48 protein-coding genes (1 of these 48 running past the window's edge) are annotated in these 57,671 nt (G+C 22.5%); 39 read left to right on the top strand and 9 right to left on the bottom strand.

The window, feature by feature from the left end:
* From N3A58_06345 to N3A58_06195, 31 genes are all read left to right on the top strand, one after another.
* A protein-coding gene (locus N3A58_06345) for a methyl-accepting chemotaxis protein (protein MCX8059017.1) crosses the window boundary here: on the top strand, positions 1-1,260 show its 3' portion. It extends 603 nt beyond the left edge of the window; the window shows 1,260 of its 1,863 coding nt (coding positions 604-1,863); the start codon falls outside the window, past its left edge; its stop codon occupies positions 1,258-1,260.
* A gap of 12 nt (positions 1,261-1,272) precedes the next feature.
* Positions 1,273-1,464: a UDP-N-acetylglucosamine 2-epimerase gene (locus N3A58_06340; protein ID MCX8059016.1), complete on the top strand. Its 192-nt coding sequence runs from the start codon at positions 1,273-1,275 to the stop codon at positions 1,462-1,464.
* A gap of 69 nt (positions 1,465-1,533) precedes the next feature.
* Complete coding sequence (locus N3A58_06335) at positions 1,534-2,157, top strand: winged helix-turn-helix transcriptional regulator (GenBank protein MCX8059015.1); 624 nt, start codon at positions 1,534-1,536, stop codon at positions 2,155-2,157.
* Positions 2,158-2,357: 200 nt separating this feature from the next.
* Positions 2,358-3,524: a DegT/DnrJ/EryC1/StrS family aminotransferase gene (locus tag N3A58_06330; GenBank protein MCX8059014.1), complete on the top strand. Its 1,167-nt coding sequence runs from the start codon at positions 2,358-2,360 to the stop codon at positions 3,522-3,524.
* A 133-nt stretch (positions 3,525-3,657) separates the two neighbouring features.
* A complete protein-coding gene (locus tag N3A58_06325) occupies positions 3,658-4,977 on the top strand; it encodes a nucleotide sugar dehydrogenase (protein ID MCX8059013.1) in 1,320 nt (439 codons plus the stop codon).
* Positions 4,978-5,011: 34 nt separating this feature from the next.
* The gene (locus N3A58_06320) at positions 5,012-6,220 is read left to right on the top strand and encodes a UDP-N-acetylglucosamine 4,6-dehydratase (GenBank protein MCX8059012.1); all 1,209 of its coding nucleotides are present in this window, start codon (positions 5,012-5,014) and stop codon (positions 6,218-6,220) included.
* A gap of 22 nt (positions 6,221-6,242) precedes the next feature.
* On the top strand, positions 6,243-7,424 hold the full coding sequence (locus tag N3A58_06315) for a LegC family aminotransferase (GenBank protein ID MCX8059011.1): 1,182 nt from the start codon (positions 6,243-6,245) through the stop codon (positions 7,422-7,424).
* A gap of 43 nt (positions 7,425-7,467) precedes the next feature.
* Positions 7,468-8,139 (top strand): acetyltransferase, encoded by a 672-nt coding sequence (locus N3A58_06310; GenBank protein MCX8059010.1) that lies wholly within the window; start codon positions 7,468-7,470, stop codon positions 8,137-8,139.
* A 9-nt stretch (positions 8,140-8,148) separates the two neighbouring features.
* On the top strand, positions 8,149-9,150 hold the full coding sequence (neuB, locus tag N3A58_06305; GenBank protein MCX8059009.1) for an N-acetylneuraminate synthase: 1,002 nt from the start codon (positions 8,149-8,151) through the stop codon (positions 9,148-9,150).
* Complete coding sequence (gene neuC, locus N3A58_06300) at positions 9,147-10,316, top strand: UDP-N-acetylglucosamine 2-epimerase (GenBank protein MCX8059008.1); 1,170 nt, start codon at positions 9,147-9,149, stop codon at positions 10,314-10,316. The genes neuB and neuC overlap by 4 nt, the downstream gene beginning before the upstream one ends.
* An 18-nt stretch (positions 10,317-10,334) precedes the next feature.
* Positions 10,335-11,393: a sugar phosphate nucleotidyltransferase gene (locus N3A58_06295; GenBank protein ID MCX8059007.1), complete on the top strand. Its 1,059-nt coding sequence runs from the start codon at positions 10,335-10,337 to the stop codon at positions 11,391-11,393.
* Positions 11,390-12,103, top strand: coding sequence for an acylneuraminate cytidylyltransferase family protein (locus tag N3A58_06290; GenBank protein MCX8059006.1), 714 nt, complete (start codon positions 11,390-11,392; stop codon positions 12,101-12,103). The genes N3A58_06295 and N3A58_06290 overlap by 4 nt, the downstream gene beginning before the upstream one ends.
* Positions 12,090-13,373 (top strand): oligosaccharide flippase family protein, encoded by a 1,284-nt coding sequence (locus N3A58_06285; GenBank protein ID MCX8059005.1) that lies wholly within the window; start codon positions 12,090-12,092, stop codon positions 13,371-13,373. Before N3A58_06290 ends, N3A58_06285 begins: the two co-directional genes overlap by 14 nt.
* Entirely contained in the window at positions 13,366-14,337 is a 972-nt protein-coding gene (locus tag N3A58_06280; GenBank protein ID MCX8059004.1) for a Gfo/Idh/MocA family oxidoreductase, read from the top strand. The genes N3A58_06285 and N3A58_06280 overlap by 8 nt, the downstream gene beginning before the upstream one ends.
* A 23-nt stretch (positions 14,338-14,360) precedes the next feature.
* On the top strand, positions 14,361-15,320 hold the full coding sequence (locus tag N3A58_06275) for a gfo/Idh/MocA family oxidoreductase (GenBank protein ID MCX8059003.1): 960 nt from the start codon (positions 14,361-14,363) through the stop codon (positions 15,318-15,320).
* Positions 15,317-16,012: an SGNH/GDSL hydrolase family protein gene (locus tag N3A58_06270; protein MCX8059002.1), complete on the top strand. Its 696-nt coding sequence runs from the start codon at positions 15,317-15,319 to the stop codon at positions 16,010-16,012. Before N3A58_06275 ends, N3A58_06270 begins: the two co-directional genes overlap by 4 nt.
* Before the next feature lie 18 nt (positions 16,013-16,030).
* Positions 16,031-17,251, top strand: a complete 1,221-nt coding sequence (locus tag N3A58_06265; GenBank protein ID MCX8059001.1) for a hypothetical protein — start codon at positions 16,031-16,033, stop codon at positions 17,249-17,251.
* 48 nt (positions 17,252-17,299) lie between these two features.
* Positions 17,300-17,929: an imidazole glycerol phosphate synthase subunit HisH gene (gene hisH, locus N3A58_06260; GenBank protein ID MCX8059000.1), complete on the top strand. Its 630-nt coding sequence runs from the start codon at positions 17,300-17,302 to the stop codon at positions 17,927-17,929.
* Between the two features lie 35 nt (positions 17,930-17,964).
* Positions 17,965-18,726 carry an AglZ/HisF2 family acetamidino modification protein gene (locus N3A58_06255; protein ID MCX8058999.1) on the top strand — a complete coding sequence of 254 codons (762 nt, stop codon included), beginning with the start codon at positions 17,965-17,967 and terminating at the stop codon, positions 18,724-18,726.
* A 3-nt stretch (positions 18,727-18,729) separates the two neighbouring features.
* Positions 18,730-19,881: an N-acetyl sugar amidotransferase gene (locus N3A58_06250; protein MCX8058998.1), complete on the top strand. Its 1,152-nt coding sequence runs from the start codon at positions 18,730-18,732 to the stop codon at positions 19,879-19,881.
* 61 nt (positions 19,882-19,942) lie between these two features.
* Positions 19,943-21,217 carry a hypothetical protein gene (locus tag N3A58_06245; protein MCX8058997.1) on the top strand — a complete coding sequence of 425 codons (1,275 nt, stop codon included), beginning with the start codon at positions 19,943-19,945 and terminating at the stop codon, positions 21,215-21,217.
* Positions 21,218-21,222: 5 nt separating this feature from the next.
* Positions 21,223-22,461, top strand: a complete 1,239-nt coding sequence (locus tag N3A58_06240) for a glycosyltransferase (protein MCX8058996.1) — start codon at positions 21,223-21,225, stop codon at positions 22,459-22,461.
* 21 nt (positions 22,462-22,482) lie between these two features.
* Entirely contained in the window at positions 22,483-23,511 is a 1,029-nt protein-coding gene (locus N3A58_06235; GenBank protein ID MCX8058995.1) for a polysaccharide biosynthesis protein, read from the top strand.
* Positions 23,512-23,517: 6 nt separating this feature from the next.
* On the top strand, positions 23,518-24,636 hold the full coding sequence (locus N3A58_06230; protein ID MCX8058994.1) for an NAD-dependent epimerase/dehydratase family protein: 1,119 nt from the start codon (positions 23,518-23,520) through the stop codon (positions 24,634-24,636).
* Between the two features lies 1 nt (position 24,637).
* Positions 24,638-25,765, top strand: coding sequence for a UDP-N-acetylglucosamine 2-epimerase (non-hydrolyzing) (gene wecB / locus N3A58_06225; GenBank protein ID MCX8058993.1), 1,128 nt, complete (start codon positions 24,638-24,640; stop codon positions 25,763-25,765).
* On the top strand, positions 25,753-26,937 hold the full coding sequence (locus tag N3A58_06220) for a glycosyltransferase family 4 protein (GenBank protein MCX8058992.1): 1,185 nt from the start codon (positions 25,753-25,755) through the stop codon (positions 26,935-26,937). Before wecB ends, N3A58_06220 begins: the two co-directional genes overlap by 13 nt.
* A 13-nt stretch (positions 26,938-26,950) precedes the next feature.
* The gene (locus N3A58_06215; protein MCX8058991.1) at positions 26,951-27,859 is read left to right on the top strand and encodes a hypothetical protein; all 909 of its coding nucleotides are present in this window, start codon (positions 26,951-26,953) and stop codon (positions 27,857-27,859) included.
* Between the two features lie 199 nt (positions 27,860-28,058).
* Positions 28,059-29,129, top strand: coding sequence for an undecaprenyl/decaprenyl-phosphate alpha-N-acetylglucosaminyl 1-phosphate transferase (locus N3A58_06210; GenBank protein MCX8058990.1), 1,071 nt, complete (start codon positions 28,059-28,061; stop codon positions 29,127-29,129).
* 36 nt (positions 29,130-29,165) lie between these two features.
* The gene (locus N3A58_06205) at positions 29,166-30,674 is read left to right on the top strand and encodes an O-antigen ligase family protein (GenBank protein MCX8058989.1); all 1,509 of its coding nucleotides are present in this window, start codon (positions 29,166-29,168) and stop codon (positions 30,672-30,674) included.
* Positions 30,655-31,776, top strand: coding sequence for a DegT/DnrJ/EryC1/StrS family aminotransferase (locus N3A58_06200; protein ID MCX8058988.1), 1,122 nt, complete (start codon positions 30,655-30,657; stop codon positions 31,774-31,776). The genes N3A58_06205 and N3A58_06200 overlap by 20 nt, the downstream gene beginning before the upstream one ends.
* Positions 31,777-31,804: 28 nt before the next feature.
* A complete protein-coding gene (locus N3A58_06195) occupies positions 31,805-33,691 on the top strand; it encodes a polysaccharide biosynthesis protein (GenBank protein MCX8058987.1) in 1,887 nt (628 codons plus the stop codon).
* A 23-nt stretch (positions 33,692-33,714) separates the two neighbouring features.
* Here N3A58_06195 and N3A58_06190 read toward each other — a convergent pair whose 3' ends face one another.
* From N3A58_06190 to N3A58_06180, 3 genes are all read right to left on the bottom strand, one after another.
* Positions 33,715-35,079, bottom strand: a complete 1,365-nt coding sequence (locus N3A58_06190; protein ID MCX8058986.1) for a hypothetical protein — start codon at positions 35,077-35,079, stop codon at positions 33,715-33,717.
* Positions 35,076-37,049, bottom strand: a complete 1,974-nt coding sequence (locus tag N3A58_06185; GenBank protein MCX8058985.1) for an asparagine synthase-related protein — start codon at positions 37,047-37,049, stop codon at positions 35,076-35,078. Before N3A58_06185 ends, N3A58_06190 begins: the two co-directional genes overlap by 4 nt.
* 87 nt (positions 37,050-37,136) lie before the next feature.
* A complete protein-coding gene (locus tag N3A58_06180) occupies positions 37,137-38,189 on the bottom strand; it encodes a glycosyltransferase (GenBank protein ID MCX8058984.1) in 1,053 nt (350 codons plus the stop codon).
* Positions 38,190-38,387: 198 nt separating this feature from the next.
* Here N3A58_06180 and N3A58_06175 point away from each other — a divergent pair, with 198 nt between their 5' ends.
* Entirely contained in the window at positions 38,388-39,782 is a 1,395-nt protein-coding gene (locus N3A58_06175; protein ID MCX8058983.1) for a PfkB family carbohydrate kinase, read from the top strand.
* Between the two features lie 56 nt (positions 39,783-39,838).
* Here the strand turns inward: N3A58_06175 and N3A58_06170 are convergent, their stop codons facing one another.
* Complete coding sequence (locus N3A58_06170) at positions 39,839-41,740, bottom strand: ABC transporter ATP-binding protein/permease (GenBank protein ID MCX8058982.1); 1,902 nt, start codon at positions 41,738-41,740, stop codon at positions 39,839-39,841.
* Between the two features lie 13 nt (positions 41,741-41,753).
* Entirely contained in the window at positions 41,754-42,644 is an 891-nt protein-coding gene (locus N3A58_06165) for a glycosyltransferase family 2 protein (protein ID MCX8058981.1), read from the bottom strand.
* 145 nt (positions 42,645-42,789) lie between these two features.
* On the opposite strand from N3A58_06165, the gene N3A58_06160 reads away from it, so the two are divergent.
* Both N3A58_06160 and N3A58_06155 read left to right on the top strand, forming a co-directional pair.
* Positions 42,790-43,266 carry a GtrA family protein gene (locus tag N3A58_06160; protein ID MCX8058980.1) on the top strand — a complete coding sequence of 159 codons (477 nt, stop codon included), beginning with the start codon at positions 42,790-42,792 and terminating at the stop codon, positions 43,264-43,266.
* A gap of 60 nt (positions 43,267-43,326) precedes the next feature.
* Complete coding sequence (locus tag N3A58_06155) at positions 43,327-44,073, top strand: polyprenol monophosphomannose synthase (protein ID MCX8058979.1); 747 nt, start codon at positions 43,327-43,329, stop codon at positions 44,071-44,073.
* A gap of 75 nt (positions 44,074-44,148) precedes the next feature.
* Here N3A58_06155 and N3A58_06150 read toward each other — a convergent pair whose 3' ends face one another.
* Positions 44,149-44,988, bottom strand: coding sequence for a 2-C-methyl-D-erythritol 4-phosphate cytidylyltransferase (locus N3A58_06150; protein MCX8058978.1), 840 nt, complete (start codon positions 44,986-44,988; stop codon positions 44,149-44,151).
* 189 nt (positions 44,989-45,177) lie between these two features.
* Between N3A58_06150 and N3A58_06145 the strand changes: the two genes are divergently transcribed.
* A complete protein-coding gene (locus N3A58_06145) occupies positions 45,178-47,388 on the top strand; it encodes a hypothetical protein (protein MCX8058977.1) in 2,211 nt (736 codons plus the stop codon).
* A gap of 73 nt (positions 47,389-47,461) precedes the next feature.
* Here N3A58_06145 and N3A58_06140 read toward each other — a convergent pair whose 3' ends face one another.
* On the bottom strand, positions 47,462-48,688 hold the full coding sequence (locus N3A58_06140) for an MFS transporter (GenBank protein MCX8058976.1): 1,227 nt from the start codon (positions 48,686-48,688) through the stop codon (positions 47,462-47,464).
* Between the two features lie 242 nt (positions 48,689-48,930).
* Between N3A58_06140 and N3A58_06135 the strand changes: the two genes are divergently transcribed.
* From N3A58_06135 to N3A58_06120, 4 genes are all read left to right on the top strand, one after another.
* Complete coding sequence (locus tag N3A58_06135) at positions 48,931-49,704, top strand: MBL fold metallo-hydrolase (GenBank protein ID MCX8058975.1); 774 nt, start codon at positions 48,931-48,933, stop codon at positions 49,702-49,704.
* A gap of 115 nt (positions 49,705-49,819) precedes the next feature.
* Positions 49,820-51,217 (top strand): sodium:solute symporter family protein, encoded by a 1,398-nt coding sequence (locus tag N3A58_06130; protein MCX8058974.1) that lies wholly within the window; start codon positions 49,820-49,822, stop codon positions 51,215-51,217.
* 243 nt (positions 51,218-51,460) lie between these two features.
* A complete protein-coding gene (locus tag N3A58_06125) occupies positions 51,461-52,168 on the top strand; it encodes a hypothetical protein (protein ID MCX8058973.1) in 708 nt (235 codons plus the stop codon).
* A gap of 331 nt (positions 52,169-52,499) precedes the next feature.
* Positions 52,500-53,477, top strand: a complete 978-nt coding sequence (locus N3A58_06120; protein ID MCX8058972.1) for a hypothetical protein — start codon at positions 52,500-52,502, stop codon at positions 53,475-53,477.
* Positions 53,478-53,547: 70 nt separating this feature from the next.
* Here the strand turns inward: N3A58_06120 and coaBC are convergent, their stop codons facing one another.
* Both coaBC and mutL read right to left on the bottom strand, forming a co-directional pair.
* Entirely contained in the window at positions 53,548-54,813 is a 1,266-nt protein-coding gene (coaBC, locus tag N3A58_06115) for a bifunctional phosphopantothenoylcysteine decarboxylase/phosphopantothenate--cysteine ligase CoaBC (protein ID MCX8058971.1), read from the bottom strand.
* Between the two features lie 106 nt (positions 54,814-54,919).
* On the bottom strand, positions 54,920-56,941 hold the full coding sequence (mutL, locus tag N3A58_06110; GenBank protein MCX8058970.1) for a DNA mismatch repair endonuclease MutL: 2,022 nt from the start codon (positions 56,939-56,941) through the stop codon (positions 54,920-54,922).
* Positions 56,942-57,671: the final 730 nt, after the last annotated feature.

The following is a 57,671-nucleotide window of genomic DNA, read 5'->3' as shown; positions in this document are numbered from 1 at the left end:
AAGGCTGATGGAACTATATTATTTGCAACTTACAATATTTTCAAATCTTACTATGATATTCCCCCTGTAGATTTTTTCCAAAAAACGAGGATAACAAACTTTTTAGTAGAATATACTACTAAAGAAGGAGATAAAATAAATAAAAAAGAAACTTTTTATATAAAAGTTGTTCCTTCAGATTTTTTAAAGATAAAAATTGTTTCCTTACTTCACCTATCTACTGTTGAAGAATTATTTAATAATGTTTTTAAAATATTTTTACTTTTTTCTGCAGTATTTCTTGTTATTTTTATAATAATTGCTGTTATTACATCAAATAGATTGCTTAGTCCATTTAACAGGCTTTCAAGACATATGAGGGAAGTTTCAGATACAGGAATTCTTAAAAGATTTAAGATACAGAAGATAAATTCAGCAGAACTGGATGATTTACTTAATTCTTTTAATAACTTGATTGCTAATTTTGAGGAAGTTATTGGAGAAATTATCAAATTTTCAGATAAGTTAAAGGAAATAATTGAAGATAATAGAAAGATAACAGGAGTTCTTGCTGATTTTTCAAACTCTGAAGCAACCTCAGTTGAAGAAATATCTGCAATATTAGAAGAGTCTTTAAGTGCAATAAATCAATTAAATGAAAATGTTGAAGAAACAAATAGAATGATTGCAGAGGGATCTCAATACGCAGATCAGGGTCAGAAATTTTTAAATGAAATTGTTGAAAAAATGAGAATAATAGAAGATCATTCAAATAAGATAAAATCCTCACTAAATTTGATAAATGATTTAACAGAACAAACTAACCTTCTTTCATTAAATGCTTCAATAGAGGCTGCAAGAGCTGGAGAGGCAGGCAAAGGTTTTTCAGTTGTTGCTGCAGAAATTAGAGCTTTAGCTGAACAGTCAAGCAATACAGCAGAAGAGATAGGAAAGAGAATTAAAGAAAATGTTAAATCTGTTAATGATGCTATTGATCTTATAGATAAATCAAAAAATACAATACAAAAAATTATTCAACAAGTTATTCAAACAAGTAGACTTATAAATGATATAGCAAAGCAGATGTCTGAACAAACTCAAGGCTCGAGAGAAATAATGACATCAATCGATGATATAAATAAAGGTGTATTAAATATAGTTAATGCTTCAGAAAAAGTTACAAATATAGCAAAAATTCTGGAAGAGGAATCAATTAAGCTTTCAGAGGTAGCTAAAAAATTTAAAGTAGAAAATGTTTTAGGTGAAAAATTAATCGAATAAAATAACTCTTGTATTACTTTAAGAGATTCAACTGAATGGGTTGAACTTGTTGATTCTGGTTGGAACTTTATTGTTGGTGCAGATAAAAATAGAATACTTGAAATTCTTGAAAAAATGCCCATTTATGGAAGAAAAGAACTTCTTTATGGCGATGGAAAAACAGCAGAAAAAATTTTGGATGTTTTTTTAAATATTTTTTCATAATTTTTTATTTAATAATTCTTAATAAAAAATTTCCTTTACAATTTTTTTTTATTTATTATTGTTCAAAAAATGAACAATCATGAATATAATTTTTTATCTTATATTTTAGAAAAAAATAAAAGAAATGAACCTTTTACTCAGAGAGAGATCGCTAAAGCTTTAAATATATCTCTTGGAATGTTAAATCTAATATTAAAAAAAGCAGTTAATACAGGTTTAATAAAAATAAGTAAAATAAATAAAAAAACATATAGCTATATCTTAACAAAAGAAGGGCTCAATGCTATTTATAAAAGAAGTCTTACATACTTTAAATCAATAGCTAAAAATGCTTATATATATAAAGATGCAATAATGAGGATGCTAAAAGAAAAAAGAGATAAAGGTATTAGAAATGTTTTTCTATTTGGTAAAAGTCAGCTTGATTTTATAGTAGAATATTGTTGTATTAAGCTTGGATTGATATATAAAAATATAAATTATAAGGATATAGAAAGTTTAATAGAGGATAAATATTTTTTTGAAGAAGCAAAATGTTCTTTTTATATGTTTTCTGAGAATTTAAGTGAAGAAGAGTTAAAAAAAGTTTTAGAAAGTTTAAAATATTCTTATGATAATGAATATATTAATAGTAATTTAACTAATATTATTGATTTTATAAATGATGATGCTATTTTAAAAAATATTGATTAGAAAAATTTTTTATTGATTAATTTTTTTAAAATATTAAATTGTTCAAAAATTGAACATTTGGATTTTATTAAATAGAGTTAGTTAAAATATAAATTACAAATAATATAATAAACAATAATATAATAACAATTAATAAATTAATAGATTAAATAAATAATATATAAAGATAATAAATAACTTTATATATAAAGGATAAGAGTATGCAAGTTCCATTTTATACACCTACAAGGGAATATATACAAAATAAAGAAAAATTCGATCATGCTATTCAAAAAGTTATAAAAAGAGGTGATTTTATTTTAGGAGAAGAGGTAAAGCTATTTGAAGAAGATATATGTAAATATACAGGTGCAAAATATGCCATAGCTTGTGCATCAGGGACAGATGCTCTTGTTATATGCTCTGATATTCTTGGTTTTAAAGAAGGAACTTATGTTATAACAACTCCTTTTACTTTTTTTGCATCTGTTTCCTGTTTAGCTAGAAATGGCTCAACACCAATATTTGTAGATATTGATGAAGATACATGTCAGATTGATGTAGAAAAAATAGAGGAGATTTTAGAAAAAATAAAAGCAGGAAATTTTATACATAATGGGAAAATTATAGAATTAAAAAATATTAGAGGAATTTTACCAGTTCATCTTTTTAACCAAACATGTGATATGGATAAATTAATGAAAATTGCAAGAAATTATAATTTAAAAGTTCTTGAAGATGGAGCAGAGTCTTTTGGAATAAAAGTTAATTTTGAAGGAAAAGAGGTTCATTCAGGTACAATTGGAGATTTTGGTATATACTCTTTTTTCCCTACTAAAACACTTGGTTGTTATGGTGATGGAGGTATGATAGTTACAAATAATAGTGATTTAGCTGATCTTGCAAAAGCTTATAGAGTCCATGGTACTAAGAAAAAGTATTATCATGACTATATTGGTTATAATTCAAGACTTGATACTTTACAAGCAGCAATTTTAAGAGTTAAACTTGAATACATAGAGGAGTCTATAAGAAAAAGAGAAAATATAGCAAAAATTTATGAAGATAGATTGTCTAAAGTTAAAGATGTTAAGCTTTTTAAAGTTGATAAAAATAAAGGTAGAAATGTTTATTATGTTTTTAATATAAGAACAGAAAAAAGAGATCAACTTAAGAATTATCTTGAAAAGAATGGTATCGGGACCTCTATATATTATCCTCTACCATTACACTTACAAAAATGTTTTGAATATCTCGGTTATAAAAAAGGAGATTTTCCTATTTCTGAAAAGATATCCAATGAAATATTAGCTTTACCTATTTTTCCTGAAATGCTTGATGAAGAAATTGATTATGTTTGTGGAAAAATTGAAGAATTTTTTAAATAATATTTTTTTTGGAAAATAATATTAAAATAGTTAAAAATATTAAATAAAATAAATATTAATATTTAAATTTTTATAAATAAATTTTTAATATAAAAATACAAAATATTTTATAGAGAATTGAGGAGATTATTTTATGAATTATTTTGAACAAATAATGCAAAAAATAAAAGAGAATAAAGTAGTTGTTGGTGTTATTGGTCTTGGTTATGTTGGGCTTCCTTTAGCTGTTGCTTTTGCAAAAAAGGGGGTTAAAGTTATAGGCTTTGAAAAAAGCAAAGATAGAGCTGATCTTGTAAATAAAGGTAAAAATTATATAGGTGATGTAAAAGATGAGGAATTAAAATATTCAGTTGATAAAAAATATCTTGAAGCAACTGTTGACTTTAGTAGAATAAAGGAATGTGACTGTGTTATGATATGTGTTCCTACACCTCTTGATATATTCAAGAAACCAGATATGAGCTATATAGAAACTTCCTGTATCGATATAGGAAGAAACATGAAGCCTGGAACTTTTATAAGTCTTGAAAGTACTACTTATCCAACTACAACAGAAAATTTTATGAAGCCTATTATAGAAAGAGAATCTGGGTTGGAAGAAGGTAAAGATTTTTGGCTCTGTTTTTCTCCTGAAAGAGTAGATCCAGGTAATAAAATATATAAAACAGAAAATACCCCAAAAGTTGTTGGAGGTCTTGGAAAAGAAGCACAAGAAATAGCTATGGCAATATATTCGAAAGCTATAGATACTCTTTATCCAGTATCTTCTCCAAGGGCAGCAGAAATGGTTAAGATCCTTGAAAATACATATAGATTAATAAATATAAGTTTGATAAATGAGCTTGCTCTCCTTGCTGGAAAAATGGATATAAATATATGGGAAGTTATTGAAGCAGCAAAAACTAAACCATATGGTTTTCAAGCTTTTTATCCCGGACCAGGAATAGGTGGGCACTGTATTCCTCTTGATCCATTTTATTTGGAATATATAGCTAAAAGCTATAACTTTGATCTTACTATGATTCATACTGCTGGACATATAAATGATATGCAACCATACAGAATGATGAATAAAATAGCTTATGCATTAAACAGACATAAAAAAGCAATGAATGGCTCCAAAGTTTTATTTTTGGGTGTTGCTTATAAAGCTGATATTGATGATCCGAGAGAATCTCCTGCATTAAGAGTTATGGATGAAGTAAAAAGAAAAGGTGCTACTGTTCTTTATCATGATCCATATATTCCAGAAGTTACATCTGAGCATGGAAATTACTATAAAGGGGTTGATTTAACAGATGATCTTTTAGAAGAGGTAGATTGCGTAGTATTTACAACTTTACATTCTTGTTTTGATGTTGATCATATTGTAGAAAAAGCTAAACTTGTTGTAGATTTGAGAAATGCGGTAAAACAAGTTCATATAGAAGATGGGAAAGTTTTTAAATTATAGGAAAGAAATTAAATTATAAGATATTGGAGATTTAATGTTTTATTTTTTTGACGAAGATTTTATTTTATTTTTGTTAAAAAGAAAAAAGAAACTTTTCTCTAATGATTTAAAAAATAAAGAAGATTATATAAAGAGTATTATTGAAAACAGTTCTTTTCTTGTAATTGGTGGTGCAGGTACCATTGGGAGTGCAACTGTTAAAGAGATTTTTAAAAGAAATCCTAAAGTTTTACATATAATTGATATTTCTGAAAATAATCTTGCAGAATTAGTTAGAGATATAAGAAGTTCATTAGGTTATATAAATGGTGATTTTAGAACATTTGCTATTGATGTTGGTACTCCTATTTATGATAAACTTTTTCATGATTCTGATGGATATGATTATATATTAAATTTTTCAGCTTTAAAGCATGTAAGAAGTGAAAGAGATCCCTATACATTAATGAGAATGATTGATGTCAATATATTAAATACAATTAAGACTATTGAATTAGCTATTGAAAAAGGTGTAAAAAAATATTTTTGTGTTTCTACTGATAAAGCTACAAATCCAGTTAATCTAATGGGGGCTTCTAAAAGAATAATGGAGCTTTTTTTAATAAAATATTCAGATAAAATTAAGATTTCAACTGCAAGATTTGCTAATGTAGCTTTCAGTGATGGAAGTTTATTATATGGATTTATTCAAAGGATAATGAAAAAACAGCCTATAACAACACCTGATGATGTTAAAAGATATTTTATTATTCCATCAGAGTCTGGTGTTCTCTGTTTACTTAATGTTTTATGTGGTGAAAATAAGGAAATATTTTTTCCAAAGTTGGATCCTATAAACGATATGATTACTTTTTGGGACATAGCTCAAAATTTTCTTAATAAAATAGGTTATGATATATATTTATGTAAAAATGAAGATGAAGCAAGAGAACTGGCTAAAATATTACCTGATAAAGGTAAATGGCCATGTTATATTTCTAAAACTGATACAACTGGAGAAAAAGAATTTGAAGAGTTTTATACAAATAATGATATTATTGACCTTGATAGGTTTGATGATATAGGAGTTATGAAACTTAATTATTCCTTAGATTTGACCCTAATAGATGAATTTTTAGTTGAGATTGACAAAATAAAAAATAAAAAAAGAATAGAAAAAAAAGAGATAGTTGATCTTTTTAAAAAAGTTTTACCTGAATTTACACATATTGAAAAAGAGAAATATTTAGATCAAAAGATGTAAAAATATTTTGAGAAGGTAGAAAATGAATTTTTTTGAAGATTTTATTAAATTTATAAAGGAAATTTATAAAAAAGACAAAGTTGGTCTTCATGAACCGGTATTTATAGGAAATGAAAAGAAATATTTAATAGAATGCATTGATTCTACTTTTGTATCATATGTTGGAGAATTTGTAGATAAATTTGAGAAAATTACAGCAAATTTTACAAAATCTAAATATGCTATAGCTGTTGTTAATGGTACAGCAGGTTTACATATTACCCTGAAAACTATTGGAGTAGAATATGGAGATGAGGTAATAACACAAGCTTTAACTTTTGTTGCTGTTTCAAATTCTATTGCTCATTGTGGAGCTTATCCTGTATTTATTGATGTCGATATTGATACACTAGGAATGAGCCCTGAAAGCTTAGAAGAGTTTTTAGTTAAGAACACTAAATTTGACAAAAAGGAAAAAGTATTAGTTAATAAAAATACTAAAAGAAAAGTAAAAGCAGTAGTTCCTGTTCATATTTTTGGTCACCCATGTAAAATAGATAAAATAATTGATATAGCAAATAGATTTAATCTTCCTGTTATAGAAGATGCTACTGAAGCACTTGGTTCTTATTATAAAAATAAACATTGTGGTACATTTGGTATTGCTGGGGTTTTAAGTTACAATGGAAATAAAACAGTGACTACTGGTGGTGGAGGGATGATTTTAACAAATGATGATGATTTAGCCAAAAAACTTATTCATGTTACGAAAACTGCAAAGGTTCCTCATCCATGGGAATATATACATGATGAAGTAGGTTATAATTATAGATTACCTAATGTAAATGCAGCTATAGGTTTTGCTCAAATGGAGTATATTGATAAAATTCTTAATAATAAAAGAGAAACTGCTAAAATGTATGAAGATTATATAGGTAAATATAAAAGAAATAGTTTAAATGATATTAATCAATTTTATGTTAAATTTGTAAAGGAACCGGAAGGTTGCAAATCAAATTATTGGTTAAATGCTATATTATTAAGTAATAAGGAAGAAAGGGATAATTTTCTTGAATTTACTAATAAAAATGGAGTTATGACAAGACCTGTATGGAGATTAATGCATAAACTACCGATGTATAAAAATTGTTTTAAAGTTGATTTAAAAAATAGTGAATGGATAGAAGAAAGATTAGTAAATATTCCAAGTGGGTACAGAATATGAAAAAGGATATAATTTAAAAAAATTTTAAAAATGGAGATTAAAAATGAAGATTAAGGAAAAAATTATATTATTTGGAGCTGGTCAACAATTAAATGTAGTATTATATAATTTGTACGAACAAAAGAAATATATTCCTGTTGGTATTGCGGATATTAATCAAAATTTGTGGGGTAAGGAAATTGAAGGAATCCCAGTATTGCATGATTATAAGGATTATGATAAATATTGGTTGGATAATATTAGAAAAAAATATAATACAAATAAATTTTTTATTTCTTTAGGATCAATGAAATTAAGAATTTCTTTATATAAATTTTTAGTAGATAATAATTGGGAGCCTGTTAATATTATTCATCCTGATGCCATTATTAGTAAAAATGCTAAAATTGGTAAAGGGGTTTTAATAGAATGTGGGTGTTTAATAACTCCAAATCCAGTAATTGGAAATAATGTTGTAATAAATACAGGTTCTCAAGTTAATCATGATAATATTATAAATGATAATGTTTATATTGCTTCAGGTGTTATTTTATCTGGAGGAGTTATAATTGATGAAAATACTCTTTTAGATGATGGAGTTATTATTACTTTGGGACGAAAAATAGGCAAAAATTGTATAATTGGAGCTGGTTCGGTTGTGACTAAAGATATACCTGATAATAAAATAGCTTATGGAAATCCTTGTAGGGTTATAAGAGATAATGATAAATATTAAGGAATAAATATGAAAGTAATTGTAATAGCTGAAATTGGAGTTAATCATAACGGAGATATAAGACTTGCAAAAAGACTTATAGATGAAGCAGTTAATTGTGGAGCAGATTATGTTAAATTTCAAACATTCATTTCAGAGGAAGAAATTACAAATTATGCTACTTTAGCAGAATATCAAAAGAAAAATTTGGAAAGTTATAAAAATCAATTAGAAATGGCAAAAAAACTTGAATTGAGTTTTAGTGAATTTATAGAATTAAAAAATTATTGTGAGTTAAAAAATATTAAATTTTTATCATCAGCTTTTGATATAAAAAGTATTGAATTTTTAGATAAATTAGGATTGGATACTTTTAAAATTCCAAGTGGTGAGATTAATAACTATCCTTATTTAGCCAAAATTGGTAGATTTAATAAAAATATTATTCTATCTACTGGGATGTCTGATTTGGGAGAAATTGAAGATGCTATTGATGTACTTACAAGTTCAGGAACTCAAAGAGAAAAAATAATTTTAATGCATTGTAATACAGAATATCCTACTCCATATGAAGATGTAAATTTGAAAGCTATGTTGACCATAAGAGATGCATTTAAAGTTAAAGTTGGTTATTCAGATCATACTTTAGGAATAGAAATTCCAATTGCAGCTGTAGCTTTAGGAGCAGAGGTGATAGAGAAACACTTTACTTTAGATAAAAATTTGCCAGGACCTGATCATAAAGCTAGTCTTGAACCTGATGAATTAAGATTAATGATTAAATGTATAAGAAATGTTGAGGCTGCTTTAGGTGATGGTATAAAAAAACCTACAAAATCAGAATTAAAAAATATTAATATTGCAAGGAAAAGTATAGTTGCAAGTAGAGATATAAAAAAAGGAGAAATTTTTTCTGAAATGAATATAACAACAAAACGGCCAGGTTATGGAATTAATCCAATGAGATGGAAAGAAATAATAGGTAAAATTGCTTCTAGAGATTTCGAAAGGGATGAATTTATTGAATTATGAAAAAGAAAAAAATTAATAAGATTTGTGTATTTACCGGTTCTAGATCAGAATATGGTTTGTTAAGACCATTATTGTGTGAAATTAAAAAAAATAAAGAATTTTCTTTACAATTATTAGTTTCTTGTATGCACTTATCTCCAGAGTTTGGATTGACTTATAAAGATATTGAAAAAGATAATTTTAAAATAAATGAAAAAATTGAAATATTATTATCATCAGATACCAATGAAGGAATATTAAAATCAATGGGTTTAGGTTTGATTGGGTTTGCTGATGCATTAAAAAGATTAAAACCAACCATGGCTATAGTTTTAGGCGATAGATTTGAATCTTTAATTTTTGCAATTTGTTGTTATATTAATAAAATTATATTAATTCACTTAAATGGAGGAGAGATCACAGAAGGATCTTTAGACGATGGTTTTAGACATTGTATAACTAAATTAAGTCATATTCATTTTGTTTCTACAGAAGAATATAAAAGAAATGTTATTCAATTAGGAGAAAATCCAGAAAATGTATATGTTGTTGGAGATATTTCTATAGATAATATAAAAAATATGAATTTTTTAAATTTTAATGAGATTGAAAAAAAAATTGGTATAAAGTTTAAGAGACATAATTTTCTAATAACATTTCATCCCCCAACAATAGAAGAAATGGATGTAGAAAAACAAATAAAAAATTTATTGGAAGCACTAGATGAATTTGAAGATACTTTGTTAATTTTTACAAAATCCAATGCTGATCCAAAAGGAAGAATAATAAATAAATATATAGAAAATTATGTAAAAAAAAATAAAAGTAAGGCTGTTCTTTTTACATCCATGGGGCAATTGTTTTATTTAAGTACTATAAGATATGTTGATGCAGTAATTGGTAACTCATCTAGTGGAATTGTTGAAGTACCTTATTTTAAGGTTCCTACAGTTAATATTGGTAGTAGACAAAATGGAAGAATAAAAACAGAAAGTATTATTGATTGTGATTATGATAAAAACTCAATAATTAAGGCTATAAATCTAGCTTTGAGTGAGGATTTTAGAGAAAAAATTAAAAATATTAATTTTTACCCTTATGGTGATGGTAATACATCAAAGAAAATATTAGATATAATAAGAAATTTAGATTTTGATAAGATTAAAAAATCATTTTTTAAAATTTAAATTTTATGGTAGTTTTATATGAATATTTTAGATTTATTAGTAAATAAAAATACAAATATTATTGATGCAATGAAAATTCTAGATAAAACAGCTAAAAAAATCTTATTTGTTGTTGATGAAAATAATAAGCTAATAGGATCTTTAACGGATGGTGATATAAGAAGATACATTTTAAAAACAGGGTCTCTTGATGGAGAAGTAAAAGATGTTTGCAATAAGAATACATTTAAAGTAAAATTAGGATATGATAAAAAAGAGATAGTGGAGGAAGCTATAAGCAAAGAGATCAAATATGTTCCTGTAATTTCAGATAATGATACAATTGTTGAAATTTTAATATTAGAAGAATCAAAAATTGATTCCAAATTAGCAATTTTCAAGGAGCTTAAAATACCTGTTGTTATAATGGCTGGTGGATTTGGGACAAGATTGGAACCTTTTACGAAAATTTTACCAAAACCTCTTATTCCGATTGGGGATAAAACTATTTTAGAAATTATTATGGGTAAATTTTATGAATATGGCATTTTAGATTTTTATTTGTCTGTTAATTATAAATCATATATTATTAAATCTTATTTTTCAGAAATTAATTTACCTTTTAATATTACTTATTTGCAAGAAGAAAAACCCTTAGGTACAGCTGGGAGTTTATATTTACTTAAAGGTAAGATAAAATCTGATTATTTTATTTTAACAAATTGTGATATTATTATTGACATTGATTATTATGATTTGTGTGATTTTCATTATAAAAATAATAATCATATAACAATTGTTGTATCTGCAAAAAATTATAAAATTCCTTATGGTGTTTGTGAAATTAAAGATGGACTACTTTATGAAATAAAAGAAAAGCCTGAAATGAATTTTTTGATAAATACAGGAATGTATGTTATTAATAGTAATGTTTTAAATATAATCCCTGAAAATGAGTTTTTCCATGCTACAGATTTAATAAATGTTTCAAAAAGAAATAATTATAAAATAGGAGTTTATCCTATTAGTGAAGATTCTTGGATAGATGTTGGGCAGTGGGAAGAATATAAAAAAGTCATTGAGAGATTTAAATTATGAATAATAACGAAAGATTTATCGCTATTATTCCTGCTAGGGGCGGAAGTAAAAGAATTAAAGGTAAAAATTATTTCCCATTAAATGGCAAGCCGTTAATTAGTTGGACTATTGAATCAGCCTTAAAGAGTAAATATATAGACAAAATTATTGTTACTACCGATGATGAAAAAATTAAAAATATTTGTGAAAGATATAATATAATTATAGATCAAAGACCATCTTATCTTTCTACTGATAATGCTTCAACTGATGATGTTATTTTATATATAATAAAAAAATATAATATAGATAAATCTGCATTTATTATTTTACTTCAACCTACTAGTCCTTTAAGAAATGAAAAACATATAGATGGTGCTATTGATTTTTTAATTAATAAAAGTGCAAATTGTATTATATCAGTATGTGAAGTAGATTATCCTTTACAATGGTGTAATAAACTTCCTTCTAACTTAAGTATGTCAAATTTTATTAAGAAAAAATTTTTAAATAAAAGATCTCAAGATTTACCTAAATATTATAGACTTAATGGTGCTATATATATTTGTAAAGTAGATCAATATTTAAAACATAAAACTTTTTTTATTAAAAAAGATATTTATGGTTTTATAATGAATAGAGAAGATTCTATAGATATTGATGAATTTTTTGATTTAAAATTAGCTGAATTAGTTTTAAAGGAAAGAATAAATAATAATGAATATAGTTAAAAAAATATTTAGCAATTCTTTATTTAAAACATCTAGTATTTATACTATTACTTCTATTATTAATTCAGCAATACCATTTTTTCTTATGCCAATTTTAACAAGATATCTTTCTCCTGAAGAATATGGAATAACTTCAATGTTTCTAATGCTTGTTTCTATTATTAGTGTTTTTACGGGGTTAAGTGTTCATGGAGCAATAACTAGAGTTTATTTTGAAAAAAAGATTAACTTTAAAGAATATGTTGCTAATTGTGTTTTTATACTATTTATAAGTTCTTTTATTACTTTTATAATTGTTTTATTATTTTTAGATTTTATTTATAAATATTCTGGTGTTCCAAAAATATGGATACTAGTTGCAGTTATTTTTTCATTTTTACAGTTTTTGATTTTATCTAATCTTTCTATTTATCAAGTACAAAAAAAAGCAAAGTATTATGGATTAATTCAAATTGGTCAAAGTTTTTTAAATGTAATTTTTTCTGTAATTTTAGTAGTTCTTCTAAAAATGAAGTGGGAAGGTAGAATTATTGCTATTTTTTTAGCTACATTATTTTTTGGTTTAATTTCAGTTTTTAATTTATTAAAAAATTTTATAGAGTGGAGAATAAATATAGAATATATTAAAGATGCATTAAATTTTGGTTTGCCATTAATTCCACATACATTAGGGGGTATATTAGATATTGTATCTACAAGATTTATTATAACAAATCTTTTAGGATTGGAAAAAACAGGTATATATACAACCGCTGTCCAAATATCTATGATTATTAATTTATTTATAGAATCTTTTAAAAATGCTTATAACCCTTGGCTTTTTGAAAAATTAAGTTTAAATAATGAATCAATTAAATTTAAAATTGTATTATTTACTTATATTTATTTCATTTTGGTTATTATATTTTCTATAATTTTTGGTTTTTTTGCACCTTTATTTATAAAGTATCTTTTAGGAAAAAAATTTCAATTATCATCTTCTATTGTTTTTTGGTTATGTATAGGAAATGCTTTTAATGGAATGTACTATATGGTTGCAATTTATATACCATATGTTAATAAAAATTACTTTTTAGCTATAGTAACATTTTTAACTGGTTTATTAAATATTCCTATTAATATTTTATTAATTAGAAAATATGGCTTAATTGGAGCTTCTTTTTCTTATTTGATAATTATGATTATTAAATTTTTATTTACATGGATGCTAAGTTCTAATATTTATAAAATGCCTTGGTTACTAAAAATTAAAGGAGGTCTTGATGCGTAATATTTTGTTAATAGGATGCGGGAATATTGGTAAAAGATATTTAGAGGATCTTTTTAAAGATAATAATAATTTTTTGTATGTAGTTGAAAATAATTTTAATTCCATAGAAAATGCTAAAATTTTGTTGAACAAAAAAGAATTGAATAATGTTAAATTTTACCCAGATTTATTTAATTTATATGAGGAAAAGAAAAATATTATTTTTGATTTTTTAATAATTGCAACTAATTCTGATATTAGATTTAATTTATTTAAAGAAGCTAATAAATATTTTGAAATTAAATATATAATATTAGAAAAAGTTTTATTTTCAAAATTGGACAATTACTACGAAGCTCTTGATATTATTAAAAATAAAAATTTAAAAGTTTGGGTAAATCATCCAAGAAGGATTTTTAATTTTTATAAAAACTTAAAACTAGAATTAAAAAAAAATAACTATAAAATTTTATTTTTTAAATATTTAGGATATAATTGGAATTTATTATCAAATTGTTTACATATGTTAGATTTATATTTTTATTTAAATAATGAAGAAAATATTGATGAATTTGAAATAGATATTAATATTAAAAAATTTTTTGAATCAAAAAGGAAAAATTTTCTTGAAGCTTATGGTGAGATTATTTTGGGAAATAAAAATACCTTTTTAGTTATAAGTGATTTAAATTCTTTTTATGGGAAAGATGAAATTATTATAGAGTTTGAAAATAATGCATTTATCATTTTAGAAAAAAATTCTAAAATGATTACAATAAAAGATAATATGATATCAGAAGTAGATACTCCAATAATAGAATATCAAAGTACTATTAGTAGGAAAATTATCGATGAAATTTTTAATAATGGTTCAAGTACTCTTCCTGATTATTTAAATTCGATGAAATTACATTTAAAATTTTTAGAATGTTTTTCAAAAAAATATAATAGATTAATTTTAGGTGATTTTATTCCAATTACTTAATAAAAAAATAAAAGGATATTAATATGAAAGTTTTAATAATCGGTGCAGGATATATGTGTGAAGAATATTATAAGACCTTAAAAGGTTTAAATATTAATGATATATATATTGTAGGAAGAAATGAAAAAAATATATTAAAAATGAAAAATAATTTTAATATTCAAAATACTTTTATTGGGGGTTTTGAAAATTTTTTAATAAACTATAATGATAAAATATTTTTTGATTTAATAATTAATACAGTAAATGTAGAAAATTTATTTTATATTAATAAATTGATTTTAAATTCAAATCTTGGCAATTTAATATTATCTGAAAAACCAGCTTGCCTAAATATTAAAGAAGCAAAAATGTTAAATAAAATAGCAAAAAATAAAAAGAAAAACTTTTTTATTGCATATAATAGGAGGTTTTATTCATCTGTGCTAAAAGTTAGAGAGATAATTGAAACCAATAAAATAGAATCTTTATTTTTTTCTTTTAATGAAATTTTAGAAAGAATAGATGAAATAAATTACCCAAAACTTATTAAGCAAAATCTAATAATATCAAATTCATCTCATGTTATAGATTTAGTATTAAATATTATAGGTAATCCAAAAATATTAAATGCTTTTTTTACAAAAAAAAGTGAAAATTATAATTATTATATTTATTATGGATTAGGAGTATCTGAAAAAAATATTCCTTTTATTTATCATTCAAATTGGCTATCTAAAGGAAGGTGGTTAATTGAAATTTATTGTAAAGAATTTAAATTAATTCTATGCCCTTTAGAAAAATTAACTATTCAAAAGGATAATTTTGGTAGAGAGTTAGAAATTATTAATGAGGATGAAGATGATATTAAATTTAAACCAGGTTTAAAAAAGATGTTAGAAGCATTAATGAATAAAAATAAATTATATGATCTTTTATGTACCATAGATGAATTAGAAAAAAAATTGTTAATTTATCAAAAAATTGGAGGTATTAAGAATTGATTAAAATTGTTATATTAGGAGATAGTTTATCCTTGCCTAGGCCAGAAAATAATATTTTATTTGAAGATACATATCCATATTTATTAAGTACCTATAAAAACATTTTGGTTATTAATAGGTCAAAAAGAGCAAATGATACTAATATGCAATCTAGAGAAGAAAATTTAAAAGAAGATATATTATATTTACAACCAAATTTTTTAATAATTCATTTAGGAATTGTAGATTGTGCGCCAAGGGTTTTTACTAGATTTGAAACATATTTTTTAATACCATTTTTAAATAAATTTTTATTTGGTTTTGGAAATTTTTTAGTGAACTTATTTAGTAAATATAGATATTTTATAACTAAGCTCAGAAAAATCCATTATGTTGAAATAAATAAATATTATGAAAATTTAAAAAAAATAATACAATATTCTAAAGAAAATGTAAAAGATATTAAAATTATATTAATAAAAATATTAAATACAAATGAAAAAAATGAAAAGAAATCATATATGTTTAATTGTACAATAAATAATTATAACAAAGTTATAGATAAAATTAAAGAAGAAGATGATAATATTAAAGTAATTGATTTGCAAAATTTAGATAAAAATTTGCTATTAGATGATGGAATACATTTAAATAAAGAAGGACACTTAGCTTTATATAATGAAATAATTAATATTATATTTGAAAATAATTAAAATAATATTATAAAAATTATGATTTTTAATAAAAAAAAATTTTTTAAATTAATAAAAAATTTAGTTTTGTCAATTTTTTATACGGATTATATATTTTGTTTTAAGAGTTTATTTATTAAAGAAAATGAAAGCTCTAATAAAATATTATTTACTTTAAATGATGGTGATTTTGGTATTAAAATTAATAATTTTTATTTTTCTCAAATAATAGATAGTTTAAAAATTTATTATTTTTATGAAATTAATTTTAATAAAAAGTTTATTACTATTTTAGAACCTTTTAGCAAAAAGAAAACACTTTTTAATTCAAAAAAAATTAATTTTTTTCATATAGTATTAAAATTTATATATAAAATAACTAAAAATGATAAGTTAATAGTCAATTTTTATAAAAAAATTCTTACTAATAATAATATTAATAAAGTTATAGGAATTCAACCTAATGAATTTATTTGCAAAGCTTCAAAATTAATAGGTGTAGAAGTATATGATATTCAACATGGTTTTATTCAATCAAGTATTAGAAGATATTTAAAAGAAAATTCAGATTCTTATAAGATGCCTTCTGGTTTTATAGTTTTTGATAAAATTAGTGAATTTATTTTAAATAATGAAATAAGAAAATGTAAATTTGTAAATTTTTTTAAAGTTATTTTAATAGAAAATCCTTATTATGTTTTTTTTAATAATTTTGAAAATTATATTGAAAAATTGAAAGATACTAATTATTATTTTAATTTAATAGATTTTTATAAGAAAGAACTTAATAATATTAATAAAATAATAAACAAAGAAAAAATAAAAATTTTAATAACTTTACAGTGGGATAATTCTTCAAATATATTTTTAGAGAATATTATTGATCTTATAAATAAAATAGCCGAGAAAGATATTTTAAGAAATAAGTATCAATTTTTTATTAGATTACATCCTTTGGATTTAAGTAATTTAAAAAAGATAGATTATTTAAAAAATAAATTAAATAATTATAGTGATTTTGTGGATTTTAAAATTTCGAGTAATGTTCCATTATTTTTAATATTAAAATATGTTGATATTCATATTACTCGAAATAGTGCAGTATACCTTGACTGTTTAAACTATAAAATAAAAACATATTTTGTAGATAGCAATATTAGTTCTGATCCTGAATTTGTTGATTATTTAAATTTATTGCAGGAAAACTTTTTAGAAATAATTGATTTTGATAAATTGTTAAATTTATTTTATTTAAAATGATAATTTTTTTTAAAAAATTAAATTTTTTATTTAAGAAAAGGGTTTAAAATGAATTTTATAACAATTATAAATTATAATTTAGGAAATCCAGGTTCAATTTTGAACATGGTAAAAAAAGCTGGATATTCTGCGATCATATCTTCAAATATTGATGATATTAATAAAGCTACAAAGCTTATTTTACCAGGAGTTGGGGCTTTTGATAATGGAATAAATAACTTAAAAGAATTAAATCTTTTTGATATATTAAATGAAAAAGTGTTAATTAAAAAAATTCCAATATTGGGGATATGTCTTGGAATGCAACTTATGACAAAATCAAGTGAGGAAGGAAAAGAGAAAGGATTTGGCTGGATAAATGCCGAGACAAAAAAATTTAATTTTACAGCTATTGAAAATAAAAATTTAAAAATACCTCATATGGGATGGAATATAGTTAATTTAAGAAAGAATTCAAAATTATTTTATGGAATGGAAAATCAAGAAAATAGATTCTATTTTGTTCATTCTTATGCAGTTAATTGTTTTGATTTAACAGATATATTAACAACAACTTTTTATGGATATGATTTTGTTTCTTCTTTTGAGAAAGAAAACATAATTGGTGTCCAGTTTCATCCTGAAAAAAGTCATAAATTTGGAATGCAACTATTAAAAAATTTTATAGAAAGATATTGAATATGTCAAATCTATATTTTTTTTAAGAGGCTAAAATGTTAAAAACAAGAATTATTCCTGTTTTATTAATGAAAAATAGAGGATTTTATAAGGGGATAAAATTTAAAGATCATAAATATGTTGGTGATCCTATAAATACTGTTAAAATATTTAATGATAAAGAAGTTGATGAAATAGTTATCTTAGATATTGAAGCTTCTAAATTGAATAAAGAAATAGATTTTGAATTTCTAAAAGAAGTTGTATCCGAAGCTTTTATGCCAGTTAGTTATGGAGGAGGAATTAAAAGTTTTGAAGATGCTAAAAAATTATTTTCAATAGGTATAGAAAAAGTTGTATTAAATACTTATGCAGTTTTAAATTTTGATCTGATAAAAAAACTTGCTGATTCTTTTGGAAATCAAAGTATTGTGTTTTCTTTAGATGTAAAAAAAGATTTTTTTGGAAAATATAAGGTCTATATTAAAAGTGGAACAGAAAAGACAAACTATGAAGCTTTAGAATTAGCACTTAAAATGGAACAACTTGGAGTTGGAGAAATAATTATAAACAATATAGATAGGGATGGAACCTTTGAAGGATATGATTTTAATTTAATAAAATATATTTCTTCAAAATTAAAAATTCCAACTATTGCTTGTGGTGGAGCAAGAAATGTTAATGATTTTAAATTTGCAAAAGAGGCAGGAGCTCATGCTTGTGGTGCTGGCGGAATGTTTGTGTTTCATATGCCACATAGAGCAGTTGTTATATCTTATCCAAAATATGAAGATTTAAGAAATATATTAGGAGAATGAAATATGGAAAAATATGTAAAATTATTAAAAGAGAAGCTTATAGAAATAAATGAAAAGACAAGGAGATGCAAAAGATGTTTAATGGATGAGACAGCAGAAGGTATAATATTTACAGAAACAGGGTGTAATTATTGCGATGATTTTTTAGAAGTAATAAGAACTCCAAAGAAGAAGATAGATTTAAGTTTAGAGGAGTTTGTAAAAAAGATAAAAGAAGAAGGAAAAGGTAAGAGATATGACTGTATAGTAGGTATAAGTGGAGGGGTTGATAGTTCATATACACTTGTAAAAGTAAAAGAGTTAGGATTAAGACCATTAGCAGCACATATGGATAATGGATGGGATAGTGAATTAGCAGCAAATAACATAAAAAATTTAGTAGAAGGATTAGGAGTAGATTTATATACACATGTAATAGATTGGGAGGAGTATAGGGGGTTGATGCAAGCATTTTTTGATGCAGATGTAATAGATATAGAGTTATTGTATGATAATGCAATGTTAGCAGTTTGTTATGGGCAAGCAAAGAACTTTGGAGTAAAGTATATATTAGCAGGTACAAATAGTTCTACAGAAGGAATGAAGATGCCTATAAATTGGAATTGGTTTAAATGGGATAAAACAAATATCTACAATTTAGCTAAGAGAGGGAAAGTTAAAATAAAGACATTTCCAGCAATAGGGACGATAGATTTTGTAATGTATGAATTCATCAGAGGAATAAAATGGATATCATTTTTAGATTATTTGCCTGAATATAATAAATTTGATGCGTTAAAGATATTGGAAGAGAAATATAAATATAAACCATATCCATATAAGCATTATGAATCTATTTTTACAAGGTTTTATCAAGGATTTATATTGCCAGTAAAATTTGGGGTAGATAAGAGGAAAAATCATTTATCTACATTAATATTGACAGGACAGATGAAAAAAGAGGAAGCTGAGAAATTACTTAAAGAGATACCATATCCAAAAGAGAAAGATTTAATAGAAGATATAGAATATTTTATAAAGAAAATGAGATGGAAAGAAGAGGGCTTAGAAAATTATTTAAGAAGACCAGAAAAACCTCATAAATTATATGGTAGTGAGATAAGATTATGGAACATATTTAAAATATTATATTATAAAATAAAAAAGAGTTTTTAAAAAAGTAAACCTTAAAGAAAATTATTAAAATAATAAATTAAAAATTTTAGAGTTTATTAAAATGATAAATTTAAAATTCCAGAATTATAAAAATAATATTATATTTTTTCAAAGAAAACTTTTTTATTTTCTATTTTTTGTTATTTTTATTTTTATCTTTTTCCCTTATTTAAAGATTTTTAATATAATTAAAACTGATACTCAGCCAAATGCATTATTTATTTCTTTAATATTAAATTTTCTGTTTTTACCATATCTATTTTATTTGAATAATTATTTTGTATATTTAATAATTCCTTTTTTAATGTCTTTGTTTTTATTTCCTTTTTCATCGGAATATATTTATGGAATAAGAGAAATTGGTGGATATATATCTGTTTTAAGCATTTCAATATCTGTTTATATTTATTTCAAAAAATATAATTTCTTAAATTTAAAAAAATTTTTCTTTTTTGTTATTTTTATTTGGCTTATTTTTGGTGTTTTACAATATTTTTTTTATGATCAAATTAAAACTATTTTACCAAGATTATCGACAAGTCCTGAACGAGGTTCCACAAGTCTTGCACCAGAGCCTAGTTATTATGGACTTATGCTGGTTTTTTTTATATGGGTTACTGTTGAATTTTTTGATAGTTTAAAAATAAAAGTTGTACTAATTTTAATAATTTTATTTCAATTATTATTTATTGCAAAGAGTGCAATATATGTTTTTACCATTATATTGGTTATTCTTCTTTATTTATTGATCATTTTTGTTTTATTTATATATAATAAAATTAAATTAAAATATGATAATATTATTTTATTTTATTTTCTAGTATTTTTTTCTGTCTTAATAATTTTAATTTCCTTTTCTTTTTTAAAAAATACTAGAATTTATGATATTTTTTTTAGAATTTTAAAAAATCCTTTATTATTTTTTTTGAAAGATGAAAGTGCCTTAGATAGATTAGAGGATATTTTTTTATCATTTAAGGGCTTTTTTGAAAATTTTGGATTACCTCACTTTTTTGGTGATTGGTTGTACTATATAAATGGCACATTAAATGATAATAAAATTGATTTTTTAAAATTAAAATTTATTTATAACGGAACAAGAATAAAGTCTTTATGGGGGGGTGTTTTATTTAATCTAGGATTAATTGGATTATCATATATTTTTTTAATTAATATATTATTAATTAAAAATTATAAAAAAATAAAAAATACTATTTTATTAATATTATTTTTTAACTTAATTTTTATTTCACAAGTTCCTTTAGCTCATCCTTTTATAGGTTTTTTATATGGTTATTTAATTTATAAAAACGAAATAAAAGAATTAGAGGATTAATCTAAATGAGTAATAAAATAAAAATTTTGTATTTACATACTTGTCCTACTATAGGAGGTTCATCAAGAAGTCTGGTACTATTATATAAGGAGTTAATTAAATATAATGTAGAAGGAATAGTTTTAACATCTAAAGGAGAAGTAATTAATTATTATAAAAATAATGGGTTTAAAGTATATATTATTAAATGGCTTTCACAATTTGATAATACAGAATATAGTTACTATAAAGGTATTAGGTGGTTAGTATTTATTAGAGAATTGTTTTATTTTATTCCTAGTTTAATAAAAGTAATAAAAATTATTAAAAAAGAAAATGTTAAAATTATTCATTTAAATGAAGGAAATTTATTTATTTATTGTTTTTTTTTGAAAAAATTATTTAAAAAAATTAAAATATTAATTCATATTAGAGCTATACAATCTAATAAAAAAGGGATTAGGAGAAAAGTATTTACTAATATTTTAAAAAATTATGTTGATCAAATAATATGTATAGATGAAAGAGTAAAAAATAGTTTAAATGCATCACTATTTTATAAAACTTTAGTAGTGCATAATGGTATAGAATTTAATGATAATAATAATTATTATTTTAATAAATTAAAAAATGTAAATTTATTATCAGATTGTTTTAATTTAGGTTTTATAGGTGTTCTATATAAAGCTAAAGGAATAGATACTATTTTAAAAGCTATAGATATTTTAATTAATGAAAAGAAATTAAATAAAATAAAACTTTATATAGCTGGAAAAAATTCTAGAATATTTAAAAATAAATTTTTCAAAAAAATAGTTGAAATATTAGGTTTATTTTTTGATATGGAAAAATATATTTTTGAGTTTATTGAAAAGAAAAATTTAACTAATTATGTTAAATATTTGGGTTTTATTAAGAATAATGATGATTTTTACAAAAAAATTGATTTATTGTTATTTACAACTAATTTATTTGCTATAGGAAGGCCAGTATTTGAGGCTGCAAAATATGGTATACCATCTATAGTAACATTAAAAGAACCTATTTTTGATGATGAAATATTTGATAATTATAATGGTTTTACTGTTAATGAATTAAATGAAGAAGAATTAGCTAATAAAATTGAATATATATATAATAATATATTTAATAATAAAAATAAACTATTAGAAATTTCTGACAATGTATTAAATTATTTTAAGAGATATTTTATTTTAGAAAATAATGCTAATATAATATATAATATTTATAAAAATTATATATAAATATAAGTTTTAGGAGAATATATGTTCAAAGATAAGGTTTTACTAATAACTGGTGGTACTGGTTCTTTTGGAAATGCAGTATTAAAAAAATTTCTTCAAACTGATATAAAAGAGATAAGGGTATTTAGCCGTGATGAGAAAAAACAAGATGATCTAAGACATAAATATAAAAATGATAAAATAAAATATTATATAGGAGATGTAAGAGATTATGATTCTATTTGTTCAGCAATGAGAGGAGTAGATTATGTATTTGCAGCAGCTGCTTTAAAACAGGTACCTTCATGTGAATTTTATCCGTTAGAAGCAGTTAAAACTAATATTATTGGAACTGCAAACACAATAGATGCTGCAATAAATTGCGGAGTAAAAAAAGTTATAGTTTTATCAACAGATAAAGCTGTTTATCCAATAAATGCAATGGGAATGTCAAAAGCTTTAATGGAAAAAGTAATGGTTGCTAAGTCGAGAAATTTAAGAGAGGATGAAACTCTTTTAACAGCAACTAGATATGGAAATGTTATGGCTTCAAGAGGATCTGTGATTCCTTTATTTGTAAAGCAAATTAAAAATAATGAGCCGATTACAATTACAAATCCAAATATGACAAGATTTATTATGAGTCTTGAGCAAGCAGTTGAACTTGTTATGTTTGCTTTTAATAACGCAAAGCAGGGTGATATTTTTGTACAGAAAGCTCCTGCAGCAACTATTAAGCAATTAGCTGAAGTTTTACTTGAAATATTTAATGCTAAAAATGAAATTAAAATTATTGGAACAAGACATGGTGAAAAATTATATGAAACTTTATTATCTAAAGAAGAAGCAGCAATATCTATTGATTTAGGTGATTACTATAGAATACCTGCTGATACAAGAGATTTAAATTATCATAAATATTTTGATGAAGGTGATAAGAAAATTGAAGAGGTTGAAGAGTATAACTCACATAATACTAAAAGACTAACGAATGAAGAGTTAAAGAAAATTTTATTAGATTTGGAATATATCCAGAAAGCTTTAAGAAATGAAGAGGATGAAGGAGTCTAAATAAATATGAAGAATATTCTCATAACAGGTTCAAATGGATTTATAGGAAAGAATTTAAAAATTTTTTTAAAAAAAAACATTAACTTAAATATAATTGAATATGATATAAATAGTTTTGAAACACTTGATGAAATAATAAAAAATAATAATTTTTATGTTATATACCATTTAGCTGGTGTAAATAGACCACAAAATGAAATTGAATATTTTTATGGAAATGTTGAACTTACAAACAAATTAATAAATTTTCTTGAAAAATTTAATAAAGTATGTAAAATTGTATTTTCTTCTTCTATACAAGCAGAACTTGATAATCTTTATGGAAAAACAAAAAAAGAAGCTGAGGAATTATTATTAAATTATAGTAAAAGAACAGGTAATAAAGTTTATATATATAGATTTCAAAATGTATTTGGTAAATGGTGTAAACCAAATTATAATTCTGTAGTTGCTACTTTTTGTTATAACTTAACGCATAATAAAGAAATTATTATTAATGATCCAGAAAAAGTAATTAAATTTATATATATAGATGATGTTATTAAAAATTTAATAAGACATATTTATGAAAATGATTTAGATGTTGTAGATTCAATTATTTATCCTACTCCATTTTATGAGGTCAGCTTAGCTAAATTAGCAGAATTATTAAAAAATTTTATTAAAATAAGGGAGAATAATATATTACCAAATTTTGAAAATAAATTTGAAAAGTATCTTTATTCTACTTTGATTTCTTATTATGATTTAAGTAATTTAGAATATAAAGCAATAAAAAATGAGGATAATAGAGGTTATTTATTTGAATTTATTAAATCTAATTTTGCAGGACAAATTTTTATTTCTAGGACTAAACCAGGGATTACAAGAGGCAACCATTATCATCATACTAAAGTTGAAAAATTTTGTGTAGTTGAAGGTAAAGCAAAAATATCTTTTAGGAATATTTTGAATAATGAAAAATATTCTATTATAGTAGATGGAGAAGATTGTAAAATTGTTGATATTCCTCCAGGATATACTCATAACATAACAAATATAGGCGATAGAGATTTGATAACAGTTTTTTGGGCAAATGAAATTTTTGATCCAGATAATCCTGATACTTATTATGAAGAGGTATGAAATGAATAAAATAAAAGTTATGACAATAGTTGGTACTAGGCCCGAAGTAATTAGACTTTCAAGAGTTATTAGTAAAATGGATGAATATTTTGATCATATCCTTGTTCATACTGGGCAAAATTATGATTATGAATTAAATAAAATATTTTTTGATGATCTTGAAATAAAGAAACCAGATTATTTTTTAGAAACAGCATCTGATACATATATTAAAACAATATCAAATATGTTAGTTAAGATTGATGAATTATTTGAAAAAATTAAACCTGAAGCTATATTGATATTAGGAGACACTAATTCTTGTTTATGTGCTTACCCAGCTAAAAGAAGAAAAATTCCAATATTTCATATGGAAGCTGGAAATAGATGCTTTGATCAAAGAGTTCCTGAAGAAACAAATAGAAAAATTGTTGATCATATTTCTGATATTAATTTACCATATTCTGATATTGCTAGAGAATATTTAATAAAAGAGGGCTTCCCATCAGAAAGGATAATAAAGACTGGCTCCCCAATGTATGAAGTTATTAATTATTATTTACCTAAGATTAAAAGTTCTAAAATTCTTGAAAAGTTAGGACTTGAAAAAGAGAAATATTTTGTTGTTAGTTTTCATAGAGAAGAAAATGTTGATAACATGAATAATTTATTATCTTTTATAGATATATTAAATAGCATAGCAGAGAAATATAAATTTCCTATTATGGTATCAACCCATCCAAGAACAAGAAAAAAAATTGAACAATTAAAAAATGTTATTTTTAATGATTTAATTATATTTCATAATCCATTTTCTTTTACTGATTATGTTAATCTTGAAATAAATTCTTTTTTAGTTATATCTGATTCAGGGACTATAACAGAAGAATCTTCAATATTAAATTTTCCTGCTATAAATATTAGAGAAGCTCATGAGAGACCAGAAGGTATGGAAGAAGCTTCAGTTATTATGAGTGGTTTTAGAAAAGATATTGTATTAAATTCTATTGAAGTAGCGGTAAAACAAAATAGAAAAGAAAGAAATTTTTTATTAGTTAAAGATTATTTTGTTCCTAATGTTTCAGAGAAAATACCAAGAATAATAATAAGTTATATTGATTATATTAATAAAAATATATGGAAAAAATAAAAAATATTCTGATAATTACTGAAAGGTATTTTCCAGAACCTTTTTCTATAAATGATCTATCTTATGAGTTAAAAGATAGAGGTTTTACTGTAACAGTTTTAACACAAATACCATCATATCCAGGAGATAAACTTTATCAAGGTTATATTAATAAATTTGTTATTGAAAATATTAATGGCATAAATATAATAAGATTAAAAACTATTCTTGGTTATAGTAAAAGTGTTTTTATTAAAATATTATCATATATAAATTTTATGATAAAAGCATCTTTTTATGTATTTAAAATTGCAAATAAAATAGATTTAGTTTTTGTTTACCATACAGGTCCTCTTACTCAAGCTTTTCCAGTTTTTTTTATAAAAAAAATTTTCAAAAAAAAATCTATTATATGGAGTTTAGATATTTGGCCAGATGCTGTTTATTCTTATGGGTTTAAAAAAAAATTTACTTTTTCATTTTTATTAGATAACTTTGTTAAATTTATTTATAAATACTTTGATTATATTTTAGTTAGTAGTCCTGGTTTTATAGATAGGTTAAAATTATATACTAAAAAAGAAATTATATATATTCCTCAATGGTTTAATTCAAATATTAAAATAGAAAATCATAAAATAAGCTTAGATAAAAGCAAAATTAAGTTTGTTTATACTGGAAATATTGGGAAAATGCAAGGTTTAGAGAATGTAATAAAAGCTTTTTCAAGTTTTAAAGAAGAGAATATTATTTTTTATATTGTGGGTGATGGCAATGAGAAGGAAAATTTAATTAAATTAAAAAATAAATTAAATGCTTTTAATATTATTTTTATTGAGAAAATTGATGAAAAGGAGGTTATTTCTTTAATTAAAGATTGTGATTATTCTGTTTTACCTTTAATAGAAGATGACTATATTAAATTAACTATACCTGCTAAATTTTTTACTTACCTTTATGCTCAAAAACCTATATTTGTAATTACTGATGGAGCTGTAGGTAAGATAGTTGATGAATATAAAATTGGTTATTTTTGTAAAAATGATGAAAATGAAATAAGAAAAAAAATTGAATTTATTTTAAATTCTAAAAACAATAATATAAATATAGAAAATTCATTAAAATTAATAGAAAATATGTTTAATAGAGAACATATTATTAACAAAATTGAAGAATTAATTAATAATATATAAAGGAGGAAAATAAATGAATAATGGTGAAGAACTTAGTTTAATTGATGTATTTAAAATTTTGTGGAAGTATAAAAAATTTATTATTGTATTTACTATAATAATTACTATTATTGGAGGGGTTTTTATTTTTATTAAATCATTAAATAATTACAAATTCATTTTAAATAAAAGTAAAAAATTAAGATATTATATTTATACAATCGAATATAATGGAGATTTTAATTATGAAGTTTTTCAAAATATAAAAAATATGCTTAAATTTCACTTAAACAAAAATATAATTTTATTTAATAACATAAAAAATAATGATATTTTTCCAAGTGATTTATCAAATGAATATATAAATAACCCATCTTCTTATCCAGTTTATAAAATAAAATTTTGTTTTAATAAAGAAAATAAATTTGAAAATGAAGAAAAAATCAGGTTTATTAATTTAACTAAAAATATTATTTTTTATTCTTTATTTAAAGATAAGATTATTAATCCTTTTAGTTTTCAGAGCTATAATTTAAATTACATTACAAATTTAGAAAAAGTGAATAATTATGGAAATGCAGAAGATTTGTTTATAAATTCAATAAATTTAATTAATTTTTTAGAGAATTATTTTGAAAATGAAAACAATATTATTATCTCTTATGAAGAAAATTATAATAAAATATTAAGCAGTTTGACTGAAATAATAATAGTGAATTATCAAAAATACAATATATTTTATAAAAAAATAATAGAAAATATTAATTATAAAATTAATAACTATAAGTCAATTGATAAAGAAGAAGAAGAAGAAATAAAATTTGACTTAAAAAGTTTTTTAATAAAAATTTTTATTTTAACAGTTTTTTCTTTTTTTATATCAATATTTTTTGTATTTTTGATTGATTTTTTCAAAAAACATTGGAATAAAATAAAAGAATAAATTTTTATTTTTGATAATATTGAGTTATTTATTATAATAAATAATATTACTCATAACATTATTGTTAAATTATTTATTAATAATATATTAGTAAAAAAATCTTATTTATTTTTCTCCTCTTTCCAAAATTTTGTGCTATATAATAAAATAAATTATATAAAATGTTTAAATAATACAAATTTTTAGATGGATAGAATAGATGAAGATAGAATTTAATTTTTTTATTATTATTCCTTTTATAGTCTCATTTTTATTAATTCCATTGATTAATTATATAAGTCATAAAAAGAAACTATTTGACTATATTGATGAAAGAAAGATTCATAAAAGAAATATAAGCAGACTTGGAGGTTTAGCTATTTTTACAGGTTTTTTAGTCTTTTATTTATATCTTCTATTTATAAAAAATATAAAATTTAATTTTAATCCCTATCTTTTTTTATTAGCTTTTACTGTTGCTTTCTTAACAGGTTTTATTGATGATCTTGTTCATATAAAGGCAAGATTAAAACTTTTTTTACAAATAATTTCTGGATTAATTGTATGTTTTTCTGGATTAAGTTTTGATGGTATAAATATTCCTGGATTTATAAAAATAGATTTTGGCTATTTTACTTATATTTTTACTCCTTTATGGATAGCTGCATTTATGAATGCTATAAATATGCTTGATGGAATGGATGGTCTTGCTGGAGGAATACTTTTTATATCTTTTATTTTTGTAACAATTATAGGTTTTATTCAAAATAATTTACTTGTTTTTTATATTTCTCTCTCTTTATCTTTATCTACATTTGCATTTTTGATATTTAATTTTCCACCAGCAAAAATATTTATGGGTGATGGAGGGGCATATTTTTTAGGTTTTATTTACTCGATATTGCCTTTGATTGGAATAAAGAAACTTTCGACTCTTACAATCTTTGTTATACCCTTGATGCTTCTTTCAGTACCAATTATAGATATTGTAAGTGTTTCACACAAAAGAATAAAAAATGGATATCATATATTTACAGCTGATAAAAACCATATACATCATAGACTGATGGATCTTGGTTTTTCAAATAAAGGAATACTTCTTTTACTTTATACTATAACCATTGTTTATGGTAGTTTTGCAATAATAATACTTTATCTTCAGCCTATTCATGCATTAATAACTATTGTTTTGATCTATATACTTTCTATGCTCTTTTTCTATATGATATCAGTAACTGAAAAGAAGGTTGAGAATCTTGAAAATGAGATCGAAAAATTAAAAAAAAAATAAATAGCTAAAAATAATATTTTAGATATTATTCTTTTGATGAGTAAAGAGAGTTTATTAGAAAAGAGAATTGTATTATACTTTTTGTTTGTTTTTTTATTTTCAACATCTATAGTATCCATTTCTTTATCTACACTATTTCAAGTATTTATTATTTTATTTTTTTTTGTTGATTTCTTAATTTTAAATTATTTCAAATCAAAAGAAAGAAAAAATATTGAATTAATTTCTTATCATTCAAGCAACTCCGAAAATCTAATTTTATTTAAAAGTATAGAGTTTGGTTTTATCTTTTCTTTTTTACTTTTTTTTATATTATCTTTTATTTTTTCATATAATTATAAATTAAGCTTTTTAAGACTACCTATTTATTTCATAATTTTTTTAATAATGTGTGCTTCTTTTTATATTTTTTCACTTTATTACAAAGTTTTTCTAAATTTAAACTTTAAAATATATCTTTTTTCAAATCTTATTATTTTACTTTTTTATATTATAAATATTTTATATCTTTTCAGTTTATATAAAAACTTATCTGGAATATTTTCTGATAGAAGAAGTGGTTTATTAAGAAATGCAGTAGGTTATGCTTATTGTACAATAATTCCTCTTTTTTTCATCGTATTTAATTTTTTCTGTTTTGTTAAAAATATTAATAAAAACAATATTAAAAAAATAAAAAAAATATTTTACTTATTTATTTCTATTATTATTTTTATTTTTTCTGTCATTTTAGCCTCTATCTCTTTTTTATCATCTGGGACAAGGTCTGTATTAATAGCTTTCTTTTTATCTGTTTTTATTTTTTTAATTTTATCCCTTTTTTTTCTGTCAAGAAGTATTTTTTTAAAAACTTTTTCTATACTAGTTATTATTATTTTTCTAATATCAATTTTTATAATTATTGAGCCTATATTTGAGGGAAAATTAAATAAAAATATTGTAAAAGTAGTTACAATTTCAAGAAAATTTTTATTGGATAAATTTATAAAAGATTACTGGATATTTAGAAGAGTTATAAATGCTGGTTATGAAATAAAGCAAATAAGTTCATGGTTGTTTCATCCAGAAATAACATCAAGGAAAGATTTAATATATTTTGAATCAGCAGAAAGAGCAGCATTGATATCAGTTTCTTTGGAGGTAATAAAAAAGAGATTTTTAACAGGTACAGGTCCTTTTGCCTGGAATTACTATGTTAATAATAATAAAGATTTAAATAGATATTTTCATAATAATTTTACACGACATTCTCATTGTCATAATGATTTTCTTCAAATATTTTCAGAGTTTGGTTTTTTTTCATTTTTAGTTTTTCTTTTTATTGTTTTATTATCTTTTTATAAATTGATACGAAATATTATAAAAGAAAAAGAGGATAGATTCTATTATATTTTATTCTTTTCACTATTAGTTTTTTTTATAATCGGAGGACTAACTGATTATATTTTTGGGCATCCTCTTGTAGGTCCTTTTTATTCTTTACTTATTGGGCTTTTTATGAAAAAAAATAAGGAGATATTAAATTATGAATATAATGTTTCATAAACCATATATAACAGATGATGAAATAAATGAGGTAGTTGAATCAGTTAAATCTGGTTGGCTTACAACTGGTAAAAAAACTCTACTTTTTGAAGAAGAGTTTAGAAAGGTTATAGGCTCAAAATATTCCTTTGGAGTAGCATCTGCAACAGCAGCTTTACATTTAGCTTTAAAAGCAGTAGGCATAAAGGAAAATGATGAAGTTATTCTTCCAACAAATACATTTATTGCAACAGCTGAAGTTGTAACTTATTTTGGAGCAATACCTGTTTTATGTGACATTGAGTATGAAACTCATAATATTGATGTTAAAAAAATTGAACCACTGATAACAAAAAAAACGAAAGCTATTATACCTGTTCATTTTGGAGGACAACCATGTGATATGGATGAGATATATAATATTGCAAAAAAATATAATTTGTATGTTGTAGAAGATGCAGCTCATGCTTTTCCTTCCTACTACAAAAATAATATTGTAGGCAATCTTCATGGATCAGATGTAACATGTTTTTCTTTTTATGCAACAAAAACTCTTGCAACAGGTGAAGGAGGGATGGCTACAACAAACAATGATAATTTTGCATCAAAAATAAAGGTAAATAGATTGCATGGTATAAATAGAGATGTTTGGGATAGGTATAGAGGTGGAGATTGGTATTATGAAGTGATAGATAATGGTTATAAGTATAATTTAACAGATGTCTGTTCAGCAATAGGGCTTGCACAACTTAAAAAAGCTTTTTGGATGAATGATGAAAGAGAAAAAATTGCAAGAAAATATAGTGAAGCTTTTGCAAACTCAAAAATAGAGATACCTTTTATTAAGGATGATAGGAAAACATCTTGGCATCTTTATGTTATAAAAGTTAACAATAGAGATGAACTTTACAATAAGCTAAAAGAAAATGGGATAAATACATCTGTTCATTTTATCCCTGTTCATAAGCATCCATACTATAAAGAAAAATATGGTTATAGAGAAAAAGATTATCCTATAGCAAATGAAGTTTTTAGAAAATCATTATCATTACCTATCTATCCTGGATTAAAGGATGAAGAAATCGAATACATTATCGAAAAAGTTCTAACTTATTCCTGCTAAGAAACTATTTTTTAAAAAATTTTTTTATATGAAAAAATATTTAGATTTAATATTTGATTTATTAATTATTATTTTTTCCTATTATATATCTTATTTTATAAGATTTTATCCTGATCTATTGAGTCATTCCTATTATTTAAATTTTATATATTTTTTAATTTTTTCTATTAATTATATTTTTGTATTTTATATAAGTGGGGTCTATAAAATTTTATGGAAATACTGCTCTTTTAGTGATCTTATAAAACTTTCAGTAGTAAATTTAATATCTTTTTGTTTGATTTTTATTTTATTGAAAATTATAAATATTGGTTTTTCTCAACCACAAATTTTTTTGACTTTTTTTTTAATACTATTTTTTACTATTTTATATAGAATATTTTATAGACTAAAAAAGTTTTCTAAAGTTAGAAATGTAAATAAGATATTTTTAGATACTGATAAAAAAGTTAATACATTAATTATCGGAGCTGGAGAAGCTGGAAGAATAATATTAAATGAATATATAAAATTTGGATTGCAAAAGCATATAATCGGTTTTCTTGATGATGATCCTTCTAAAAAAGGGAAGATAATATCAGGCAAAAAAATATTTGGATCTATAGATCTAATAAAAAAAATAGTTGATAAATTTATTGTAGAAAAAATTATAATAGCAATTCCATCTGCAAATTCTTATCAGATAAATAGGATAGTAGATAGAATAAAAGAAATAGATAAGAGAAATATTATTGATATACAAGTTTTGCCCCACCTTCTTGAATTAAATGATAAAAGACCACTTATAAAGGAGTTAAGAAATATTGATCTATCAGATCTTATTGGTAGAGAAGAGGTAAGAATTGATGAGATAAAGTTAAAAAGTTTTTATAAAGGCAAAAAAATTCTTATAACAGGTGCTGGGGGTTCAATAGGATCTGAGATTACAAAACAGCTTATAAACTTTGAACCAGAACTAATAATTGCAACCGGTAGAGGAGAATATTCAATTTATAACTTAATTAAAAATATTTCCGAGTTTCTTTCAAAAAGAGAGCTTTCCGATTTTGCAAGCAAAATTATTTATAAAATAATTGACATTAAAGATAAAGAACTTTTTGATAAAATTTTTTGTCATTACAAACCAGATCTAGTTTTTCATGCTGCAGCACATAAACATGTACCTCTTATGGAACTAAATGAATATGAAGCCATAAATAACAATCTATTTGGAACTTTAAATATACTTGAACTTTGTTATAAATATAATGTTGAAAAATTTATATTTGTTTCTACTGATAAAGCTGTAAATCCTGAAAATATAATGGGGGCAACAAAAAGGCTTGGGGAAATCTTAACTTATGGGTTTTTTTATAGATATGGCATCAAAACATCAATTGTTAGATTTGGTAATGTAATTGGTTCAAGAGGCTCAGTTCTTCCACTTTTTATTGAGCAGATTGAGAGAGGTGGTCCTGTAACTGTTACTCATCCAGAAATTACTAGATTTTTTATGACTATTCCTGAGGCAAGTTTACTTCTTATTAATGCTGCATCTTTTAATGATAATGGTTCTATTTATGTTCTTGATATGGGTAAACAATTTAAAGTTGTAGATATTGCTAAAGAACTTATAAAACTTTATGGATTTATTCCAGATAAAGATATAAAAATAGTATATACTGGCTTAAGGCCTGGAGAAAAGATGTATGAAGAGCTTTTTTTTGATAAAGATAAAGTTGAAAAAACTGAACATGAAAAAATATTTAGGGTAGATGAAGATAAAGAAGAAGTTTTAAAAGCTTTTTCAAAGCTGATTCAGATCAAAATTAATGATATATTAGATATGAATAGAGAAGAACTAAGAAAATGGTTAAAAGAATTAATTCCAGAAGCAAATTTGAAAATTTATAATGAACAAAAGTTTGTAAACTAAAATTTAAATTTTATCTTTTAATTTTAGTTTTTTAATGGAAAATTAAATAGGTTCTCTTTTTTAAAAAGTTCTGATGTTTCATTGCTTATTTTTAAACATTGATTTTTATAAAAAGAAGTAAGTATCTCTTTTAAATTTTCTTTCATTTTATCCTTTTCATAAGATAAAATATAGCCTATTTTATATTTATTTATAAGATAAGCCATGCTTCCATCTTCAGGGGATATGGATAATATAGGAATTTGAAAGTAGGCATATTCATATAGTTTGCTATTTATGTTTTCTTTATATTCTTTCATTATTACAGTTAAACCAAAATCAAAAAGAGTTAGAATTTTTAATAATTTTTTGTGTTCAATAAATGGAAAAGTGTAAATATTGAAAATGTTATTAAAGTTTAAATTAAAATTTAGGATTTTATTAATATTTTTTTCATTATTTTCATCATTCTTAGGACAATTTTTATCTTCACTATTTTTAATAAGCTTTTTAATGTAATGATCAAAATGATTATTTCCAAAAGAGAAGAAATAAAATTTATAATTTTCTTTAAAAAGTTCTATTAATATATTAATGAAAGCTTCAAGAATATAGTCATAACCAGAATATGTAGATCCAGTAAAAATAATCAATGGTATATTTTTTATTTTGAAGTTTTCTTTTATAAACTTATAATATTCGTTTTCTTCATAATTATTAATTACTATCTCTTTGTTTTCACCACAATATCCGATTAGATTTAGTTTAATTTTTTCTATATTTTTATTCTTGATATTATTATTTTCAATTATAAGATTTTTTAACTTGTTTTCATGTAAAGGTGTTTCAACAAGAATATAATCTGAAGAATTAATATGGTTAAAATAGATTTTATTAAATTTTTTTAGAATATAATTTTTATATAATTTATTTGCGTATTTATCAAAATATTTTAAATAAATTAAATTATAGTTTATCCATGGATCTTGATATTCAGAAATCCAAATAATATGAGGGAAAATCTTTTTAAGTCTGTAAGAAGCTTCATGTTCGTTCCCTGTACCAAAAACTGAATATATTATATCTATTTTTTTGTTTTTTATTATTTTTTTTGATATTTTAACTATACTTTTTACATAAAAAAAGTTTGTTGAAACTGGAGGTGTTTTAATAAATCTTAAAAAAGGTACAAAAAACCTTATAATTGTTTCATTGTATGAAAAGAAAAAAAAAGTTTCAAACTCATTGATATTATATGAATTATCTTCTATTTTGAACTTTTTTTTTGTTAAAACATAAACATTGTTCCCAAGAGATTTTAATAATTGTGCTGTTTTATAGTTTATTTTTGGAGAAACTCCAGAATCTGGAGGAAAGTATGTTGCAATAAAAAGTATATTTTTATTCATAAAATATCAATTTTGTGTAAATTTATACTTTTAAGCAAAGTTATTGTCATAGATTTTTCAGATAAATTACCTTCGAAATAAAGATTTCTAATATCGTTTAGAAGTTCTTTATTGGTATTCAAAATATTTAAATTTTTTTCTATTTCTAGATTAAATATTTTATTAAAATTATTTATAATATTTGGATTATTTTTTAGCCATTTTTTGAAAGGATTTTGAGAAAAGTAAGGCCTATTTATAATTATTCTTTTTATATTATTTAGAAGATGAAAAATAGAGCTTATAATTTTATTTTCAATTACTGGGGAAAGATTGTTGTGATAAAGTATCCACCTTAACTCAGGGAGATATCTTATAATAAGATCGTATTTTAAAATTTCATATATATTTTTTCTAAATTTTATTTTTTGACCAATTCTAAAAACAAAATCGGATAGTAGATAATCATTTGCAGGCGATGCAAACTCTGCAAAAAATTCGATCATTCTGAACCCATTAGTTATTGCATTAATACCTCTATTATAAGAATTAAACTCTTCTCTTGTCTCGAAAAAATCAATATATTGATTTATATTATTTATTTTATCTATAAGTTTAGTTGATGAAGCCCAATGTTTATAAAAATCTTTTTTATTTGATAGATCAAGATAACCCCCCATAAATCCATCTATAAGAATCCCATTAATAAGTAAGCCACAATTATTTAAATTTATTTTTGAAATAGTGTCGAACATATGAGAAGCACCAGCAAAAAATATAAGCCCATCGTTTGCTTTTAAAATTTCATCTAAGTTTTTTGTGAGATAATTTCCGTAGTTTAATGAGTTAAAAATATAATCTATTTTAAGTTTTTCTGCAATTAATTGAGCTGATTCATTATCTTGAGAAAATGATTGAGCAAAGTTTATTGATAAAATATTTTTATACCCTGCTTTATAAGCAAGACCGACTAATATTCTTGAATCGAGCCCTCCAGAGAGAAAAGTAAAGTGTTTAAAGTTATCTGTTTTTATACTATTTTTTTCGTTATTTATAGATTTTTGAAAAAAATAACCATAAATAAATCTATCATATTCAAAAATCAACTTAATTGTTTCAATATATTTATTAAATATTTCATAAATAATTTCATCTATTTTACCATTTATTATTGGTGAATTTTTTAAGATAAAATATCTATCTAAGATGAATTTAAAATCTTCTTCTTCAATATTGGTTCTGATTTCTAAGTTAATTTTGTCTAAATTATTTTTGTTAATATTTAGTGGTGTTTTTCTTTTATTTAAAGAAAAAAAAGCAAATTGGCCGGGATAAAATTTTATAATTTCTTCTATATAAGTATCATTGTTTAGAAGGTAGCCAAAAGATAGCATCTGATAAAAAGCATTTAAGTTAGCTTTATTTTTATAATATAATTTTTTTCTAAAGTTTGAAATTATAGATAACTTTGAAGAAAAAATAAAGGTTTCTTCCTTTTGAAGGATGCTAAAAAATATAGGTTTTGATCCTATTTGATCATTGAATACAAATATTTCTTCATTTTTGTTATCTATAACAATGCCATTAAATGCACCTCTTATGCTTTTTAAAAAAGTATATATATCATTTTTTATATAATAATCTTTTACTTTATCTGATAGTAATATTATATCTTGATTTTCTTCATCTGTTTTATAAAAAAAATCTTTAATATTTAAGAAAGTTCCATATATTAATATAATTAGATTATTGTCTGAAAACTTAAATAATTTTGATCTATTTTTTATTAAGTCTATAAAAATTCTAATTTTTAAATTACTTTTACTACTTATTAAATGAAATTCATAACTTAGCTTTTCTGTTGTTGTTATGCTATATAGATTCGAAGTTAAATTTAATTCATTTGAAATAACTTCAAAAATTTTAGAAAAATCAATTGAAGAAAAACATGTTTTATTTTCTCTACTAATAATTACTGTAAAACTTTGCATCTTTTATTATTTTTTTGGAAGAAATTGTTTTCAAGATAATAATATAAAAAAAAATTAATTCAAATTTTAAATCTATTTATTAATTTATTATGTAATTTTTTTTATTATTTCCAATATTTTTTTATTTGTAATATCCTCAATATAGTTCGATAAAACAAATTTTATACCTTCTATATTTGCTTTTAATTCATTATTTAAAAATTTATGATAAAGTTCAATTATTTTTTCTTTAATTGGATCAATTTCTTTTACCCCATAAATATATGGAAAATTATATGTATAAATAATATGTTTTCCGTAGGAAAGAGCTTCTAAAACAGAAGTTGACAACCCATCATGTTCTATTAGCCTAAGAAATAAATGAGAGTTTAAATATTCTTGTTCCATACTATTTATGTATCCCTTAAAAAAAATATTTTCAGGAATATTAATTAATTTATTATTTTTTTTATAATATCTTATAGTCTCATTTTCTGTAATTCCAGTTATTATAAACTTGATTTTAACTTTTGAATTATTCTGTTTTTCAAAATTTGTTAAGTCTGAAGCAATATTAATTATTTTTGTTAACCCATAAAATTCAGGTCTATTTTTGTTAATATATGATAATATAATAAAATGAGTTTTATTTTCACAGTATGCTTTGTTTAGGAGATCATAAGATTTAGTTATTAAAGAATCTATATTTTGCCCTTGGCCTAAATTAACATAATCATTCTTTAAAAAAATTTTTGGCATTTTTATAGAAACAAAATTTAATATTTTAGCTTCTACTCCTACTTTCTTAAGCTCATCTCTTATCCACTCTACTTCACAAAAATGGTATGGTTTTTCTATATATTTTTTTGATATTCTATTTATATTAAAAACTTTAATAGCATCCAAAACATCTGAACCAATCCAAAAAAAAATTATTTTTTTTCTAAACAAGAATGCAATTTCAATCTCATTTTTTTTTCTTATATATCCTTTTATTGAGATAAGTAAATTAGATTTTAAAAGTAAGAAAAAATATTTAATTATTCCAAGTGGGTTTTTATAAGTATTTGTAAAATAATATTTATTATTTTTGTCAAATTTTTCTAAAGAATTTTTTATTTTTTGTGCAAAATATTTTTCACCTATTATTAAAATATTCATAAAAGATTCCTGTTTGTGTGTTTTAGTTTTTTTTATTTAAATATCTTAAAAAATTTATATAAAAATTTTTTTTTGACAAATTAATAATTTAAGATAATAAGGTTAAAAATAACTTTAATAATATAAAAAATAATATAAAAAAATTTAGAAAATGTATAAAAAATGTATTAAGAAATATTAAGTGGGTAAGAGAAAATTATGAGAATAAAAGATTTTTCAAATATTAAAGTGATTGTTGTTGGAGATATTATTCTTGATGGTTATTATTCAGGCATTGTTAAAAGAATATCTCCTGAAGCTCCTGTTCCCGTTGTAAATGTTGAAACTGTGAAATTTAATCCAGGTGGAGCTGCAAATGTGTGTAATAATATTAATAAGCTTGGAGGGAAATCTTTTTTATTGGGTTTTTGTGGAAATGATGAGAATGGAAAAGAATTAAAGAATATTTTAGAAAAAGAGAATATAAAAAATTATATAATTGAAACAGAACTAAAAACTGTAACAAAAATAAGAATCTCTGGAGATAATAGGCAACAAATAGCAAGGGTGGATTTCGAGGATGATCCATTTAAGTTTTTTAATAATTTTGACTTAGAAACAGAAGAGAGAATGAAAGAAAAATTAAATCAAAATAAAGAGAGAAAAAATATAAATCATTATAAAATAATAGAAAAATTTAAAGATATAATAGATGATTATGATGGTGTTATTATTTCTGATTATAATAAGGGTGTATGTTCATTTTGGTTATGCAGAGAAATAATAGATCTATGTAATAAAAAAAAGAAGTTTATAATTGTTGATCCTAAATCAAAAAACTGGAAAAAATATGAGGGTGCTTTTATTATTAAACCTAATCTAAAAGAGTTATCTGATGCTTATGGGAGCTTTTTGCAAAATGAAGATAAGATAATAGAGGAAGCTTCATTAAGCATTCTGAAGAAATATAGTTTTGAAAATATTGTTTTAACAAGATCAGCAAAAGGAATTTCATTAGCTAACAAATATGGTGTTAAGCATTTTAGGGCTTATGCAAAAGAAGTATATGATGTTTCTGGAGCTGGAGATACAGTTTCTGCCGCAATAACCCTTGCTTATTTAAGTGGTGAGACGATTGAAGATTCTATAAAATTTGCAAACACCTGTGCTTCAATAGTAGTGCAAAAAGTAGGAACAGTTCCTATTACTTTATATGATCTATATGAATTTCATTACTATGATATTGATGATAAGATTGTAAAAGAAAAAAGCAAAAAAGAGATAATATTAAATTATTTAAATATAAAGAAGTTTGAAGCTATTTTTATTAATTATGAAAATATAGTTATGAATTTAAAGGAATTGCCTTCTGATTTAAACAATTTATTTTTTGAAAAAATTATAAGAAATATAAATAAACTAAAAGACTTAAAAGAACTTGAATGTAAAAATATAGATATTTCAAAAGAGATAAAACAACAAGAAGATTTTAATATTGAAGAAAATAAAAGAGTTTTGATTATTAAAATAAAAAATGAAGATTTTGAAAAGAATTATTTTTTTATTAATCTTCTATCATATCTTGAATTTATAGATTTTATTTTTGTGGAATAGTTTTTAATTATTTAAGTCCTATTTCTTACTAAACAAAAATAGATTAAAGATACAAATTAAAAATTAATTTGTTGTAAATTTTTATATAACTCACATCTTTCGATTAGTTCAAAATGTTTACCTATATCAACAATTTTTCCTTCTTTTAGGACTATTATTTTATCTGCTTTTAATATAGTAGATAGTCTATGAGCTATTACAATAGTAGTCTGAAGCTTCGATATATTTTCCATAGCTTTTGTTATAAAATTTTCTGATTCATTATCAAGATTTGATGTAGCTTCATCAAATATTAAGACTTTAGGTTTTTTAATTAAAGCACGAGCTATGGCAATTCTCTGTTTTTCACCACCTGAAAGTTTTGCCCCTCTTTCACCAATAACTGTATTATATTTGTCTGGTAATTTCATAATAAAATCATAAGCAAAAGCAATTTTTGAATAATAAATTACTTCATCCATATTAGTATTATTTATACCAAAAGCTATATTATTATAAATAGTGTCAGGAAATAAAATTGTTTCTTGAGTAACATAAGATATGTGGTATCTAATAGATTCAAGAGTGTATTCTTGATAGTTAACACCATCAAATAAAATTTCTCCAGAAGTTGGATAGATAAGGCTTGAGATTAAATTAACAATTGTACTTTTGCCAGAACCAGAAGGGCCGACTATTGCAACAAATTCATTTTTATTAATCTTAAAAGATACATTTTTTAGCTGGTGAGGAAACTGAATCGTGGTTTCATTACTTATGTTTTTATTTATTAAATTTTGTTTAGAATAAAATTTATCATAAGAAAATGATACATTTTTAAATTCTATTTCACCTTCAAATTTTTTTAATTCTTTTTTACCAAAATGGATATCTTCATTTTCAAGTAGCAGAATCTCTTCTATTCTTTCGATAGAAGCTTCCAGTATCTTTATATTTGAGAGAAGAGATGAGAGTTCATTTGCCTTTGGACTTAAAATAAGAAGGTATATAATGAATCCAAAAATCTTTTCAATAGACATTCTTCCCTGCCATATCAAATAAGCTCCTACAAGAAGTACAAATATAAGTATAGATGCTCCAATAAGTTCTGTTAAAGGTCTTACTGAGAATTCAAGAAAAAATCTATTAATAAAAGATTTTTTATACTCTTTTAACTCTCTATCAAAATTTTCTTTCTCTTTTTGATTTTTATTGAATATTTTTATTATATCAATACCATATATTGTTTTATTTATATAATCTGTTGTTTTTGAAATTTTTTGCATATTTATTGTTGCAAATTTTTTGATAATTTTTGAAATAATATTAATTATCAAAAAAGCAATAAGACCAAAACCTACTATTACGAGAGTAAATTTTAAACTTTTTTTAAGTAACATGAAAACTGAAAATATAACAAGAATAGGAGTAGAAAAGAGAGTAATAAGGATATATAAAGAGTAAACTCTTATATTTTGAATATCATTTGTTAACCTCGAAATTAGATCACCAGTTTGACCTTTTCCTTTGTAAAATATTGATGGTAAAAAAAGTAATTTATTGAAAGTTTTTCTTAAATATTCTAAGGAAACTTCAAGCCCAAGTGTACCACTAAAACAATTTTGTAAATAAAAGAATAGTTGATAAAGAAAAAAAAGACAAATTATAAAAATACCTGATAGAAAAATGTATAAAAGATTTCTACTTTCTACTAGAATTTTGACAGCATCATCTATCGATCTTGCTTTAAGGAGATTTGAAATAAAACTTTTGAAGTTTGTCTGCTTATTATCTTTATCAATATTGGTGTTTATATTTTTTTGAAAAGAAATTTGGTTAATTATACTGAAGAAAGCTTGTCCTGCTTCAGCTTGAAAAATAGTTAAAATTGAGGATAATAAAATCATTATTGAAGTTATAAAGAATAAAAAGAAATTTCTTTTAATAAAAATTTTAATTAATTTTACTATTGTTCTCACCTAATTCCCTCTTCTATCTTTTACCTTCAGGTTTAATATACCCTTTTTCGTTCCTATGTTTTTTAGATTTTATCTTGAATATTTTATCAAGAATATTGATAAATGGAGAAAATATTTTTTCAAAAATCCATAAATCGTTTTCTGGGAAGTGTCTTCTTATTGAATAGAATAGAGTAACATTTGTAATCCATTTAACTTTTTTAGCAAATTTGAAGCAATTTAAACAATAATCTGTATCAGCATGTGAGCCAAAAGGTTTCTTCCATCCTCCTGAATTTATTGCAATATCTCTTTTAACAAGTAAAGCTGAACCGTTAACTCTATCTGGGATCTCGAAAATAGAAATATATTTTTTTTCTTTTAACATTTTTTTTAACCAATTTGAAATCCATATAAAAAATCTAACAGGTATTTTTAGAAATAGTATAGATGGGAGATTATTTATAATGAATGCAAAAGACTTTGAATACTTTGAAGGAAAAACTTTTTTTATTTTTGTTTCAAAAGGTTTATGTTTAAATACAAGTGTTATATCAAAACCTTCTTTTAATATTGGATCAAGCATATTTTGAAAAAAGTTTTCTGAAAAAATAGTGTCACCATCCATATGATATATTGTTTTTCCATGAGATTTAGAAACTCCAAAATTTCTCATCTCAGTTACTGTTAATTTCTTTCCCTCAGTATCAATTATATTTTTATAAACAGTGAAACCAGCTTCTTCTGCAATTTTATATGTATTATCTGTTGAACAATCGTCTATAAGAATAACTTCTGCTTTATAATCTGTCTTTTGATATTTTAAAGATTCTATAACATAAGGAAGATATTTTTCTTCATTATAAACAGGTATTATTATTGATATATCTGGTTCAAACATTTTGTCTGTTTTGATAATCTCCATTTAGTTAAGATTAACAAAAAAATAAAAATTTTCAAAATAAATAAAACTTGAAATTAAAAAACATTGTGTTTTTTTATTAACAAATAAAAGACTTATTTTATGATAATTTTTTATTGAAAATTAATTTTATAATTTTGGAGGAAATTTGATAAAATTTATTAAAAATAATTTTTTTAGAATTATTAAATTTGGGATTACTGGTGGTCTTGGGACTATAACAAATTTAGTTGTTTTTTACATTACAAACTATTTTTTAAAAATAAATCATTTAATTTGTTCTATAATAGCTTTTTCTATTGCTGTTACTCAAAATTATATAATTAATTCATTATGGACATTTTCATTAAAAAAAGAAAAATTGGAAAAAATAAATTTAAATGGTGATCAAAAAAGTTATAAAATAAATGAAGAAAAAAAATTAAGTTTTCAAAATTATTTCAAGTTTGTATTTGTGAGTTTAACAGGTTTGTTAATGAATCTTTTAATATTATTTATTCTTGTTGATATAATTAAATTTAGTTATAAAATTATAGCTCAAGCAGTGGGTATAATTGGAGGAATGATTCTAAATTATTTAGGTTCACACTTTATTGTATTTAAGATAGATAAAATGAAAAAATGATAGACAACAAATAAAAAAATATAGAAATAAAATAAAAAACAAAAAGCAAATGAGGTTATAATGAGAAAATTATTAATAGTTATTCCAACCTACAATGAAAAAGATAATGTAGTAAGTTTAGTTGAAAATATTGAAGAAATATTAACAAAACTCCACTTTGAAGGCAATAAAATATGGGATATTACTCATCTTCTTTTTGTTGATGATAATTCACCAGATGGAACTGCTACTATTATAGAAGATCTATCTTATGAATACCCCAAAGGTAAGATTAATATTATAAAAAGGTCAGGAAAATTGGGTTTAGGGACTGCTTATATTGAAGGTTTTAAGTGGGGAATTGAATCTTCATTTGATTATATTTGCCAGATGGATGCTGATTTTTCTCATAATCCTGTTTATATTAAAGATATGCTTGAAGCTACAAAAGAAGCTGATTTTATTATTGGTTCAAGATATATTAAAGGAGGGGATGTAAGAAATTGGGGATTTATAAGAAGGTTTGTTTCAAGAGGTGGTTCTCTTTATTCAAAAATAATATTGTGGATAAATATAAATGATTTTACTGGTGGTTTCAATTTGTGGAAAAAAGAAGTTTTATTATCAATTGATCTTGATAAGATAATTTCTAATGGTTATTCCTTTCAGATAGAGTTAAAATATAGAGCTTATAAAAAAGGTTTTAAGTATAAAGAGATCCCAATTGTTTTTGTTGATAGAACAAACGGAAAATCTAAAATGAGTAAAAAAATATTTTTAGAAGCCGTTGTTAATGTATGGAAATTGAGATTTATGAAATTTTATTAATTATTGAAAATAAAAAATAAATATAACCAAAATACTAAATGTAAAATATAAAATATTTAAAAGCTATCAAATTTATTATATATTATCTAAGTATTTTTTAAAAAGTCTTTTATACAGATCTATCTCTTCTTTATAAGTTATCTTTATATTTTCTGGGTTTCCTTTTAATATTTTTATATCTTTTCCATAATAAAAGAGTAATGAAGAATCATCCGTAAATATTTTTTTATCTCTTTTTGCTTTTTCATGTGCAAGCATTAACTCATTTTTTTTAAATTTCTGGGGGAGTTGAATATTCACAAGTTTTTCTCTTTCTAATATTCTGTTTATATATTTATTTGAAACATTATATGTTTGAGTTTGATTTTCTAAATTTACTCTATTCTCAAACTCCAAAACAGTAAATCTTACTTCATCCCCATATGTAATATTTTCAAAAGGGTCACTTATTATTTTTTCAAAATAATTACATGTTATAAAAGGTCTTGATGATTCATAAATTAATACTTTATCCTCATCTGCTATTTTTAGACCATTGTAAATTGATTCTTGCCTTATATCTCCACCATAACAGAATTTTAATCTTTTTTTTGATATATCTATCCTTAAAATAATTTTAATAAGTTTATCTAATATTTTTTTATTAATCTTTTTGTTAGAAAAATAGCTAAAAATATCCTCTTTTACATAAAAAAAGGTTTCAATATATTCAAAGTATTTTTTTTCAAACTCTTTATTTATAATAAAAATAATCTCTGAAATTTTATCAACAAGAAGTATTTTTAGGAGTGGATATATAAAAAGAGGTATGCCATAAACTTTATAAAATTGCTTAGGTATGCGAAAACCAAATCTTTTACCTATACCAGCCGTAGCATAGATTAGAGAATACATTCTGCCATTAATTTCTTTCATAATATACTAGGTGTATCTAGATTTTTTTATTAATTTTAAAAATTTGTTTTAATTATAAAAAAATTTTTTTTTATTATTTTTTGATTTAGTAAAATTTAATAGAAAAAAAAATATAATCAAATATATAATTATTTTAGAAGCTATTAATTAAGTATAATATGTTTCAAAAAATAATAGGAGAAACAAAAAATGAAAACTATTTTTGAGGATTATTTTATAAGATTTAGAAAATTTTCTATTAAAAAGGAAAAAATTCTTTTGGTCTTTATACTATTTTTGGGGATCTTATTGAGAGTTTATTCTATAGAGTATGGTTATGCTTCAAATCACTTTTCCAAAATAGATGAAGTAGATGCTATAGAATATGCTATGAATCTTTACTATTTTTCACATCAAAAGGTTCTATTTAGAAATCCTGGTCCATGGCAAAATTTAATAGCTTTTTTATTAATAAAAATATTTAATACAGTAAAAGCTTTAAACTATTTTATGATATTTGTGTATATTTTATCTTTCTTTCTGATAAGAAAACTATGTTTTATTCTTTTTGGAGATAATAAAGAAGATAATTTAGAAAAAAATAAAAATAATTTTAGTGAATTAGAAAAAGCGAAAATTATTTCTTTAATTTCTTTAATATTTTATTCATTTTCTCCATGGTGTGTTAAGTATACGAACTCTTACTGGAATCCTTATTTTGTAATACCTATTATTACTTGGTTTTTTATCGATTTTTATAAATGGTTTTATAAGGGAAATGAGAAATCAATATTTGGTATCATTCTTTCCTTAGCAATAATGCCATTTTTTCATATGATAGTTATTTATTGCATTGGTGCTTTTTTAATTTTTGTTGTTTTAAGATTGTTTAAACTTAAATATTTTTTAGAATCTTTAAGTTCAAATATTAAGTTAAAATTCAATCTTTATTATATTATTCTAGGGTTATTGATTGTTTTTGTTTTATATTTTCCAATGCTATACTTTGATTCTAAAAATGATTTTTTCCTTATTAAAAACTATTTTTTCTTTTTATTTAAAAATTCAGAAGCTATTAATTATTCTAGAATTCTTGATAGTATTGATATTGGTAAAAAAGGGTTTAAATATGTTTTCCACCCTGAAGTTTTTAAAATTTTTTCAAACCCTATAATAGTTATGACAAATGAGATATCAAGATTTACAGGGCATACTTTTAATGAATATAAATATTTTCTAAATAGATCATTTATATATTTTATTTTTGGATTTTTATTTATTATTCCCTCTTTTATTTTTGTTTTATTTTCTTATTATTATTTTATTAAAGATTTTATAAAAATTTGGAAGAGTAAAAATAACTTAAAGCAAAAAGATACTATTAATTCAAATAGTATAAATATTGCAATAAATGAAAAAGATAAAATAGATTCTATTACAGTAACAAAGTTTTTTATAGGTTTCTTTATTTTAACTAGTGGATTTTTGTTTTTTATTTCAGGCTTTCCTCATGAAGAAAGGTTTACTGTTATATGGTTTCCCCTGTTAATTATAATAAATTCTCTTTTCTTGTATGAAATAGTTTTTGAAGAGAAAATAAAATTTAATAAAATTAAGAATAATTTATCTATATTATTGAGCAAAAATAAACTTTTAGCATTTAATAATTTTACTAGTATAAATAAAAATAAAAATGAAGAAGAAAATAAAAATTCAGATATTAATTTAAAAGGAAAGATAAAATTTATTTTTATTTTTTTATTTTTATTTAATATTTTAGTAGGTATTTATATAAATTTTCAACATTATAGAACCGAAAGATATCCATCGGTAAACAAATTGGTTAGACTAATTCCTTCCCCAATATTTTATGAGAAAGTAAAGTATGCAATATTTAATCATTATTTTTACCAGATAGAAAAAACTTATAGAGAGGAAAATATTTTGAAATCAAAATTTTTTCTTTTACCTGTAAGATCAATAATTCCAGATGATTATATTTATTATTTTGACAAAATTCTTGTTAAGAGAATGTGGAAGCCATTTTCTATATACTATTTGTTAGTTTCAGAAAGGTTTGATAAATATATTAAAGAAGATAAAGAAATGAAAGATGAAAATATAACAGGTAAAATTTATTTTTTAAAAAATTATTTACTCAATCCAAAAATAAAATATTTTATTTCATCGGAATTTATTTTTCTTAATTGGAATAAAACTAGAGAAGATATAATAATTGATTTAATTGGAAGATATATAAATATTAACTCTAACCTTATAGTTAAAGAAAAGGAAGAAGCAAATTATATAATTTATTTTGTAAATAAAAAGTATTATAAAGACTATTATAAAAATTTTGAAAATTTTGATAAATTAATGGAATTTCCTGATTTTTATCTTTTAGCTTATAAGGCAAAATAAGCTTTTATAAAATTTTGATTAAATATTTAATTATTAGATTAAATCATTTATATTTTATTATAAATATAAATTATTATTTTTTAATTTTTTCTTTACCAAAGAAAATATAAAAAAGTAAAGTGGCTATTGTATAACATGTTGTAGTAAATAAAAACGAAGTTGTAAAACTATAGTTTTCAATGATATATCCACCAACAGAAGCAGAAATAGCCCATGATCCTGTCCACGCAAGCATTTTTAAAGCATTTATAACTGGTTGTTCATTTTCTTTAACATATTCCATTGTAAAATGATCTGAAACAGGGGTGTTCATGTTCATCAATGTTTGTCTTATTAAATAAGCAAAGACTACAATTGGTAAGAATTTTAAATATGCTAATACTAAAATAAATGGAATTGAGAATGCTTGTGTTAAAACTATAGTTTTAACTTTTCCAATTTTTGTTGCTATTAAAGGGCTTAATAACATTCCGAGGAATGTGCATAATTGCCCCATTGCAAAAAAAACACCAATTGTTGAATCATTAAGTTTCCATACATTTTTAAAATATAGGTTAATAAATGGAATTGTCATACCAGCACCAAGTCCAATTATAAAACCAGGTAAAATTAATTTTGCAAATTTAATATAATCTATGTTTTTAATATGAGTTAATATAGAAAACTCTCTTGTCTCTTCTTCTGTTGGGTTTTTAGGGATTATTTTTGAAAATGAAAATATTGAGAAAACTGAGAAAAAGGCACCAAAAATAATTGCAATTTTATAACCTATTACATCAGATTTTACAATAACAGAAATAAAATCTCTTGAAATACCACCTATAATGGAACCTATTATACCAGAAAAGTTTGCTAATGCAGCATTTAATCCAAAAACATACGATCTCTCTTCTGGAGTTGTGTTTCTCATTATGAAAGGAGAAGTTGCAACTTGATATGTTGTAGAAAATAATCCAACCATGAAAGATGCTGTAGAAATAATATAAATATTTGTAAATAGACCAAGCATAAAAAAGAATATTGAATTTAAAATTGAAGAATAAATAAGTATTGGTTTTATTCTATCTTTAAGAACTATAAGAGAAGCTGGAATTGCAATTATTATAGCAGCAACAGATCTTAAAGCTAAAATATTTCCTATAATGGTTTCATTGAATTTTAAAGATTTAAGATATAGATTAAACAATAACCATATTATATTTCCACCAACAGATAGGAAAAATGATCCAAGCATAAAAAGTTTAATATTTTTTGAAAAATAATTAAAATGATAATTATATTTTTTAAAAACTCTTACCATATAAGAAAAAATAATTAAGTAAACTTAATTGTCAAGTTAAATTTTGTTAATTTATATAAACAATCGTATTAAATTTAAAAATATATTGTTGAAAAAGTTTTTAGTTATACTAATTAATCATAGATATAAAAACTGGTAAATAATAAATTTAAAAAAACATTTTTATAATTTAAAAATTAATTGATTATTTTTTTAATTTATAGTTTTATTGTTTAAATTAATATTATTTATTGGAGGATATTATGGAAGGAATGATAAAATTAGATTTTTTCTCATTGGAAAATTTTAAAAATTTTATAAATATAGAAGTTTTACCACCACTTGATACAAATTGTTACTATTTTAACTTTGATGATAATATAATTGTTGTAGATCCCGCATGTAAAAGTGAAAAACTTTATAAGTATATTGAAAGTAGGAAAAATTATAAAAAATATATTATTTTAACTCATAATCACATTGACCATATAAATGGTGTAAATTATTTATTGGAAAATTTTAGTGACTTTAATGTAGTAATGCATGAAAATGATGCTCAAAAATATTATGATACTTATATAAATGGAGCTTCTTATTTAGGTATAGAATATGAAAATTTTGATATTTCAATAATACTAGATAAAAATTATTTTTACAAAGATGAACTTATATCTAAAATCTTAAAAAAATTTCCATTATTTAAGTTTTATAAGTTACCTGAAATAGAAGATCTAATTTTTTTTACAACTCCAGGACACACTGCAGGTTCTATAAGTTTTATTTATAAAAACTTACTTTTTACTGGGGATACTCTTTTTCAAAATGGTTGGGGTAGAACAGATCTTCCTTCTGGTGATGAATATAGAATAAAAGAATCAATACTTTTATATTATGAAATAAAAGAAAATTATTTATTAAAACTTGAGAACTTTTCATTTATTTTTAAAGATTTTATAGTACTACCAGGTCATGGAGATCATACAATATTAGATGATGAGAAGGATTTTTTAAAAGAGTATCTCAATCTCAATATTTAACATTTGAGATCTTATAAAAATTTTTTATAAATTTTTTGTTAAAAACAAAATTTTTTATTGACAAATAAAATATTTTAATAAAAATTCACTTAAATTTATATTGAGGGGAAGAACATTGACAGATTTCCAATTATCAATATTAATAGGTACTTCAATTTACATACTTGTAATGATTTTTATTGGTTTTTGGGCTGGCAGGTTAATAAAAACTCCAGCAGACTATATAATTGCTGGAAGAAAACTTTCTTTTCCTTTGTCGTTAGGAACTATTTTTGCAACATGGTTTGGAGCAGAAACAGTCTTAGGATCATCTTCTACTGCGAATCAGGAGGGAATTTTAGGTGTAATAGCTGATCCTTATGGAGCTGGTTTATGTCTTATTATATCAGGACTTTTTCTTGTTCCTGCTTTTTACAAATTTAATATTACAACGAATATAGATTATTTTGAAAAAAAATATAACAAACATGTTGGGTTTATAATGACACTTATATATTTACCACCTTACATTGGATGGATTGGTGCACAAATGTTAGCTTTTGGAACTATATTTTCTCATTTTACTGCTATTCCTATTAAAGTTGCTATTTTGCTAAGTGCTGCAATTGTAATTATTTATACTTATGCTGGAGGAATGCTTGCAGATGCAATTACAGATTTTGTACAGATGTTTTTTATTCTTGTAGGTATTATATTTTTATTTATATATATTTTAATAAATCATCAGCAAGAAATAGCTACAGTATCAAAAGAGATGTACTCTTTTTTCCCAAAGTCTAAAAATATTTATGACTGGCTAAACTATATAGAAGCTTGGATGATTGTTGGTCTTGGTTCACTTGGGGGTCAAGATCTTGTTGCAAGAATTCTTGCAGCTAAAAATGCTAAAATTGCAAGAAGATCTTCTATTTTAGCTGGTTTATTATATTGGGTTTTAGGTTCCTTGCCTGTACTTCTTGGTATTTGGGCTGCAAAGATATTACCTGAAAGTACAGATAATTCAGTTTTAGTTGCTCTTGCTATGAAATATTTGCCATATCCTTTATTGATAATTTTTCTTGGAGCTTTATTATCAGCTATTATGAGTACTGTTGATACTGCATTACTTGCTCCAGCTAGTTTGATAGGTGAAAATGTTTTTCCATATTTTAATAAAAATGCTTCAGACAAACAAAAACTCATATGGTGTAGAATATCTGTTGTTGTACTTGGACTTTTATCACTTATTATTGCTTTAAGATTTGAAAGTATTTATGAATTATGCCTTGAATCATGGACTTTTTTGCTAACTTCTTTTACTGCTCCTTTACTTTTTTCTTTATTTTGGAAGAAAACAACTTCATATGGTGTTGTAGTAGGTGCATTAGGTGGTGTTCTTGGTTGGGCAATTTTTAACTTTTTTATTCCTAATATTTCTGCTCCACTAGGGGGCTTTTTGATTAGTTGTTTATTTGTATTAGTTATAAGCTTACTAACAAAAGAAAAAACCCATATTGTTCCCGAAATAAACTAATTTAGTTTTAATAAATTTTTTTATTTTTATTTTTCAATTAAATTTTTTATATATTTATTTTTTTATAATTTTTTTAATTTCTATATTGCAAATTTTTTATTTTGTTCTGAATATTTATTATTTATTTTTAGTTTTTTAAATTATTTTCAAAATTTCAAAAAATATTTTTAATTTATTCACATTTTCTTCAAAACTTTTGATTAAATATTTAAATAGGAATAAAAAATCCTGTTGGAGGGAAGTATGAAAAATTTTTTTAAAACAAAAAAGATTTTTAAGGTTTTAATTTATTTAAGTTTAATTATTTCTGCTTTATTTTTATCATTTGGTTATGGTAAAAATCCTGTAGCTTTTAATCTTAAAGCTAATGATTACCAAAAAGTAGAAAAACAGATTTTAACTTATGCTAATAATTTGAAAAATTTTTACTCAGAATTAAAGTCAAAAGATATAGTATCAACTTATCAATATGATTATCTAATTAAAGAAATAGATAAAGCGATTGAAAAGATAAAGAAAACAAAAACAGTTTATTTACCATTTGGAAATATGGATGGAGAGATGAAAAAAAAATTGGTTTTAAGAAAATTTTTTAATAAAAATCAAATTACAAATCAATCCCAACAAGGACAAGGGGGACAACAACAAATAGGTCAACCACAATCAGGGCAATTTCAACAACAGAAGATTAAGGAAAATAAATATATGCAAAAAATGAGAGAAATTCTTAAATTCAAGGATTTTGAAAATTCTGTTACATCCATATATAATTCTTTTAATGAAATAATCGATAGTTTTATATCAATAGGACTTATTACAAAAATTCAAGGAGAAATTATAAAAGAGAATGAAAAATTAATTTTTGAAAAAATGAAAAATGAAAATCTAATTTCTCCATTTTATGGATTAAAATTTTTAATAAATATTTCTGGTATATATATTAAAGATTGAAGTAAATATAATTAATTTTCTAAAAATTTTTATTAAAATTTTTTATTAGTTATTTTAATTTATATTAATAATTCAATAAATTTAAAAGACCTACCACAAAAAAATGGTAGGTCTTTTTTTTTAAAGTGATTTTTTAAATTTGATTTAATGAAATAAATTTAATTTACTAAAATCAGTTTAAAAATGAAAAAATTGTATTATAATATAATTATAATAATAATATAAAAAAATTATTTTAATCTATTTTTGAACCATTAAATTCTTTAATAAATATTTTATTGATTTATTAATCATCTATTTTGGGAATTAAAATTTTGTAAAAGGAATTCAGATGATTAAAGTTTCTAAATTTCTAAAAAAAAGTTTTATTTTTATATTTATTCTTATTTTTTTAATTATATTTGGTTGTGATTTGCCAATCTTTAATTTTCCACCAATAGTTAAGATAGTTTTTCCAGAAGACCAATACTTAATTAGAAATAATAAACTTGAAGTTTCTATTTTACCTTATGGATTAAATGAAAATATTTTTAAAGTTAGATTATGGATTGAAGATACAGATATTGAGTATATATACTATAATCCTGGAAATAAAAAATTGTTAGTGAATATTGATTTATCTTCCTTACCATATGGGTTATACAATTTGTGTGCAGAAGCTTATAACTATAATAACCAAAAAAGTCAAATAGATAAAGTTAAGATAATTTATAATGAAATAATTAAAAATAGCAATTTTTTGATTTATACAGACAATTGGGGTTTATATGAAATTCCAAATCATTTAAATAATTATTTAAACAATAAAAATAATGGTGATTGGCTTTATGGTTGGAATTTTTATATTTGGGAATCTTTTGCTCTAGATAATAAACCTGAGATAATATTAGATGGAAATTCTATAAGATACAGATCTACTGTTAATGATGGGGATGGAAATGCAAAGTTTCAAGTTACTCAGTATTTAAATTACAAAGTTTCAAATAGAACAAAATTATATATAAAATTTAAGATAACTAATTTCAGCGGTGGTAACAATCCTACTGAAGCCCCAATAAAAATTGGATATAAGTTTAAAGAAAGCATCAGCGAACAAAGATGTATAGCTTCATATTCAAATTTAAGTGGTCCTATTAATCCTCCCTTTATAGTTAGTTCATTATCATATAATCTTATTTATGAATATTCTTTTTATTTATATCAAGCTCCAGACTTCGTACCAAATGGTATTTTAGAATATATATTTTTTTGGGTAAATGGGCACTTTTGGGATGCTACTATTTATGATTTTAGAATTTATGAAGAATAAACTAAAAATATTTTAACCTTTACTTTTATTTATAAATTTTTAGTTTTTTATTTTATTTATTTTCTAATTTTTACTTTAATATGTTTTTTATAAATAAGTCACAAAGGATTTTTCCAAGCTCTTCTTTTGTTTTATTTTCAATAAATATTTCTTGACCACTTTTGTCGATATAAAGAATTGAATTTATGTCCTGTTCAAAACCTAACCTATTTTTATATACTTTATTTATACATATAGCCTCTATATTTTTTTTCTCTAGTTTTTGATATCCATTTATTTTTTCATCTTCTGTTTCAGCAGCAAATCCAACTATTTTTATATCAGGGTAAGATCTTTTAATTTCATTTATAACATCAATATCTTTTTCAAGCTCGACAATTAATTTATCTCTATTTTCTCTTTTAATTTTATTTTTGCTAAATTTTTCTACCTTAAAATCAGATATAGCTGCTGTCATAATTATTAAATCAATTTTATTATTTTTTATTATTTCCAAAATAGCTTCCAACATCTCTTTGGAAGATTCAGTTTTTACAAGATTTGGGAGTTTGTCTATTGGAGAAAAAGTGTAAGTTGCAGCAATAGTATATGTTTGATAACCTTTATCAATAAAAGCTTTAGATATATAGTAACCCATTTTGCCAGATGATGGATTTGATATAAATCTAACAGGGTCGATATATGCCCTTGTAGCACCTAAAGTTACTAAAATATTATTTTTTTTTGAAAAATTTTCATTAATATTAATTTCTATTTTATTGCTAAAATCTTTATTTGTTTTTTCTAAGAAAAGAATATCGATTATTTTTTCTATTATTTTTTGATCTTCTGGAAATCTTCCTTTTCCAACTTTACCTGTTGCAAGTTTTCCATATTCAGGTTCTAATATAAAATTTTTTCTTTCCAATAATATTTTTATATTTTCTTGAGTAGCTGGATGGGAATACATATTATCATTCATTGAAGGAATTATTAATACTGGGCCTTTATATGCTAGATACATTGTAGAAAGCATATCATCTGCTATTCCATTTGCAAACTTTGCTATAATATTTGCAGTTGCAGGAGCTACTATAAATAGATCTGCAATTTCAGTTAAAGATATATGAGTAACATAACCTTCATCATCAAACATATCAATGATAACTTTATTCGCAGATAAAGTTTTAAGGGTAAGAGGAGTTATGAACTCCTTTGCATTTTTTGTCATGACAACATGTACAGATGCACCATTTCTTCTTAAAAAAGAAACTATATTTGCAGCTTTATATGCAGCTATACCTCCAGATATTCCAAAAATTATTTTTTTATCTTTTAGTATTTCTAAATTATTCATCTTAATATCTCCATATATTTTAAGTAAAATTAATATGTTGATTTTAATTAAAAATTAAAGTGTATTAAAGTGAGCTACTTTAAATTTTATTTTAATTATTAAAGTTTTACTCCCTTAAAAATTTTTTATCAAAAAATTGTTTTGTTAATTCTATAAAAACAGGTCTTCCGTGAGGACATGAAGTTGGGTAATTACTATTTTTAATTAGATTTAATAGATTATTTATATCTATAAGTGTTAATCTTTCAAATGCCTTTGGAGAGTTCTTGCATGCTATTTGAGCTAATATTTTGCTTTTAATAATTTCAAATAGATTTTGGTCTTGAGATTTACCATTGTTATTTTTTATATAATCACTATTTTCAAGAAAATCCTGTATATCGATAAGAATAGATGGAATATTAGCTGGTTCTATAATATCTGGAACTTCTATAAGTTGTAAAATATTTTTTGAAACTCTTTCAAATGAAAAACCAATTTTATTTAAAAATTCAATTTTATTAAACAAAATATTTGTCTTATCTTTAAAATTTTCAAGGTTATTTAATATATTTTCAGGAAGTTTAATATTTTCAGGGAAAAGTAACACTCTCCTTCTTATTTTTTTTTCTTTAAGCATTTTAAAATTACAAGCCTCATAAGCAGCATGAAAATCTATTAAATAAATTTTATTTTCCTTTTTGTTATTTGGATCTATTTTTTCAAATATTAAATATGTATCAAAAATAGATCCAATATACTTTCCAAAAAAATTATCATAAATAGTAAGATTTTCAAATTTAGTATTGTTGCTTAAATTTATTTCATCTAATGTAACTTCTGAATTCAAATTATTCTTATAATTTATACTTTGTAAATAAAAATCCGATTCTTCAATATCATGAACAATAGATGAAAAATATTCTGTTTTTATATTATCATCAACATATGTTTTATCAAAAGTTGATTCATCATAGTTTAAATAATTACATAATAATTGACCATCATCATCAGATTTAATAAAAGAATTAGTTATTTGTGAACCAATCTCTTTATTTATTAAATAAATCAGGATTTTCTCTATATTTTCACAAAATATTTTCTCATCTTTTATTTTAATTCTTGATTTTGTTGGGTCAACATTTTGGTCTATTAAGTTAGGACTTAGCTCAGTATAAAAGAAAAAATATGGGTAAAATCCTCTTGGAAGAAAGCTATAATAAAAACTTCTTATTTTTTTTTCAAGAAGATCAAAGTATACTGGTCTTTTATTAATAATGTTTACTATTGTTGATGAGTATTTTGAATAAAAATCTTTTGATGAAAAACATAGATATATTTTATTTATTTGAAATTTTTCTAAAAATTCATAAAGACTAGGAATTTTATCACTAAAATTATAATAATTTAGTTCTTCTTCTTTACCATCAATATATTTAAAATAATTTGTACTATAACTATTTTCTTCTTTTTTTATTTCAATCATATAAAGGTTGCTATAAATTAGTTCTCCATAAATCTCTTTTATTCTTTCAAAGAAATTATTTTTTGTATATGAAAATACATTTTTATTATTATTAAATAGATAAAAGTTTGTTTCATAACAAGAAAGAGCTTTTTTATTTATAATATCTTTTATTTTTTTGTAAATGATTGATTGAGGTGGTAGAAATTTTTTTCTTGCAGGTGTATTAAAAAAAAGATCGGATACCTCAACTTGTGTTCCAAGATTCATAGCTATTGGTGAAAAAGTTATCTTTTTTCCACCTTCAATTTGGATAAAATATCCAGAATCTTGATAATTAGTTTTTGATTTTATTATAAGTTTTGAGACATTTGATATAGCAAATAGAGCTTCCCCTCTAAAACCTAAAGTTTTTATTGCTAAAAGATCTTCTTCTTTTTCTATTTTAGAAGTTGAATGATTTAAATAAACAAGTGGTAAGTCATCTTTATCGATACCTATCCCATCATCGATTATTATTATCTTTTCTATTCCGCTTTTATAAAGATAAATTTTTATGTTCTTTGCAAGAGCATCGTAAGAGTTATCTATAAGTTCTCTAATTATAGAAGAATGATCTTCAACAATTTCACCTGCTCTTATTTTAGTCCACATTTTTTCAGGTAATATTTTTACTCTATTCATTTTTCTATTTAATTTTTAATTTAATTTTATATTTTTATTTGTAAAAAGTTTACCATTTAATAAAATTATTTCAAAATTTAATTATATTAAAAAAGTATAAATTATTTTATAAAAATATTTGAATTTTTTTATCTTTTAAGTTAAAATGTTAATAAATTAAAAATTGTTTATAATTGAAAATGAATGTGGATTAAAAAATATGCTTAGTAAAAGTTTATTATCAAATCTTTTTTATAATTTTAATAATTTTTTAATTTTCAATCTATATGTAAATTTAATATTCGTTTTAATATTTATTTTATTTGCTCTAAAATATTATAAAGGTTTTAAAAATTATTTAAATATTTTTATTTTAATTATAATTAATTATTCAATAATTTTTTTTTATAACCATTTTATCTATTATAAATTTTTTGTTAACAATAAAGTTCTGTTTTTTAGTTTAATAGCAATTAATTCTATTTTTTTATTTATAATTTTTAGTTTTATTTATAAAAGCTTAAAAATAGAGCAAAAGTATTATAAATATTTCATAACAATTTTTATTCTTCTTATTTTTTTAATTTTACTATTATTGATTGTTTATTTATCTAAATTTTTTATTTTATCATTAAATTTTTCTTTAATTTTTATTTATGTATATTTTTTATTTCTTATTAATAGTTTATCAGGTCATATATTTTTTGTTTATGGCAAAAGAATTAAAAATAATAATTTTAAAATTTATGCT

Source organism: Spirochaetota bacterium, from assembly GCA_026415295.1.
Taxonomy (GTDB): domain Bacteria; phylum Spirochaetota; class JAAYUW01; order JAAYUW01; family JAOAHJ01; genus JAOAHJ01.
The sequence above is the reverse complement of the archived record's forward strand: the minus strand, read 5'-3'. Positions and strand labels throughout refer to the sequence as shown.

Coding starts and splice junctions, on each gene's coding strand:
- N3A58_06335 (MCX8059015.1), top strand. CDS start 1,534: ATGAACAATCATGAATATAATTTTTTATCTTATATTTTAGAAAAAAAT.
- N3A58_06330 (MCX8059014.1), top strand. CDS start 2,358: ATGCAAGTTCCATTTTATACACCTACAAGGGAATATATACAAAATAAA.
- N3A58_06325 (MCX8059013.1), top strand. CDS start 3,658: ATGAATTATTTTGAACAAATAATGCAAAAAATAAAAGAGAATAAAGTA.
- N3A58_06320 (MCX8059012.1), top strand. CDS start 5,012: ATGTTTTATTTTTTTGACGAAGATTTTATTTTATTTTTGTTAAAAAGA.
- N3A58_06315 (MCX8059011.1), top strand. CDS start 6,243: ATGAATTTTTTTGAAGATTTTATTAAATTTATAAAGGAAATTTATAAA.
- N3A58_06310 (MCX8059010.1), top strand. CDS start 7,468: ATGAAGATTAAGGAAAAAATTATATTATTTGGAGCTGGTCAACAATTA.
- neuB (MCX8059009.1), top strand. CDS start 8,149: ATGAAAGTAATTGTAATAGCTGAAATTGGAGTTAATCATAACGGAGAT.
- neuC (MCX8059008.1), top strand. CDS start 9,147: ATGAAAAAGAAAAAAATTAATAAGATTTGTGTATTTACCGGTTCTAGA.
- N3A58_06295 (MCX8059007.1), top strand. CDS start 10,335: ATGAATATTTTAGATTTATTAGTAAATAAAAATACAAATATTATTGAT.
- N3A58_06290 (MCX8059006.1), top strand. CDS start 11,390: ATGAATAATAACGAAAGATTTATCGCTATTATTCCTGCTAGGGGCGGA.
- N3A58_06285 (MCX8059005.1), top strand. CDS start 12,090: ATGAATATAGTTAAAAAAATATTTAGCAATTCTTTATTTAAAACATCT.
- N3A58_06280 (MCX8059004.1), top strand. CDS start 13,366: ATGCGTAATATTTTGTTAATAGGATGCGGGAATATTGGTAAAAGATAT.
- N3A58_06275 (MCX8059003.1), top strand. CDS start 14,361: ATGAAAGTTTTAATAATCGGTGCAGGATATATGTGTGAAGAATATTAT.
- N3A58_06265 (MCX8059001.1), top strand. CDS start 16,031: ATGATTTTTAATAAAAAAAAATTTTTTAAATTAATAAAAAATTTAGTT.
- hisH (MCX8059000.1), top strand. CDS start 17,300: ATGAATTTTATAACAATTATAAATTATAATTTAGGAAATCCAGGTTCA.
- N3A58_06255 (MCX8058999.1), top strand. CDS start 17,965: ATGTTAAAAACAAGAATTATTCCTGTTTTATTAATGAAAAATAGAGGA.
- N3A58_06250 (MCX8058998.1), top strand. CDS start 18,730: ATGGAAAAATATGTAAAATTATTAAAAGAGAAGCTTATAGAAATAAAT.
- N3A58_06245 (MCX8058997.1), top strand. CDS start 19,943: ATGATAAATTTAAAATTCCAGAATTATAAAAATAATATTATATTTTTT.
- N3A58_06240 (MCX8058996.1), top strand. CDS start 21,223: ATGAGTAATAAAATAAAAATTTTGTATTTACATACTTGTCCTACTATA.
- N3A58_06235 (MCX8058995.1), top strand. CDS start 22,483: ATGTTCAAAGATAAGGTTTTACTAATAACTGGTGGTACTGGTTCTTTT.
- N3A58_06230 (MCX8058994.1), top strand. CDS start 23,518: ATGAAGAATATTCTCATAACAGGTTCAAATGGATTTATAGGAAAGAAT.
- wecB (MCX8058993.1), top strand. CDS start 24,638: ATGAATAAAATAAAAGTTATGACAATAGTTGGTACTAGGCCCGAAGTA.
- N3A58_06220 (MCX8058992.1), top strand. CDS start 25,753: ATGGAAAAAATAAAAAATATTCTGATAATTACTGAAAGGTATTTTCCA.
- N3A58_06215 (MCX8058991.1), top strand. CDS start 26,951: ATGAATAATGGTGAAGAACTTAGTTTAATTGATGTATTTAAAATTTTG.
- N3A58_06210 (MCX8058990.1), top strand. CDS start 28,059: ATGAAGATAGAATTTAATTTTTTTATTATTATTCCTTTTATAGTCTCA.
- N3A58_06205 (MCX8058989.1), top strand. CDS start 29,166: ATGAGTAAAGAGAGTTTATTAGAAAAGAGAATTGTATTATACTTTTTG.
- N3A58_06200 (MCX8058988.1), top strand. CDS start 30,655: ATGAATATAATGTTTCATAAACCATATATAACAGATGATGAAATAAAT.
- N3A58_06195 (MCX8058987.1), top strand. CDS start 31,805: ATGAAAAAATATTTAGATTTAATATTTGATTTATTAATTATTATTTTT.
- N3A58_06190 (MCX8058986.1), bottom strand. CDS start 35,079: ATGAATAAAAATATACTTTTTATTGCAACATACTTTCCTCCAGATTCT.
- N3A58_06185 (MCX8058985.1), bottom strand. CDS start 37,049: ATGCAAAGTTTTACAGTAATTATTAGTAGAGAAAATAAAACATGTTTT.
- N3A58_06180 (MCX8058984.1), bottom strand. CDS start 38,189: ATGAATATTTTAATAATAGGTGAAAAATATTTTGCACAAAAAATAAAA.
- N3A58_06175 (MCX8058983.1), top strand. CDS start 38,388: ATGAGAATAAAAGATTTTTCAAATATTAAAGTGATTGTTGTTGGAGAT.
- N3A58_06165 (MCX8058981.1), bottom strand. CDS start 42,644: ATGGAGATTATCAAAACAGACAAAATGTTTGAACCAGATATATCAATA.
- N3A58_06155 (MCX8058979.1), top strand. CDS start 43,327: ATGAGAAAATTATTAATAGTTATTCCAACCTACAATGAAAAAGATAAT.
- N3A58_06150 (MCX8058978.1), bottom strand. CDS start 44,988: ATGAAAGAAATTAATGGCAGAATGTATTCTCTAATCTATGCTACGGCT.
- N3A58_06145 (MCX8058977.1), top strand. CDS start 45,178: ATGAAAACTATTTTTGAGGATTATTTTATAAGATTTAGAAAATTTTCT.
- N3A58_06140 (MCX8058976.1), bottom strand. CDS start 48,688: ATGGTAAGAGTTTTTAAAAAATATAATTATCATTTTAATTATTTTTCA.
- N3A58_06135 (MCX8058975.1), top strand. CDS start 48,931: ATGGAAGGAATGATAAAATTAGATTTTTTCTCATTGGAAAATTTTAAA.
- N3A58_06125 (MCX8058973.1), top strand. CDS start 51,461: ATGAAAAATTTTTTTAAAACAAAAAAGATTTTTAAGGTTTTAATTTAT.
- N3A58_06120 (MCX8058972.1), top strand. CDS start 52,500: ATGATTAAAGTTTCTAAATTTCTAAAAAAAAGTTTTATTTTTATATTT.
- coaBC (MCX8058971.1), bottom strand. CDS start 54,813: ATGAATAATTTAGAAATACTAAAAGATAAAAAAATAATTTTTGGAATA.
- mutL (MCX8058970.1), bottom strand. CDS start 56,941: ATGAATAGAGTAAAAATATTACCTGAAAAAATGTGGACTAAAATAAGA.